This is a genomic window from Paenibacillus piri (assembly GCF_004354045.1).
In the GTDB taxonomy this organism is placed as follows: Bacteria; Bacillota; Bacilli; order Paenibacillales; family NBRC-103111; genus Paenibacillus_S; species Paenibacillus_S piri.
On the sequence record NZ_SMRT01000012.1, the window covers coordinates 115344 to 173014 of the forward strand.

57 protein-coding genes, 1 pseudogene and 1 other annotated feature (2 of these 59 cut by a window edge) are annotated in these 57671 nt (G+C 50.6%); of the genes and pseudogenes, 49 read left to right on the top strand and 9 right to left on the bottom strand.

Annotated elements, in window-relative coordinates; genetic code table 11:
* Both E1757_RS22695 and E1757_RS22700 read left to right on the top strand, forming a co-directional pair.
* Positions 1-541, top strand: the 3' portion of a protein-coding gene (locus E1757_RS22695; protein ID WP_133232393.1) for a response regulator transcription factor. The gene continues 164 nt to the left of window position 1, outside the view; only the last 541 of its 705 coding nucleotides appear in the window; its start codon lies beyond the left edge, outside the window; the stop codon is at positions 539-541.
* Positions 514-1905: a sensor histidine kinase gene (locus E1757_RS22700; RefSeq protein ID WP_133232395.1), complete on the top strand. Its 1392-nt coding sequence runs from the start codon at positions 514-516 to the stop codon at positions 1903-1905. Before E1757_RS22695 ends, E1757_RS22700 begins: the two co-directional genes overlap by 28 nt.
* A gap of 31 nt (positions 1906-1936) precedes the next feature.
* On the opposite strand, the gene E1757_RS22705 is transcribed toward E1757_RS22700, so the two are convergent.
* Positions 1937-2467 (bottom strand): hypothetical protein, encoded by a 531-nt coding sequence (locus tag E1757_RS22705; protein WP_133232397.1) that lies wholly within the window; start codon positions 2465-2467, stop codon positions 1937-1939.
* Positions 2468-2667: 200 nt separating this feature from the next.
* On the opposite strand from E1757_RS22705, the gene E1757_RS22710 reads away from it, so the two are divergent.
* Both E1757_RS22710 and E1757_RS22715 read left to right on the top strand, forming a co-directional pair.
* Positions 2668-3135 carry a MarR family transcriptional regulator gene (locus tag E1757_RS22710; RefSeq protein ID WP_133232399.1) on the top strand — a complete coding sequence of 156 codons (468 nt, stop codon included), beginning with the start codon at positions 2668-2670 and terminating at the stop codon, positions 3133-3135.
* A gap of 12 nt (positions 3136-3147) precedes the next feature.
* Positions 3148-3987 carry an alpha/beta fold hydrolase gene (locus E1757_RS22715; RefSeq protein ID WP_133232401.1) on the top strand — a complete coding sequence of 280 codons (840 nt, stop codon included), beginning with the start codon at positions 3148-3150 and terminating at the stop codon, positions 3985-3987.
* 161 nt (positions 3988-4148) lie between these two features.
* On the opposite strand, the gene E1757_RS22720 is transcribed toward E1757_RS22715, so the two are convergent.
* Positions 4149-4802 carry a flavodoxin family protein gene (locus E1757_RS22720; protein ID WP_133232403.1) on the bottom strand — a complete coding sequence of 218 codons (654 nt, stop codon included), beginning with the start codon at positions 4800-4802 and terminating at the stop codon, positions 4149-4151.
* A gap of 332 nt (positions 4803-5134) precedes the next feature.
* Here E1757_RS22720 and E1757_RS22725 point away from each other — a divergent pair, with 332 nt between their 5' ends.
* The 15 genes from E1757_RS22725 to ald all read left to right on the top strand — a co-directional run bounded on the left by E1757_RS22725 (position 5135) and on the right by ald (position 21292).
* The gene (locus E1757_RS22725; protein WP_133232405.1) at positions 5135-5989 is read left to right on the top strand and encodes a LysR family transcriptional regulator; all 855 of its coding nucleotides are present in this window, start codon (positions 5135-5137) and stop codon (positions 5987-5989) included.
* A gap of 199 nt (positions 5990-6188) precedes the next feature.
* The gene (locus E1757_RS22730; protein WP_133232407.1) at positions 6189-7292 is read left to right on the top strand and encodes a BTAD domain-containing putative transcriptional regulator; all 1104 of its coding nucleotides are present in this window, start codon (positions 6189-6191) and stop codon (positions 7290-7292) included.
* Positions 7293-7731: 439 nt separating this feature from the next.
* Positions 7732-8358 (top strand): helix-turn-helix transcriptional regulator, encoded by a 627-nt coding sequence (locus E1757_RS22735; RefSeq protein ID WP_246079408.1) that lies wholly within the window; start codon positions 7732-7734, stop codon positions 8356-8358.
* Positions 8359-8479: 121 nt separating this feature from the next.
* Positions 8480-9445, top strand: coding sequence for an ABC transporter ATP-binding protein (locus tag E1757_RS22740; RefSeq protein WP_133232411.1), 966 nt, complete (start codon positions 8480-8482; stop codon positions 9443-9445).
* Positions 9446-9481: 36 nt separating this feature from the next.
* The gene (locus E1757_RS22745) at positions 9482-10462 is read left to right on the top strand and encodes an ABC transporter ATP-binding protein (RefSeq protein WP_133232413.1); all 981 of its coding nucleotides are present in this window, start codon (positions 9482-9484) and stop codon (positions 10460-10462) included.
* A gap of 2 nt (positions 10463-10464) precedes the next feature.
* A complete protein-coding gene (locus E1757_RS22750; RefSeq protein WP_133232415.1) occupies positions 10465-11583 on the top strand; it encodes an amidohydrolase/deacetylase family metallohydrolase in 1119 nt (372 codons plus the stop codon).
* Positions 11584-11628: 45 nt separating this feature from the next.
* Positions 11629-13173 carry an ABC transporter substrate-binding protein gene (locus tag E1757_RS22755; protein WP_133232417.1) on the top strand — a complete coding sequence of 515 codons (1545 nt, stop codon included), beginning with the start codon at positions 11629-11631 and terminating at the stop codon, positions 13171-13173.
* A 26-nt stretch (positions 13174-13199) separates the two neighbouring features.
* The gene (locus E1757_RS22760; RefSeq protein ID WP_220446526.1) at positions 13200-14117 is read left to right on the top strand and encodes an ABC transporter permease; all 918 of its coding nucleotides are present in this window, start codon (positions 13200-13202) and stop codon (positions 14115-14117) included.
* A gap of 14 nt (positions 14118-14131) precedes the next feature.
* Positions 14132-14980 (top strand): ABC transporter permease, encoded by an 849-nt coding sequence (locus tag E1757_RS22765; RefSeq protein WP_133232419.1) that lies wholly within the window; start codon positions 14132-14134, stop codon positions 14978-14980.
* A 15-nt stretch (positions 14981-14995) separates the two neighbouring features.
* Complete coding sequence (locus tag E1757_RS22770) at positions 14996-16249, top strand: threonine synthase (RefSeq protein ID WP_133232421.1); 1254 nt, start codon at positions 14996-14998, stop codon at positions 16247-16249.
* 29 nt (positions 16250-16278) lie between these two features.
* On the top strand, positions 16279-17430 hold the full coding sequence (locus E1757_RS22775; RefSeq protein WP_133232423.1) for a M20 family metallopeptidase: 1152 nt from the start codon (positions 16279-16281) through the stop codon (positions 17428-17430).
* Positions 17431-17435: 5 nt separating this feature from the next.
* On the top strand, positions 17436-18494 hold the full coding sequence (locus tag E1757_RS22780) for a serine hydrolase domain-containing protein (RefSeq protein ID WP_133232425.1): 1059 nt from the start codon (positions 17436-17438) through the stop codon (positions 18492-18494).
* Between the two features lie 9 nt (positions 18495-18503).
* Complete coding sequence (locus E1757_RS22785; protein ID WP_133232427.1) at positions 18504-19583, top strand: dipeptide epimerase; 1080 nt, start codon at positions 18504-18506, stop codon at positions 19581-19583.
* A gap of 80 nt (positions 19584-19663) precedes the next feature.
* Positions 19664-20131 (top strand): RidA family protein, encoded by a 468-nt coding sequence (locus E1757_RS22790; RefSeq protein WP_133232429.1) that lies wholly within the window; start codon positions 19664-19666, stop codon positions 20129-20131.
* Positions 20132-20164: 33 nt separating this feature from the next.
* Positions 20165-21292, top strand: coding sequence for an alanine dehydrogenase (gene ald / locus E1757_RS22795; RefSeq protein ID WP_133232431.1), 1128 nt, complete (start codon positions 20165-20167; stop codon positions 21290-21292).
* Positions 21293-21377: 85 nt separating this feature from the next.
* On the opposite strand, the gene E1757_RS22800 is transcribed toward ald, so the two are convergent.
* Positions 21378-21854: an SRPBCC family protein gene (locus tag E1757_RS22800; protein WP_133232433.1), complete on the bottom strand. Its 477-nt coding sequence runs from the start codon at positions 21852-21854 to the stop codon at positions 21378-21380.
* Positions 21855-22621: 767 nt separating this feature from the next.
* Between E1757_RS22800 and htpG the strand changes: the two genes are divergently transcribed.
* The 14 genes from htpG to E1757_RS22865 all read left to right on the top strand — a co-directional run bounded on the left by htpG (position 22622) and on the right by E1757_RS22865 (position 38020).
* Positions 22622-24502, top strand: a complete 1881-nt coding sequence (gene htpG / locus E1757_RS22805) for a molecular chaperone HtpG (protein WP_133232435.1) — start codon at positions 22622-22624, stop codon at positions 24500-24502.
* A 197-nt stretch (positions 24503-24699) separates the two neighbouring features.
* The gene (locus tag E1757_RS22810; RefSeq protein WP_133232437.1) at positions 24700-25554 is read left to right on the top strand and encodes a MurR/RpiR family transcriptional regulator; all 855 of its coding nucleotides are present in this window, start codon (positions 24700-24702) and stop codon (positions 25552-25554) included.
* A 760-nt stretch (positions 25555-26314) separates the two neighbouring features.
* Positions 26315-26941 carry an RraA family protein gene (locus tag E1757_RS22815; protein ID WP_246079410.1) on the top strand — a complete coding sequence of 209 codons (627 nt, stop codon included), beginning with the start codon at positions 26315-26317 and terminating at the stop codon, positions 26939-26941.
* 47 nt (positions 26942-26988) lie between these two features.
* On the top strand, positions 26989-27861 hold the full coding sequence (locus E1757_RS22820; RefSeq protein WP_133232599.1) for a prephenate dehydrogenase/arogenate dehydrogenase family protein: 873 nt from the start codon (positions 26989-26991) through the stop codon (positions 27859-27861).
* Positions 27862-27897: 36 nt separating this feature from the next.
* Positions 27898-28923, top strand: a complete 1026-nt coding sequence (locus E1757_RS22825; RefSeq protein ID WP_165972243.1) for a tripartite tricarboxylate transporter substrate binding protein — start codon at positions 27898-27900, stop codon at positions 28921-28923.
* Positions 28924-28962: 39 nt separating this feature from the next.
* Positions 28963-29412: a tripartite tricarboxylate transporter TctB family protein gene (locus E1757_RS22830; RefSeq protein WP_165972244.1), complete on the top strand. Its 450-nt coding sequence runs from the start codon at positions 28963-28965 to the stop codon at positions 29410-29412.
* A 15-nt stretch (positions 29413-29427) separates the two neighbouring features.
* The gene (locus E1757_RS36935; protein ID WP_281282527.1) at positions 29428-30180 is read left to right on the top strand and encodes a tripartite tricarboxylate transporter permease; all 753 of its coding nucleotides are present in this window, start codon (positions 29428-29430) and stop codon (positions 30178-30180) included.
* A complete protein-coding gene (locus E1757_RS36940; RefSeq protein WP_281282528.1) occupies positions 30177-30935 on the top strand; it encodes a tripartite tricarboxylate transporter permease in 759 nt (252 codons plus the stop codon). Before E1757_RS36935 ends, E1757_RS36940 begins: the two co-directional genes overlap by 4 nt.
* A 133-nt stretch (positions 30936-31068) precedes the next feature.
* Positions 31069-32127, top strand: coding sequence for an Ldh family oxidoreductase (locus E1757_RS22840; protein WP_165972245.1), 1059 nt, complete (start codon positions 31069-31071; stop codon positions 32125-32127).
* Between the two features lie 52 nt (positions 32128-32179).
* Positions 32180-32866 carry a TerC family protein gene (locus E1757_RS22845; protein WP_133232447.1) on the top strand — a complete coding sequence of 229 codons (687 nt, stop codon included), beginning with the start codon at positions 32180-32182 and terminating at the stop codon, positions 32864-32866.
* A 435-nt stretch (positions 32867-33301) separates the two neighbouring features.
* Positions 33302-34123 (top strand): helix-turn-helix domain-containing protein, encoded by an 822-nt coding sequence (locus tag E1757_RS22850; protein WP_133232449.1) that lies wholly within the window; start codon positions 33302-33304, stop codon positions 34121-34123.
* Between the two features lie 83 nt (positions 34124-34206).
* The gene (locus E1757_RS22855) at positions 34207-34617 is read left to right on the top strand and encodes a VOC family protein (RefSeq protein WP_133232451.1); all 411 of its coding nucleotides are present in this window, start codon (positions 34207-34209) and stop codon (positions 34615-34617) included.
* A 259-nt stretch (positions 34618-34876) separates the two neighbouring features.
* Positions 34877-35461 carry a TetR/AcrR family transcriptional regulator gene (locus tag E1757_RS22860; protein ID WP_133232453.1) on the top strand — a complete coding sequence of 195 codons (585 nt, stop codon included), beginning with the start codon at positions 34877-34879 and terminating at the stop codon, positions 35459-35461.
* Between the two features lie 69 nt (positions 35462-35530).
* On the top strand, positions 35531-38020 hold the full coding sequence (locus E1757_RS22865) for an MMPL family transporter (protein WP_246079414.1): 2490 nt from the start codon (positions 35531-35533) through the stop codon (positions 38018-38020).
* 218 nt (positions 38021-38238) lie between these two features.
* Here the strand turns inward: E1757_RS22865 and E1757_RS22870 are convergent, their stop codons facing one another.
* A complete protein-coding gene (locus tag E1757_RS22870) occupies positions 38239-38736 on the bottom strand; it encodes a DinB family protein (protein WP_133232455.1) in 498 nt (165 codons plus the stop codon).
* A 233-nt stretch (positions 38737-38969) separates the two neighbouring features.
* On the opposite strand from E1757_RS22870, the gene E1757_RS22875 reads away from it, so the two are divergent.
* Together E1757_RS22875 and E1757_RS22880 are read left to right on the top strand one after the other, a co-directional pair.
* On the top strand, positions 38970-39521 hold the full coding sequence (locus E1757_RS22875; protein ID WP_133232457.1) for an RBBP9/YdeN family alpha/beta hydrolase: 552 nt from the start codon (positions 38970-38972) through the stop codon (positions 39519-39521).
* 120 nt (positions 39522-39641) lie between these two features.
* The gene (locus E1757_RS22880; protein WP_133232459.1) at positions 39642-40025 is read left to right on the top strand and encodes a DoxX family protein; all 384 of its coding nucleotides are present in this window, start codon (positions 39642-39644) and stop codon (positions 40023-40025) included.
* A 165-nt stretch (positions 40026-40190) separates the two neighbouring features.
* On the opposite strand, the pseudogene E1757_RS37280 reads toward E1757_RS22880, so the two are convergent.
* A pseudogene (locus E1757_RS37280) lies at positions 40191-40346 on the bottom strand (zinc-binding dehydrogenase); the annotation flags it as partial.
* A complete protein-coding gene (locus tag E1757_RS37285) occupies positions 40328-40702 on the bottom strand; it encodes a winged helix-turn-helix domain-containing protein (RefSeq protein WP_133232461.1) in 375 nt (124 codons plus the stop codon). The gene E1757_RS37285 and the pseudogene E1757_RS37280, both read right to left, overlap by 19 nt.
* A 156-nt stretch (positions 40703-40858) precedes the next feature.
* Between E1757_RS37285 and E1757_RS22895 the strand changes: the two genes are divergently transcribed.
* Together E1757_RS22895 and E1757_RS22900 are read left to right on the top strand one after the other, a co-directional pair.
* Positions 40859-41401 (top strand): PadR family transcriptional regulator, encoded by a 543-nt coding sequence (locus tag E1757_RS22895; RefSeq protein ID WP_133232463.1) that lies wholly within the window; start codon positions 40859-40861, stop codon positions 41399-41401.
* A 2-nt stretch (positions 41402-41403) separates the two neighbouring features.
* Positions 41404-42564, top strand: a complete 1161-nt coding sequence (locus tag E1757_RS22900) for an MFS transporter (RefSeq protein WP_133232465.1) — start codon at positions 41404-41406, stop codon at positions 42562-42564.
* A 48-nt stretch (positions 42565-42612) separates the two neighbouring features.
* On the opposite strand, the gene E1757_RS22905 is transcribed toward E1757_RS22900, so the two are convergent.
* The gene (locus E1757_RS22905; RefSeq protein WP_133232467.1) at positions 42613-45708 is read right to left on the bottom strand and encodes an ATP-binding protein; all 3096 of its coding nucleotides are present in this window, start codon (positions 45706-45708) and stop codon (positions 42613-42615) included.
* A gap of 229 nt (positions 45709-45937) precedes the next feature.
* On the opposite strand from E1757_RS22905, the gene E1757_RS22910 reads away from it, so the two are divergent.
* The 4 genes from E1757_RS22910 (at position 45938) to E1757_RS22925 (ending at position 48400) form a co-directional block, all read left to right on the top strand.
* Positions 45938-46531, top strand: coding sequence for a TetR/AcrR family transcriptional regulator (locus tag E1757_RS22910; protein WP_133232469.1), 594 nt, complete (start codon positions 45938-45940; stop codon positions 46529-46531).
* 25 nt (positions 46532-46556) lie between these two features.
* Positions 46557-47018 (top strand): DUF2269 family protein, encoded by a 462-nt coding sequence (locus E1757_RS22915; protein WP_133232471.1) that lies wholly within the window; start codon positions 46557-46559, stop codon positions 47016-47018.
* Between the two features lie 25 nt (positions 47019-47043).
* Positions 47044-47496, top strand: coding sequence for a DoxX family protein (locus E1757_RS22920; protein ID WP_133232473.1), 453 nt, complete (start codon positions 47044-47046; stop codon positions 47494-47496).
* 142 nt (positions 47497-47638) lie between these two features.
* Entirely contained in the window at positions 47639-48400 is a 762-nt protein-coding gene (locus tag E1757_RS22925) for a MerR family transcriptional regulator (protein WP_133232475.1), read from the top strand.
* Between the two features lie 190 nt (positions 48401-48590).
* On the opposite strand, the gene E1757_RS22930 is transcribed toward E1757_RS22925, so the two are convergent.
* Complete coding sequence (locus E1757_RS22930; protein ID WP_246079416.1) at positions 48591-48986, bottom strand: winged helix-turn-helix transcriptional regulator; 396 nt, start codon at positions 48984-48986, stop codon at positions 48591-48593.
* 247 nt (positions 48987-49233) lie between these two features.
* Between E1757_RS22930 and E1757_RS22935 the strand changes: the two genes are divergently transcribed.
* The 5 genes from E1757_RS22935 (at position 49234) to E1757_RS22955 (ending at position 54903) form a co-directional block, all read left to right on the top strand.
* Positions 49234-49617 carry a VOC family protein gene (locus E1757_RS22935; RefSeq protein ID WP_133232479.1) on the top strand — a complete coding sequence of 128 codons (384 nt, stop codon included), beginning with the start codon at positions 49234-49236 and terminating at the stop codon, positions 49615-49617.
* A gap of 40 nt (positions 49618-49657) precedes the next feature.
* On the top strand, positions 49658-51109 hold the full coding sequence (locus E1757_RS22940; protein ID WP_133232481.1) for an MDR family MFS transporter: 1452 nt from the start codon (positions 49658-49660) through the stop codon (positions 51107-51109).
* Between the two features lie 299 nt (positions 51110-51408).
* Entirely contained in the window at positions 51409-52302 is an 894-nt protein-coding gene (locus tag E1757_RS22945) for an SDR family NAD(P)-dependent oxidoreductase (RefSeq protein ID WP_133232483.1), read from the top strand.
* 26 nt (positions 52303-52328) lie between these two features.
* Positions 52329-52937, top strand: a complete 609-nt coding sequence (locus E1757_RS22950; RefSeq protein WP_246079418.1) for a TetR/AcrR family transcriptional regulator — start codon at positions 52329-52331, stop codon at positions 52935-52937.
* A 109-nt stretch (positions 52938-53046) separates the two neighbouring features.
* Positions 53047-53278 (top strand) — a binding site (T-box leader).
* Between the two features lie 92 nt (positions 53279-53370).
* Positions 53371-54903 (top strand): 2-isopropylmalate synthase, encoded by a 1533-nt coding sequence (locus E1757_RS22955; protein WP_133232485.1) that lies wholly within the window; start codon positions 53371-53373, stop codon positions 54901-54903.
* Between the two features lie 124 nt (positions 54904-55027).
* Here E1757_RS22955 and E1757_RS35945 read toward each other — a convergent pair whose 3' ends face one another.
* Positions 55028-55204, bottom strand: coding sequence for a hypothetical protein (locus E1757_RS35945; RefSeq protein WP_165972247.1), 177 nt, complete (start codon positions 55202-55204; stop codon positions 55028-55030).
* A gap of 300 nt (positions 55205-55504) precedes the next feature.
* On the opposite strand from E1757_RS35945, the gene E1757_RS22960 reads away from it, so the two are divergent.
* The 3 genes from E1757_RS22960 to E1757_RS22970 all read left to right on the top strand — a co-directional run.
* Positions 55505-56155 (top strand): DedA family protein, encoded by a 651-nt coding sequence (locus E1757_RS22960; RefSeq protein WP_133232487.1) that lies wholly within the window; start codon positions 55505-55507, stop codon positions 56153-56155.
* Positions 56145-57329, top strand: coding sequence for an MGDG synthase family glycosyltransferase (locus tag E1757_RS22965; RefSeq protein WP_133232489.1), 1185 nt, complete (start codon positions 56145-56147; stop codon positions 57327-57329). Before E1757_RS22960 ends, E1757_RS22965 begins: the two co-directional genes overlap by 11 nt.
* A gap of 186 nt (positions 57330-57515) precedes the next feature.
* A protein-coding gene (locus E1757_RS22970; RefSeq protein ID WP_133232491.1) for a DUF1648 domain-containing protein crosses the window boundary here: on the top strand, positions 57516-57671 show its beginning. The gene runs 336 nt beyond the window's last position; only the first 156 of its 492 coding nucleotides appear in the window; it begins with the start codon at positions 57516-57518; its stop codon lies off the right edge, out of view.

Sequence of the window (57671 nt, forward strand, 5' to 3'; positions counted from 1 at the left end):
GGGGATGGACGGACTCAAGATCGTCCGCAGCGTTCGCGCCAAGCAGGTGCTGACCCCGATATTATTTCTTACGGCGAGAGATAGCATCGAGGATATGGTGAAAGGGCTCGATACGGGCGCTGACGATTACATGACCAAGCCGTTTGAGGTGCCCGAGCTGCTGGCCCGGGTGCGAGCGCTGCTGCGAAGACGCGGACCGGTAGACAATGAGGGAGGGCTTGCGTATCATCGGATTGTTTTGAATACGAGAAGCAAGGAAGCCGTGATTGGCGGGGAGCCGATGGAGCTTACACAAAAGGAATTCGAGCTGCTCGAATATTTGCTGCGCAATCGGGAGCAAATATTGACGCGGGAACAAATCTGCATGCGGGTGTGGGGACTCGATTCCGACGTCGGGTCGAACGTTGTCGATGTATATATATATTATTTGCGAAAAAAATTGAAAGCGTTCGATTACGATCACATCATCCAGACGATCCGAAACGTCGGCTATATGTTAAAGGAGTATGCTGCATGTTCAACAAAATCCGAATCCGGTTGACGGTGCTGAATGCGGCGGTCTTTTTCGTGATCCTCGCCTGCTTCGGCGCGGTCGTATATTACGAGCTTCGACATCAATTGTATGCCAAGGTGGACGATTCGCTGCAGACGAGAGTGCAAAATATCGGGTCGGTTAATATAAAATCCCAGTTTTTTGATTCCACAGAGCCGATGAATGATCCTGCCATGAATGATGATAAGGGATCGGATAAAAGAAGGATGTTTCTGGTACAGGGAGTCGATCCCCGGGTATTTCTGCTGCTCTGGGATGAGCATGGGAACAGCATTCCGCTCAAGGCCGGAACGGAAATCGACAAGGCGGCTGTTGCTTTCAAGCCGTACCGGTCGATCCAAACGCCGGAAACAATCAAAGTCGATGGTCATTATTATCGCATGTATACGGTGAACTACGAAAAACCTTTGGTCATGAATGTGAGGATATTGTCCGATATTTCTCTTTCGATGGAATCGGGCACGATCATGCCGTATCCATCCATAATTGAGGAATCTGCAAGTATAGTGTCCGTGCAAGCGATCGGTATCGTCGATTCCGAGCAAAACATGCTCAGAATATTGCTCGAGCTCATGCTGTTCGGCATTTTCGGAGGAGGAGCGGTCACGATGCTGGCGGGGCTCTACTTGGCCAATCAGGCGCTTTTGCCGATCCGGCGCTCCTGGGATAGGCAGCAGCAGTTCGTCGCCGACGCGTCGCATGAGCTGCGGATGCCGCTGGCGGTCATTCAGGCGAACGCGGAGCTTGTATTTCGCCATCCGGATCATTCCATCCTGCAGATGAGCGAACCGCTTTCCATGGTGCTCGCGGAATCGAAACGAATGGGCAGACTGACCAGCCAATTGCTTACGCTGGCCAGAGCCGATTCCAATCAGGAGGAGATGATGCTCAAGCCATTGTCGCTCGATACCGTGATCAGGGAAGCGATGCAAAAATTCGAACCGCTTGCCGAGCTGAAGCGGCAGAAGCTGGAAATGAATTTGGAAAACGGGCTTGAAATGACGGGGGATAGCGAACGGCTGCATCAGCTGGTCGTGATCTTGCTCGACAACAGCATGAAGTTCACTCCGGAGAAGGGGATGATCCGGGTTTTGGCCTGCCGTAACGGTCAACATATCGAGGTTGTCGTGGAAGATACGGGAATCGGAATCCCGGCCGAAGATTTGCCGCATATTTTTGACCGTTTTTACCGCGGCGACAAGGCGCGAACACGCAGCAGCGGCGGAACCGGCCTTGGACTTGCGATCGCGAAATGGATCGCGACCAAGCATGGCGGCGATATAACCGTGGCAAGCGCAATCGGACAAGGTACGACGGTAACGCTTCGTTTGCCTGCGAAGCAGAGGAAATAAGTATTTTTTTCCGGGCGGCTGGCGTAGATGCTTAAACCGAAAAATATCGGATCAAGCCGAGCAAGGCATAGCCGAACAAAATCGTTCCGGAGCCAATGCCGGTAATTGCGCTGTTGGCAACCTGCAGTTTACGGGAAGCGAATAACGAAACGATGGAAACTGCGACCAGAAGCGCCGCCAAAATGTACAAGCCGGGATCGTCAAATACGCTTTTTAAGCCGATAAAGTGAATGCCTACAATAAAGGCGATCCAAGGGGCAACATCGTTTTTGCGCTTCAGTTTAATTAAAATCCAGGCCCCGATACCCGCTGCAAAAAATTCAGTATATACGGAAATCAAGTAGCTTTTGAATGCGCCCTTGTCTGACAAAGCGGAGGGCGCGTCCCAGTTCGTCACACTTAAATAGACGCCTAGCAAGCATACGAGCAGCGCTGCGCCGGATGCAATGCCGATGTATTTGCGCCAGCTCGCTCTCGGATTTTCCTGTGCCCAGCCGAACCAGCAAAAGCTAAACATGCCGAAAATGGATGCGTACATGGCGTAATCCCTTATATATTCCATTAAATCCCTCCTCGTTGTGGTCGCTCCCGTCCTGCCTTCATTCTAAACAATAAAGCATCCGGCCGCAATTGTAACACTTGCTTTAAAATAATCGGTATCCACCTTTTTATGTGGTGCAAATCAAAATATTGTTGATAATGGAAACAAAAAGGAATATAATGATTATTGTTTCCGGTACAACAATAAATGGAGCGAAGCTGATGACGACTGATGAAAGTTTAAGCTGGATTTTCAATAAAGTGTCGGATCGGCACAGCATCATTAAAAATATTGCCGAAAAAGATTTTATGTCGGAGCACACGTTTCTTGAAGTGCACTGTATTGATTTTATCGAGAAGCTCAATGACCCTAACGTAACCAAATTAGCCAAAGCATTCCGTATAACGAGAGGCGCTGTAAGCAAGGTTACCAAGAAATTGCAGCAAAGCGGAAAGATCGAAGCTTATCAAAAGCCGGGAAATAAAAAAGAAATTTATTATAAATTAACAGACGCCGGCAGAGTTGTGTTTGAAGCGCACGAGTCGATGCACAGAAGCAGGATCGACAGGGACAGTATTATCTTCAGAAGGTTAAACGACGAGGAGAAATCCCGGCTTGTCGATATTTTAAAAAAAGTGAACGCACAGCTGGAAATTGAGTTAAGCGGCTTAGGCATGGAAAACTACTGAGAGGTGATCATCGTGGTACAAACGGGAATTGTTACCTCCGAGGGGGATCAATTATATTACGAAATACGCGGGCAGGGTGAGCCGCTTCTAATGATTTCGGGCGGTGGAGGCGATGCGGGATTTTATTCGTATGTTGCCGATATACTGGCGGATGAATTTCAGGTCATTACGTACGACCGCCGCGGCAATTCCCGAAGTACCAGGAATGAACCCCAAAATTTTGAATTAAGCCAACAAGCCCGTGATGCGGTCGCCGTCCTGCACGCGGCAGGCCACGACTCGGCCAATGTGTTCGGAAACAGCGGAGGAGCCATTATTGCGCTCGAAATGGCTAAAAGCCAGCCGCAAGCGGTTAAAGCCATGGTCGTTCACGAACCGCCTGTCGTCCGGATGCTTCCCGATAGTAAAAAGTGGCTTCGTTTTTTTGCCGGTGTTTATCGGACACTACACCGATTTGGCGATCAAGCGGCCAACCTGAAATTCAACCTGTCGCTGTCGATCCCGTTCCGTACATTCAAAAGCGTCCCCAAGGACTTCCAGGAACGCGCAACGAAAGGAAGGAACTACACGTTCATGATGAATCATGAGATGCTTCCTTTTGTGAACTATAAACCCGATGTCGAGACCATCAAGCTTAACAATGTCATATTGTTTATGGCCGCAGGGCAAATGACGTTGGACAAAAACAAATATTACGGTCGAACGGCCCTCATGTTGGCGGATATGCTCGACTGCGACATGGTGACCTTTCCCGGTCATCATCTCTCTTACTTTGATATTCCGGAACAATGGTCCGCTACTTTGCGTGACATCCTTCATAAAAGTGTAATCAAACTGAAGGACCGGGGCTGAACATTTATGTGATTATCTCGTACCGGTTCACACTGATTAGAGTGCGGGCTTTTTTGTGCTGTTTCTGTAGAATGCCATCCGTCATATTCGTTAATCATCAAAAAAATAAAGCAGCCGTTCCCCGGTAAAATACCGGGGAGCGGCTGCGGCTTTATTAGTCGTCAAGGCCACACTCTCCCGTTCCTTGGAGTATCGTGACGGTAATCCGAATATTTGTCGGCAAACAAGCCGTAACCAAGCCGTTCGGCCGCATGCAGGGGAGCGGCGGGATCGCGTGCAACTTCCCCCCGGCTATTTCCGATACCGCGGACCACCCCGACGAACGCCGAATGCGTGTACCTCGAAAATTCCTGAATCTGGTGAATGGGGCCGAGAGCGGCGCCCGGATACGTTTCCTCCGAGGAAAGAACCAGGCCGATTCGTTTGCGCGACATTTGCTCCAATATCAGGCTTGAATCCGGATAAGAGGCGGCGTAATAGCAGAAGGAGCGGTCGAAAAAAGCTTTCATTTGAGCGGAAACTCCGTACCAATAAATGGGCGAGCAGAAGACGACGCCATCGGCAGGGAGAAAATCGTTGAAAAACAGCGCCCGGAAACGGTCGGGGATCGAACATTCCCCATCGGAACGGCGGCAGCTCCGGCAATCGCGCAAAAAGCCCGAAATAAAATCGTCCGCAAACCGCAGGGAAACCTCGCTGCCGGCACGTTCCGCCCCATGCCGGACGGCGGCTGCAAGCGCCGCTGAATTACCGTTGCGCCGCGGACTTCCGACTAGAATAAGAAGCTTTCGGGATGGATGGGATAGGTTCGTCATTTTTCGTCCTCCTCTATAAACAATTGGCTATATAAGTTGAACCAATAAAGCGTGCCCATTGCATTCCAAAAGGGATGGTCTTGCAGCTTCAGGCATCTTGTTTTGAGTTTCCTTGATCTTATAGGCCTTCGGCTTGAAGAAACTCAAAGCCAAAACTCGCCTGCAAGACCATTCCCTTTTTCCATTTCATTGGTTTATCTCGGATATTCTTTGGTTCAACTTATATAGTTGCCCGCTGTTCTGGTTCTATAGTAAAATCAAATCCGCAGCATGTATAATGATCGATAATCATACATACATCATTTTTGGTGATATCCAAGAGGGGGACAACCATGGAACTGACGGACCTCAAAGTTTTTGTGGCCATTGCCGAGGAGGGCGGCATTTCACGCGCGGCGGAACGTCTCGATTATGTGCAATCCAACGTGACGGCGCGGCTCCGCAAGCTGGAGGAGGAGCTGGGGGTTTCTTTGTTTCACCGACTGCCCAAAGGAGTGGCCTTGACGGAAAAGGGGATGGTCTTTCGCGAATACGCCGTTCAAATTTTGCATTTATCCGAAGAGGCGGCAAAAGCCGTTCAGGAAACGGACGAACCTAACGGTTCGCTGACTATCGGTGTGGTGGAAACGGTAACTTGCGGCCATTTTATGCAAATATTGTCCGATTATCAGGCCCGGTATCCCCATGTCACGCTAACTCTCGTCACCGGTCAATCTTTCGAGCTGCTGGAGAAACTGCTGAACCATCAACTGGACGGAGCATTTTTGATCGGCGAAATTCAGTCGACCAAGCTGATCGTCGAATATCAGGAGAAAGACGAACTGAAATGGCTGGGGCAGCAAAAGGAAGCCGCCACTCCCGACCTGTCGGCAGTCAAATGGGCCGTTTCCCCAAAGGGCTGCCCTTTCCGAAACATATTGGAGGAATGGCTTCGCAGCGAAGGGATTACTTCGATTCCGGTAATTGAGATCAGCTCTTTGGAAACGCTGCTAAGCTGCGTGCGCTCCGGATTGGCTTCCACGCTGCTTCCTGCCTCGGTGCTGACAGGAGGCTACGAACAATTGAGCGCCTATTCGATTCCCGAAAAGTTCCGGCGTACGACAACGAGTCTGGTTCGCCGGCAAAGCCGCTTTTCCCATAAAGCTTTTCAGGCTTTTGCCGATATGGTCCGGATGAGCGGCTTGTAGCGAAGAAAGAATAGGAACATGATGTGGCGACTGCTATTTATTAATGATTGATAGGACTATATAATAAACGTATACCGAACACGAATTGAAAATATGAACGGTTCGGACAGTCTGAGCAATCGAACGGTCGGGCGATATAGGGAACGGGTACGAACGTTTTCTTATCCTCACAGCCGCTTAAGCAGATTGGAGGTTGGGCATGCTGCGAGCCATTATCGTGGACGACGAAGAATTATCGGTGAAGCGATTGAAGAAGCTGCTGATCGAGAGCGGCGAAATTGAAGTTTGTCGAACGTTTCTGAACCCGTTGGAAGCTTACGAATTTGTGAAGGAGAATCCGATCGATATCGCATTTCTCGATATTTCCATGCCCGGAATTAATGGAATGACGTTATCCGGCCTGCTGCTGGATCACACTTCGATCGACGTGGTGTTTGTAACCGGTTATGACGATTATGCGGTCCAAGCATTCGATATGAGCGCGCTGGACTATTTGATGAAGCCTGTAACGGCCCAGCGATTGTCGAAAACATTGAGCAGAATCAGAAAAGGCCGTCGGAGCATGGCCGTCGAATCCCGCATATCGGTTCTCCTGTTTAATGGATTGAAAATATTCCAAAAAGGACCTGATCAAGCGCCGTTAAAGCTGAGAAGTCCCAAAACCGAAGAACTGTTTGCCTTTCTTGTTTGCAAAGGAACCGTCAGCAGGGAAGAAATTATTGATACGTTATGGAGCGAGTTGGAACCGGAAAAAGCATGGAAAAATTTGAACTCGACCTTGTACTATATTCGAAAAGCGATCGGCGAAAGCAAGCCGGGGAGCTGTATCCTGGCAGGCCGGAACGAAATCCGGATTGAAGAGGGCAGCGTTTATTGCGATTTGTACGAGTTTGAACTATTGCTGAAGCGAATGAGGCGGTCTCCCGAGAAAAGCGCCGAATTGTTCGAACAAGCGGAAGCGCTGTACACGGGGCAGCTATTGAAGGGAAAGGCGTACGAATGGGCGGAAGAAAAAGCGCGCCGAATCGAACAAAATTATATTGAGCTGCTGGAGACCGCCGGTAAATACCACCTTACGCATAACCAGCCGCAAAAATCGCTGCATTACTTCGGCGAGATTTTAAAATTGGATGCCATCAGAGAAGATATTCACCATGAGGTGATCCGTTTATATGTAGCGCTCGGAAGAAAGAATGAGGCATTAAGGCAATATCGCGTTTTGGCGGAGCAGCTGCAGCAGGAGCTCGGGACGAAGCCCGATCCTCTGATTAGCGACTATATGACAACTTTGACTCATTCATAAGCAAGCTTGATGAGGAGCCTTGGAATCGGCTTGTGAAGCCGGCCAGTCCCGGGGGGAAAGCATGGACTCCAAGACGGCGGTCGCAGCTCCGCCAACGATTACGCAGTGAGGGTTACCCGTTAACGAGGAACGTTATCGGAGGGGCCCTCTTTTTTTGTGCGATTTTCCGATTGGAACTTAATCATTATGTTATATTATATAACATAGTTCATAACCCAGTTCATGAAAACGAAAGAAATAAATAAAAAATCCAATTTTTATGACGATTATTTGAATTTCACGAAAACATATGTGATGAAATATAACATTAATCTAAAAAAATGTTTGACTAAACGAAAGGTTTGTATTTATAATTACCTTATTAAAATTATTTTGATAACAAAAAAAATAATTAGAAAGTGTGATGTTGTTGGAACACGTCAAGCACGAGGAACAGTTTTTGAATGCCTTGATTGAAGGGATCGCCGCACAGTTTGGAGACAAATGCGAAGTGGTGCTGCATGATTTGACCGAAAACTATGACAGCACAATCATTGCCATCAAAAATAATCATATTACAGGCCGGCGGATTGGAGACTGCGGAAGCAATCTTGGACTGGAAGTGCTTCGGGGAACGGTGAAGGACGGTGACCGCTATAATTATATTACCCAGACTAAGGATGGGAAGGTGCTGAGATCTTCATCCATCTATATAAAAAACAGCAAGGGCGAAACAATCGGCGCCATATGCATTAACCTGGACATTTCAGATTTCATTATGGCGGAGAATACGATTAAGTCGATAACGATGCGAAATACGACGGATCAAATAGATGAAGTATTCGTCAAGGATGTGAATGAGCTCCTGGACTTCCTGCTTCAGGAATGCCAGAATGAGATCGGCAAGCCGGTTACCCATATGAGTAAGGATGAGAAAATTAAGGCGCTTGAATATTTGGATAAAAAAGGGGCGTTCTTAATTAAAAAAGCCGGGGACAAGGTTTGCAAATATTTCGATATCTCCAAATTTACGCTCTACAACTATTTGGAAGACATACGAAGCTCTACGAATACGAATTCCTTATAACAGGGCGGCTGGCGTCCGTAAGGCCGCAGCCGCAAGCTTTGATTAAAGCGCAAAAGGATAATGTAAACGCTTTATTTGCAATGCCTTGAAAAGACGATTGAAAGACGGGGAGTTGAAGACGGTGGATAAGCCCCTTTTAACGATTGAAAATTTAAAAACTTACTTTGATACCGCCAAAGGGGAAGTGCATGCTGTAGACGGCATCGACTTAAAGGTTTACCCCAAGCAGATTGTATGTATCGTCGGCGAATCCGGCTGCGGGAAAAGCATGACGTCATTATCCGTTATGGGCCTCGTACCGAAACCGGGCGGCCGCATTGCCGACGGGGCAATCTGGTTCGAAGGAAAAAATCTGGTCGAGTTAACCGAGGAAGAGATGTCTTCGATTCGGGGAAATGAGATTTCGATGATTTTTCAGGAGCCTATGACTTCGCTGAATCCTGTCCTTACTATCGGCGACCAGATGTCGGAAGTGCTGCTGCGGCACCGCAAGATAACGAAGAAGAAAGCGATGGAATTGGTCGTCGAAATTCTCCAGTTTGTCGGGGTCGCCCGGGCGGACGAGATCATCCATGATTATCCCCACCGGTTTTCCGGCGGTATGCGCCAGCGGGTAATGATCGGTATGGCGATGCTCTGTCAACCGAAGCTGCTTATCGCCGATGAGCCCACCACAGCGCTTGATGTAACGATTCAGGCTCAAGTGCTGGACTTGATGAAACGGATGAGCGAACAATTTGACACATCCGTCATCATGATCACACATGATTTAGGCGTTGTGGCGGAGGTGGCGGATCACGTCGTCGTCATGTATGCAGGCCAGGTTGTGGAGAATGCATCGGCCGACTCTCTTTTTGAAGAAGCGCTGCATCCGTATACGAGAGCACTGCTGAAATCGATCCCGTCGATTGACGAGGTGAAGGATGTGCTTTACGCCATTCCGGGTACGGTGCCGGACGCTGCGAATTATCCGCCGGGCTGCCGCTTTGCGGACCGCTGCGATATCGCACAGCCTTCCTGCAGGGAGAAGCTGCCGGATTTGCGGGAAATAAGGCCCGGACATTTGGCCCGCTGCGATCTCATTTAAATCTAAAGACCACTTTTTCAGAAGGGGTGAACAATCATGCGGGAGCCGTTATTGGAGGTATCCGGCCTTAAAAAATATTTTCCTATCCAAGCCGGGCTGCTCCGTAGAACGATAGGATATGTAAAAGCGATAGACGATGTTTCCTTCCAGCTGGGCAAAGGCGAAACCTTGGGCATTGTAGGCGAATCCGGCTGCGGGAAATCGACGTTGGGGCGCATGATCATGCGCGTTCTCGAGCCGTCGGAAGGAAGTATAATTTTTGACGACCAAGACCTGACCCGTCTGCGCGGACAGAAGCTTCGCGCCCAAAGGCAGAAGTTTCAGATGGTGTTCCAGGACCCGTACGCTTCTTTGAATCCGAAGATGAAGGTTGCGGATATTTTGGCCGAGCCGTTAATCGTCAATGGACTGATGGACAGGAAAGAGGCGGCCGGTCAGGTTGGACAGCTATTGAAGCGCGTCGGACTGCGGGAAGGCGATGCGCAGAAGTACCCCCATGAATTTTCCGGGGGGCAGCGTCAACGGGTAGGGATAGCGCGTGCGTTGTCGCTAAGCCCCAAGCTGATCGTGGCGGACGAAGCGGTATCTGCATTGGACGTTTCCATCCAGGCGCAAATCCTTAATCTGATGATGGACTTGAAAAAGGACTTTGACCTTTCCTACATGTTTATTTCCCATAATCTGGCCGTCGTTCGCCATATTAGCGACCGGGTCGGCGTTATGTACTTGGGACATATGGTGGAAATCGGAGAAAAGACAAGCTTGTTCCAATCTCCGCTGCATCCGTATACGCAGGCGCTGCTTTCTTCCTCGCCTGTTGCGAAAAGAGACTCGGAGCGTAAAAAAATTATTTTGCAGGGAGAAGTCCCGAGTCCTGCAAACCCGCCTTCAGGCTGCCCGTTTCATACCCGCTGCCCGAAGGTGACGGAAAGCTGCAAGTCGATACGCCCCGCTATGCAGGAAGTCGCTCCAGGCCATGCGGTAGCGTGTCATTTATACGAATTCAAAGGAGAATAGCGATGAATGAAGCGATCGCAGTACAAGTGCTGGATCCGGCCATTGGCCAAACGTATACCGCGCAGCTCGTAAAGAGCGGATCAGGCTACGCAATCAATCGTACTCCGAACGGAGAGCTGACGGAAAAGCCGCAGCTGTTTTTAAGTCCCGGATGGATTGATTTGCATGCTCACGTCTATGACGGAGTTACCAGCTTAAGCGTCCCCGCCGATGACATCGGTCTGCGAACAGGCGTCCATATGGTCGTCGATGCGGGCAGCGCGGGGGAAGCGACCTTGCCTGGATTTATGAAATACGTTGCGCCTCAGGCGCAGACAGAGATCAGAGCGTGGCTCAACATAAGCTCGATCGGGCTTGTCCATCTGCGCGAGGTTGCCAGCCTCGATACGATTCATATCGACCGGACCGTGAAGGCGGTGCTGGATCACCAACCGTTTCTGTGCGGGATTAAGGTCCGTTCCAGCGGAGCGATTGTCGGCGATATGGGGCTGCAGCCGCTTCAGCTGGCCAAGCTGGCCGCCCGGGAAGCCGGCGTGCCGGTGATGGTTCATATCGGCGAGGCTCCTCCCGTTATTGACGGAGTGCTCGATTTGTTGGAGGAAGGTGACGTTGTCACTCACTGCTACCATGGAAAGACGGGCCATCCTTGGGAGAAGGACGGCAAGCCGGGCCGGGCTTTACAAAAAGCGTTGGACCGCGGAGTGCTGCTGGATGTAGGCCACGGAGCGGCAAGCTTTCATTTCGATGTTTGCAAGAAAGCGTTGGCTGCCGGATTTATGCCGTCTACGATCAGCACGGATTTGCATATTCGCAACATAGGCGGTCCGGTTTACGATCTTTCCACAACGATGACCAAGCTGCTTGCCTGCGGAATGCCGCTTGAACATGTAGTCGCAGCGGTCACGGCCGAGCCGGCAAAAGCTTTGCGCCTCAAGGATTGGTGCGATTTCAGCGGAATGATCAAGCGGGCGACGTTATTCCGGTTGACGGATTCATCCGGGTCCGGGCCCGAATACCGGGACGCGCAGGGCAACAAGCTGAAGCCGGATCGAGTGATTGTACCGTCCGCGGTAATTACGGCAGGTCAATGGACGTCATTGGACGACTGCCGCTTACAATAGCATCTTGGATTTGCAGAACATTTCATATTCTGGGGAGGAATTCATTTGAAACTGAAGATTTGGATGCTCGCATTATGTTTCGTTATCGTATTGTCAGGATGTACATCCGGCGGAAACCCGTCGTCAGCCCCGTCAACGGGTACAGGCGAAGGAAAACCGGCCAAAGCTGCCAAGGATACGCTGGTCGTCGGACAGGATGTGGACGCCGGCACCCTGGATCCGCAGAAACAGGGTAAAATGCCCGACATGAATATTTTGATTAACATGTTCGATACGCTCGTAGCCCGGGACGAAAGCAACAAGCTCGCTCCTTCTCTGGCGACGGAATGGAAGGCGTTGGATGATACCACATGGGAGTTCAAGCTGCGGGAAGGCGTGAAGTTCCATAACGGCGAGGCGTTTAACGCCGACACTGTGAAATACAGTATCGACCGGCTGAACAACCCGGAGACCAAATCGCCTATCGTCGAGTTGAAAACGGTGAAAGAGGTTGTAGTTGTCGATGCCAAGACGGTCAAAATTATTACCAACGGGCCAGACCCGATTCTGCCTAATAAAATGACGCTGTTCGGCGGCGTGATGGTTCCTCCCGGCTATATTAAGGAAAAGGGCGATGAAAATTTTGCCAAAAATCCTGTAGGTACAGGCCCGTTTAAATTTGTATCGTGGCAAAAAGACAGCCAGGTTGCGATGGAAGCGAATGCCGATTATTGGCAGGGAGCGCCCAAGATGAAAAAGCTGACCTTCAAGATTATACCCAATGCGTCTAATATGTCGGCGGCGATCAGAGCCGGAGAAATTGACATAGCAGCGGGCATCAAACCCGATGTAGCTGTTCAACTGAAGGGTCAATCGGATGTGAAGGTTGTTTCGAGTCCGGGTATCCGCACATTCTATATTTCGCTGGACACGACAAAGGAAGGGCCGCTTGCCAAGAAAGAGGTTCGTCAAGCGCTTAACTACGGCGTCGATATCAATACGATTATTAAAACCGTGATGGACGGTCATGCAGAGCGGGCCGCTACCCTGGTACCGAAGCAAAATTTCGGATTCGATCCAGCTATAACGCCTTATGAGTACAATCCCGAAAAGGCCAAGCAATTGTTGGCTCAGGCAGGTTACCCGCAAGGATTCTCCATTGCGCTCGATGCCGATAATCTTGAAGTAAATAACGTTCAGGTCATCGCCGCACAGCTGGAAAAAATAGGCGTAAAGGTTCAGCTCAACCTGATGGACAGCAAAACATTGACGGCTAACATCGCTGCCAAGAAAGCGGCGCCGATGTATTTTATCGGCAACACCGGCTGGACTATGGACGCGATGAGCAACTTCCAATCTTATATTAAAAGCGACCGCCGTTATAACCGTTGGGTGAATGCGGAAGCGGACCGGTTGATCGATGAAGAAGAACAGACAATTGATTCGCAAAAGCGTCAAGCGACCTTTACCAAGCTGCAAACATTATTAAAAGAGGAAGCTCCGTTTATGTATCTGTATCAAATTAACGGCTTGTACGGCATGAGAACGAATGTCGAATGGCAGCCGAATCCGATCGGTTTGCTGTCGATGTACAAAGCAAGCTTGAAGTAATCAGGTTGTCTTGGGGGTGAGTTCCATTGCTATCATATGTATTGCGCCGTTGTTTCTACGCCGTATTTGTATTGTTCGGGGTAGCGACCGTCGTATTTTTCATCACTAGACTTACCGGGGACCCGTTATCGATTATGCTGCCGCCGGACGCTACGCCTGAGCAGGAGCAAGTGCTCAGGCGCGCGTTGGGCATGGACCGGTCGCTGATCGAGCAATACGGAGTTTACCTCATCAACCTGCTGCAGCTCGACCTGGGTGTTTCATTGCGGTATGACGAGCCTACGTTCCGTCTTATTCTTGAGCGGATGCCGGCAACGATTCAATTGGCGGGGGCGGCCATGATCTTTTCGCTCATCGTCGCCATACCCGCAGACATCATTGCGGCGATCAAACGCGGAAGCCTGATTGAGAAGGCGATTATGTCCTTCGTAGTATTGGTGCAATCCGTACCTGTCTTTTGGGTAGGAATGGTGATGGTATTATTATTTGCCGTAAATCTCAAATTATTCCCTACAGGAGGGATCGGCGGCTTCAACCATCTGCTTCTGCCGGCCGTTGCGCTTGGAACCCATCTTCTTGCCCTGGTAACCCGGCTGCTGCGGTCTTCGCTGATTGACGCCTTGAGCTCGGATTATGTACGTACCGCCAGATCCAAGGGATTGCCGTCGCGCGTGGTCATTGCCAAGCATGCTTTTCGCAACTGTCTGCTGCCGATAGTTACGATTGTCGGCCTGGAAATCGGCGCGCTTTTGGGCGGATCGGTCGTGACCGAAACCGTATTTGCTTGGCCGGGCGTCGGGCAGCTGTTGATTCAATCGATCTATAACCGCGATTATCCGCTGGTTCAGGGAGCTATCATCATACTTGCGGGCATTTTCGTTCTCGTAAATTTGCTTGTTGATATTTGCTATGTGTTTATCGATCCGCGCATCCAGTACAAATAGAGGGGGGACCTGCGATGAAAAAGTTGTGGAGCGGAAAAAAGGCGAACGGATACGCCGGATTTGCGATCTTTATTCTTGTCTTTTTTCTGATCATGGCGGTTGCTGCACCAAAGCTGGCCCCCCATGATCCGAATATGCAAAACTTGCTGCTGCGGTTCAAGCCGCCGTTCTGGCTCAGCGGCTCTGAGCCTGGTTATTGGCTCGGCGCTGACCATTTAGGACGGGATTTGCTTAGCCGCATCATTTATGGCAGCCAAATCTCCATGCTGGTAGGGATAGCCGCCATGTTCGTATCCGGGGTGCTCGGTACGATAATCGGTTTATTGTCCGGCTACTACAATGCGCTAGACCATGTCACGATGCGCATCGCCGACATTCAGCTCGCATTTCCGACCATATTGCTGGCGTTGGCGATTGTTGCGGTAATTGGCGGCGGCCTTAATAACTTGATTTTCGTATTGGGCATCACCGGTTGGGTTCCTTATGCCAGGGTTATTCGTTCCGAGGTGCTGAGCATACGGTCCAGCGACTTTGTAGTGGCCGCCCGGACGATTGGCGTCAGCGACTTCAGGCTGCTCTTCCGCCATATTCTCCCCAACATCGTTGCGCCGGTCGTTACGATCGCCACGTTTCAGGTGGCTTCAGCGATCATCGCCGAGTCCTCGCTCAGCTTTCTTGGACTGGGTGTTCCCGTCGATGTGCCCAGCTGGGGCAATATGTTGAATCAGGGACAGCTTTATATGGAATCCGCCTGGTGGATTTCCGTGTTTCCGGGAATATCCATTATGCTGATCGTGCTCGCCATTAATATTTTGGGCGATACATGGCGCGACGGGATGAATCCGAAGGCAAGAAAGCGGTAGGAGGTTGAAGAAAAGATGGCGTGGTCCTATGCAACACATTATTCATGCGATAATTGCGGCGAAGTTTATGATTTGAATCAGCCTCTAAATACATGTCCGCAATGCGGAGGCTTGCTGGAAATTCATTACGATTTAGACAAAATGAAGCTGGAGCTAAGGCCGGAGCAGTTCGCCGGGCGGGAGCCTTCGATGTGGCGTTGGCATGAATTTTATCCGCTGCGCAGCGCGTCCCATATGATTTCGCTCGGAGAGGGCGGCACGCCGCTGATCCCTTCCGTCTATGCGGGTCCGAAGCTTGGGCTCGACCGTCTTTACTTCAAAAATGATGCCTTGATGCCGACGGGCAGCTTCAAGGACAGGGGCTTCAGTCTTGCCGTGAGCTTTGCCAAGGAGCTGGGAATCACTCGCGGGCTGACGTACAGCTCCGGTAATGCAGGAGCTTCCTTTGCGGCCTACGCTAAGCGCGCAGGTATGCACGCCGCCGTACTTGTCGAATATTTAGCCAACCCGGTTAAAAAATCGATTATTGAATTATACGGTGCGGATACCGCCACATTGTATTTCGACAGTATGACGGAAATTACGGACATGCTGGAGCAGGCCGTAACCAATCTGGGCTTGTACCAGTTTGTAAACTTTATTAATCCGGTGCGTCATGAAGCGATGAAGGGTTATGCGTACGAAATCAGCCAGTTGATGGACTGGGCGGCGCCGGATGTCATGATTCATCCGGTCGGTACGGGCGGCGGAATTTGGGGAGCCTGGAAGGGCTTCCGTGAGCTGCAGCAGCTCGGCTGGATATCCTCGCTTCCCCGTATGGTTGCCGTACAACCAAGCGCTACGGCTCCGATTCCCCGGGCGTTCAGGCAGGGGCTCACTCGCGCGGAGCGCCACGGGGATACCTCCAAGACGATTGCGCAAAGCATTGCGGCGGACTCGCCGATTCAAGGAGGAACGAGGGTGCTGCGCGCCGTTTACGATTCGGGCGGATTCGCCGAGGAAGTGACGGACGAAGAAATTTTAGAGGCGATGCAGTGGCTGGGCAACGAAGGCATATGCGCCGAGCCCGCCTCCGCATCGACCGTAGCCGCCCTGAAGCGGGCGGTAGCGGAGGGCCGAATTCAAAGCGGCGAGTCCGTGGTTTGCGTAATTACCGGCAGCGGATTGAAGCAGCCTGGCGCCATTCAGCAGACGGTGACGGAATCGCCGCTAAGGCTGAATGCCAGCTATCCGGAGCTTCGCGAGCTGTTAAGCAAGCTTTGGGGATGATCCAGCGACCATAATGGGGAGATGATGTAGTGCAGCATGCGAGTCCTGTTATTACCGCATTAATGGAATGTATTTCGCGTCCGTCGCCGAACCCGCCGGGAGAAGTGGCCGTCGTGGCCGATTGGGTGGCCGGCTGGGCCGAAAAATTCGGCGCCGTTGTGGAAAGGCAGACGGTTGAACCGGGAAAGGACAACGTGATTGTGACCTTGGATTTCGGACCCGGACCTTGCCTTGTATTCAACACCCATATGGATGTGAATGACCCTGCCGGTCAAATTTGGTCCCACCCGCCCTTTCAACCGAGGCTGGAAGGGGGCAGGCTGTATGGGGTAGGCTCCTGCGACGCCAAAGGCAGTCTGGTTGCGATGCTGGCCGCCCTGGAGAAGGTGGCGGACAGACCGGCCGGGCTGCGGGGCAAGCTCGTGCTTACCGCTGTTATGGGTGAAGAGGCCGGCGGAATCGGCTCCTTGCATTTGGTTCAGCAAGGGCTTAAAGCCGACGGAGCCGTTGTCGGGGAGCCGACAGGGCTGGAGGTCGCGATTGCCCACAAGGGGACCTATATGAGAAAGCTGCGGTTCCGCGGAAAAGCCGCCCATTCGGGCCGTCCCGAGCTCGGAATCAATGCCATTGTGCATGCGGCCCGGTTTATAGTGGAATACGACAAATTAAACGAAAGCTTATCGCAGCATGCCCACCCGCAGCTTGGGCCGGCCAGCAGCGCCGTCACCATCATTAAGGGCGGCACGAGACAAAATACGATCCCGAATCAAACGGAAATGATCATCGACCGCAGGCTCATTCCGGGGCAGACCCATGAGGATGCCGACCGGGAGCTTGAGACCATCTTGACCGCGCTCAAGAAGGAGATTCCGGAATTGGAGATTGATCCCGTTGAAATCGTGGTGGCGACCATTCCTTCGGAAACCCGGGAAGCCGAAACGATTGTCGGCGTTGCTCTCGAGGCCGCCGGGCATGTGACAGGAATTCCACAGCAGCCGCAAGGCTTCAAGGCAGGCTGCGATATGAGCAAGCTGGTCACCATTGCCGGCATTCCTACAGTCGTCCTCGGTCCGGGCAATCTGGAGCAGGCCCATGCTCCGGATGAATTCGTCGACATTTCCCAAGTGGAGCAAGCCGTTCTCATTTATGAACGCATTGCCCGACAATTTTTAGGCAGGTGAGGCTTATGAGTCCAATCGTTGATTTTTTGCAGCGCTGCCGCGATCGCCGGGCGTTTTCCGGAGCTGCATACGCCTTCGGCACTTCCTCCGGCTTGAAGGAGCAGGGCATTGTCGGAACATTGGCGTGGGACGGAGAACCGGTACAAGCGGACAGCTTGTGGGATCTGGCGTCCGTTACAAAGCCGATTGCGATGCTTCCGCTGATGCTCCTGCTGGAGCAAGGGGAAGTGTGCCTCGATGACGGAATAGCAGCCTTTTTGCCCGACTATGCGGGAACGGATAAAGCCAATATTACGCTGCGGCAGCTGCTTACTCATTCAGGGGGGATCCCCGGCCAGCAGCCGCTTTACCAATCGGCCCATTCGAAAGAGACGTTATTGACAGCCGTAAGGAACTTGCCGTTGCGCTCCAAACCGGGAACGCGGGTGGAATATACGTCGCAAGGCTATATGATACTCGGGGAAATAATCGAAAAGGCGGCCGGAAAAAGTCTTGATACCGTTTTGCGCGAGCTGGTATTTGAACCGCTGGGCATGAAGGATACGATGTTCAACCCTCCGGCGGCCCTTGCATCCCGTGCTGCGGCGACCGAATATTGCCCGTGGCGGGGCAGACTTGTTCGGGGGGAGGTGCATGACGAAAATGCCGTTGTATTGGGCGGAGTGGCCGGTCATGCCGGACTGTTCAGTACGGCGTCGGACATGGCGCTGCTTTGTCGAGAGCTGCTGCGCTGCGGACAAATAGGGAACGGTCGTTTGCTGCAGCACAGCACTTTGCGCCTTATGTCCCGCAACCATACTTCCTCGTTGAATTTAGCCAGAGGACTTGGCTGGCAAGCCAAGGATGCGGACGACTCTCCGGCGGGCGACCTGTTCTCGGCGTCGTCGTACGGACATACGGGCTTTACGGGAACCAGCATCTGGATGGATCCTGAAAAGGATATATTTGCGGTGCTTCTGACTAACCGCGTACACCCGGTACGATCCAATATGGCTATTAAGAGAATCCGATCCATTTACCACAATTTGGTTGTATTATGTATGGAGAAGCCGGAATCCAGATAGGAGAACCGCATGCGGATAACAGAAGTAGAGACGAAACGAATCAGCGTGCCGCTGAAAAAGCCGTTTAAAACCGCGTTACGGACTGTGCATACTGCGGAGACGGTGCTTGTGAAAATCAGTTCGGATTGCGGGCGCGCCGGATGGGGAGAAGCGCCCCCAACCGCTGCCATAACGGGGGAAAGCTTGCAGAGCATCGAAGCGTTCATCACAGCTGTGAAACCAAAGCTAATCGGGGAAAGCTTGCTGCAATATGAACGCGTATTTCATCTGCTGAACCGTTCCGCTGTAGGTAACAGCAGCGGCAAAGCCGCTGTCGATATGGCCTTGTACGATCTGATCGCTCAGCAATGCGGCCTCCCCTTGTATCAATTGCTTGGGGGATACCGGAATGAAATCGAAACCGACTATACCGTAAGCGTCAACACCCCGGAGGAAATGGGGGAGGACGCAGCCGAATATGTCAGCAGCGGCTTTACGGTGTTGAAAATAAAGGTTGGTATTGACGATGCTTCCAAGGATCTGGAACGGGTGCGTGAAATTCGCAGCCGGGTCGGCAGCGGTATCAAATTGAGGCTGGACGCCAATCAGGGTTGGGAAACGAAAACGGCGATTAGTACGATCCGCGCCATGGAGGATGCAGGATTGGATATCGAGCTGGTGGAGCAGCCGGTGCGAGCCGGGGATATTGCCGGGCTCAAGCAGGTCACGGATGCTGTTGATACTTTGATCATGGCGGACGAGGGCGTGTTTTCTCCATCCGATGCCTTCGAGGTGCTCAAGCAGCGCGCTGCGGATTTGATCAATATCAAGCTGATGAAAGCGGGCGGCATTTACCACGCTGACACCATCTGCCGTATGGCGGACTTTTGCGGAATGGAATGCATGGTCGGCAGCATGATTGAAACGCGTGTCGGCATAACGGCTGCGGCCCATTTCGCTGCAGGCAAAAGAAATATTACCCGCATTGATCTGGACGCTCCGCTCATGATGGCAAAAGACGTTGTGGATGGCGGAGCCGTGTACGACGGGAAAATCATCAGGCTTCCGGATTCACCGGGTCTTGGGATTACCGATGTTTTATCGGAATGACTTCATTCGCAAGGACATAACTATCAAATTAACGGTTCAATTGCTTATTAGCACCGTTAACATTCCAGGGAGGCTATCAAATGAGTAAAATTGCACAACGATTGAATGATTTAGGAATCGAACTGCCGGTTCCCGGCGCGCCGGCCGCTATGTACATCCCGGCAGTTACGGTTAATAATTTAGTATACACATCGGGCAATGATTGCCGGATTCAAGGAAAGCTGATGTATGAAGGAAAGCTGGGCAAGGATCTTACGATTGAACAAGGGCAGCAAGCCGCCAGACAGACCATGATCAATCTGCTTGGCGTGCTGCAGGCGCATCTGGGCGATTTGGATCGGATAGAAAAAATTGTGAAGCTGCTCGCCTTTGTAAACAGCGCTGAAGGTTTTGCCGATCAGCCTTATGTCATTAACGGAGCTTCCCAACTGCTGGAAGAAGTATTCGGCGAAGCGGGCAAACATGCCCGTTCGGCTATCGGGACATCGGAGCTGCCTTTTAACACGCCGGTTGAAATCGAAATGATCGTTCAACTGAAATCTGTCTAAAATCTGCGCTGCTGCAAATCGGGAGGTTTACTTATGATCATCGGCGTCCCTAAGGAAATTAAAAACAATGAGAACCGCGTTTCCTTGACACCTGCTAACGTCGAAGCGTTGCATAGCCACGGACACACGGTTTACATCGAGAAATCTGCGGGACTGAGCAGCGGGTTTCATGATGATGAATATGCAGCCCAAGGAGCTATTATTTCAGATACGGCTGAAGAGGTATGGGCCAAAGCCGATATGGTTATGAAAGTAAAGGAGCCGCTGCCGGAGGAGTATGCTTTTTTTCGGGAGGGATTGATCCTTTTTACTTATTTGCATCTCGCTCCTGTGCCGGAATTGACCGCAGCACTCGTCAAGCGGGGCATGATTGCGATTGCTTATGAAACGATTCAAACGGACGATCGCGCATTGCCTTTACTGATCCCTATGAGTGAAGTGGCGGGCCGCATGTCCGTTCAAATAGGAGCACAATTACTTGAAAAGCCGTATGGAGGGAAAGGGGTTTTGCTGAGCGGAGTTCCGGGGGTACAGCCGGCGGAAGTCGTAATTATCGGCGGGGGCATTGTCGGAACAAACGCCGCGAAGATGGCGGTGGGAGCAGGGGCCCGTGTGACACTGCTTGATGTGAACGCCGATCGTCTGCGGTATTTGGACGATATTTTCGGCAGCCGGATCACTACGATGATTTCCGCCCCCTATCACATCGAGCAAGCGGTCCGCAAGGCCGACCTGCTGATTGGTGCCGTTTTGATTCCGGGTGCGCGGGCGCCCAAGCTCGTCAAGGCGGATATGGTCAAGCAAATGTCCATGGGTTCCGTTATTGTTGATGTGGCGGTTGACCAGGGAGGCTCTATCGAAACGATCGACAGGGTAACGACGCATTCCGATCCGGTTTACGTCAAGCACGGTGTACTCCACTATGCTGTAGCGAACATGCCCGGCGCCGTAGCGAGAACGTCCACGCTTGCTTTGACGAATGCGACATCGCCTTATGCGCTGCAAATCGCCAGCCTGGGAATCCGGGAGGCGGTTGCGCGCAATAAAGCGTTGTCCCGCGGAGTGAACATAGCGGGCGGTTTCGTTACTTATGAAGCTGTCGCCAGGGAACAGAACTATCCTTACGTAGATGTAAATCAAGCTTTGTCCGTCGGGGCATGACACCCGTAACCGGGATAAGCGAAGCAACGCGATCGGATCGCGCGGCTTCGCTTGTTTTTTAAAATAGGGTAGGTGACCCGATTCATCATTCGGCACGCCGCAGTGACAGGGGATTGCCGTTTTCAAGCAAGCTCTTTAAGCCGCTGAGAATGACCGGCCAGCCGTTGTTGATGCCGTCGTTACTAATGCCGTTAAAGCCCGTATGCTCACTGCGGAAATCCGTCGGCAGCAGCTCCTCGTGCTTAAGCGACAGCTTGACAATCGAGTCCATCGGCAGCAGCTCAAAGGTCACCTTCGTCGATTGTTCGCGAACCGTCCGGTCTTCCGCCCATTGAAATGTATAGGAAAGAAGCTGATGCGGGCGGCTCTTCAATACGACGCCTTGTGCGGCGACCGTTCCATTCTCAATCCTGAAGGTTACAGGCGAGCCTTCATTCCAGTCGGACTGAATTTTCCTTCCGAACCAATATTTTTCCGTAAATTCGCCATTCGTCAGAGCTTCCCAAAGCTTTTCCGGCGTCGTTGCAATGTAGGTGACATATACAAAGGTTGAATTATTCATCGGCGTTCTCCAGTTTGTTTTTCAATTCGCTCAAAGCCTCCATGCGATGAAGTTCGTATTTCCGAATCAGCGATCATAGATGTCGCCGATCGGAGCGGCATTCAGGTAATGCAGTTTATTTCGTCAGTGCCATTCGATCGCGATTAAATTCGCCTCCTCCAATATGATCAGGTGATTGGCTGTGAATATATTATATGCAACCATTTGGATGCATGTCAAGCGCTAAATCGATTGCGAAGTTCCGATATGTCCATTGTGCTGGGCCATGGTTATCAAATCTGATGGGTCAAACTAAAACAAAACGCCCCGATTCCATTTGTAAAACGGAGCGGGACGTGTTGAGTCATATATTTTGTTTATGTTGATTACAGATGAAATCAGACTCGTAAAAATTGCATTTTATGGAAAAAAATAATAATATTTGTATGATCTTTTTTGGGCCCACGATTAAAATATAATACTATAACGGAAAGAAAAAGTTTTGACCTATTGCGGCGAAATCGCTCCTTTTTTGCAAAATATTCGGTAATGGCGGAGGGCCGGCATTGGCTTGCCGAAACCCCTTATCCCTGTGGTTTTGACGCTCCGGCGACGAAATTGACCGCTCCAAACAGCCCGTCCCGTATTGACATCATTAGGCAGGAGTGTTATAAAATTAGGTGTTGGCACTCTAGCTGATTGAGTGCTAAAAGTCCGACGAATAAATTGCGAAGCCGGCAGTTATTCACCGGACTTCTAAAGCTCGAAAACCAAAAGGAGGAGTACCCTTGGCCAAGAAGCAGTTTAAAGCCGAATCCAAACGATTATTGGAAATGATGATCAACTCCATTTATACGCAGAGGGAAATTTTCCTTCGGGAGCTGATTTCCAATGCAAGCGATGCGATCGATAAAATTTATTACAAAGCGCTTACGGATGAAAATCTCGTTTTCGACAATGACAGCTACTTCATTAAAGTGACTGCCGATAAATCGAGTCGGCTGCTGAAGATCCGGGATACCGGGATCGGTATGACGAAAGACGAGCTTGAGAACAACCTCGGCATCATCGCCAAGAGCGGGTCGCTGGCTTTCAAGAAGGAGAACGAAGCGAAGGACGGACACGATATCATCGGTCAATTCGGCGTCGGCTTCTACTCGGCTTTCATGGTTGCGGACGTAGTGACTGTTGTCAGCAAGGCGATCGGCAGCGACGTCGCGTACAAGTGGGAGTCTACGGGCGCGGACGGGTATACGATCGAGGAATGCGAGAAGGATTCGGTCGGCACCGAAATTACGCTCCAGATCAAGGAGAATACGGAAGACGATAATTACGACGAGTTTCTGAGCGAATATCGGCTTAAAGCGATCATCAAGAAATATTCCGATTTCATCCGTTATCCGATCAAGATGGACATTACCGGCAGCAGACCGAAAGCGGATAGCGAGAATGAATTCGAGGACTATATCGAAGAGCAAACCGTTAACAGCATGATTCCGATCTGGAAAAAGAGCAGAAGCGAGCTCAAGCCGGAAGATTACGACAACTTCTACGCCGAGAAGCATTACGGCTTCGACAAGCCGATCAAGCATATTCATATCAGCGCCGAAGGCGCTGTACGATATAATGCCATTCTGTTCATTCCGGAGAACATTCCTTTCAACTACTATTCGAAGGAATTCGAGAAGGGGCTGGAGCTGTATTCGAACGGCGTGCTCATTATGAACAAATGCGCCGACCTGCTTCCCGATTACTACAGCTTCGTCAAGGGCATGGTCGATTCCGAGGATTTATCTCTCAACATTTCGCGCGAGATGCTGCAACACGACCGCCAGCTGAAGCTGATTGCAAAAAATATCAAGAGCAAGATCAAGAGCCAGCTGCAAAGCATGCTGAAGGATGAACGGGAGAAGTACGAGCAATTCTATACGTCGTTCGGCAGACAATTGAAGTACGGTCTTTACAGCGAATACGGCAGCCATAAGGATGAGCTGCAGGACTTGCTCCTGTTTTATTCTTCCAAGCAGAAAAAGCTCGTATCGTTGGACGAATACGTCTCTGCCATGCCGGAAGATCAGAAATATATATATTATGCGGCAGGCGAGTCTAACGAGCGCATTGAGAAGCTTCCGCAAACGGAGCTTGTCGCCGACAAAGGCTACGAAATTTTGTACTTCACCGACGATATCGACGAATTTGCGATCAAGATGCTGATGTCGTACAAGGAGAAGGAGTTCAAATCCGTATCGAGCGGCGATCTCGGCATCGAGGCGGACGACAGCCGCGACAAGACGGAAGACGGGCAGGACGACAGCAAGGAGCTGTTCGAGCACATGAACGGCCTGTTGGCGGGCAAGGTCAAGCAAGTCAAGGCGTCGAAGCGATTGAAGTCGCATCCCGTATGCTTCTCGACGGATGGCGAGGTGACGATCGAGATGGAAAAAATATTGAAATCGATGCCGAACAATCCCGACGTGAAAGCGGACAAGGTGCTGGAAATCAACGTCAACCATCCGGTGTTCCAATCGTTGAAGGACGCTTACGACAAGGACAAGGAGAAGCTTGGCTTGTACACGGCGCTGCTGTATAACCAGGCCCTGCTGATCGAAGGCTTGCCGATTCAGGATCCGGTCGAGTTTACGAACGATATTTGCAAAATTATGGTGTAGTCTTCATACCGCGCTGCAAATTAAAGTCCCTTGAAAGGGGCTTTTTTTTGTAATCGGACCGGATGCGCTTGAAATTGTCGCGGCGGCAGTTCCCGATCCGTGCCGCGCAACGGAATCCCTCTTTTAAAGGGAAAATAAAAATGTTACAATGCATACATTGGAATGTAATAAAAATTACAACAAAATGGAGCCGGTGCATGGACAATCCCAATCCCATCCTTCAATTAAAAAATAAAATTTCGGAGTTAACAGCAACACAGCGCAAGGTTGCGGACTACATTATTAAAAATCCGGTTGATGTCGCTTTTCTGACGGTGGATCAGCTCGCTGGAATAGTCGGAACGAGCACGACGACAATCATGAGACTAACATTCAGTCTGGGATATTCCGGTTATACCGAATTTCAAAGAGGGCTTCAAGAAATTTTGAAAAATCGGGCGGACCCGAATACCCGGCTGGCGGCCAATTTAAAAGATACAAACAGAAGCGACCTATGGATCCGCTGCGCCGAAAATCATATTAATAACATTCAATCGACTGTAGAGATGGTTTCCGGGGAAACTTTGAGCAAGGTGTTAGACATGATCGTTTCGGCAGATCGGATATATTGTACCGGGGTAAGAAGCGGTTTGCCGATCGCGCAGTGCTTAACCTACGGGCTGAACCGACTTCTTGGCAACTGCGATTTGGTTCATGCGGACCATTTTGAATGGACGGAAAGAGTACATAATTATACTTCTTCGGATCTGGTAATTGCCACTTCTTTCCCCAGATATGCGAGAAAGGTATTCGAATATGTAAAAATGGCGAGAGAAAATAACGCGCAGGTTATATCGATTACAGACAGCTACTCATCCCCTCTGGCCAAATATTCGGATTTCATCTTGCCTTGTAATGTGGGCAGCGTAGCATTTCATAATTCGGTGATCGCCCCGATGTTTGTCGCCGACTATATTATAAGTGCGGTAGCAATCAAAGTTCCTGAGAAAACGAAGCAGCGTCTGAATAAGCTGGATTCGATTCTTAAGGAAACGAATTATCATTTAACTTAAAAGTCTGTTAGGATTTATTGAATTTAGCCGGTTGTAAAAGCATGTCAAGAAATAAAGGTCCGATGCTTCGTTGCGTCGGGCTATTTTTTTGTTTAGAAAATTATGCGCAGCATATTTCCATGCATAATCGGGGGCTCCCCCAAAAGTAAGGTCAAGAGTTGCTTGCACTCTTGACGAAACCCGGTGGATACGGGTTAGCGGAATTCGCTTCAGGGCTTCACTTCACTACCCTAAAAATGTCAGATCCGCCAAACGTTTCACAGCTTACGGACTCCAGAGTCGCTATTTGAGCCCAAATGCACCATTTTCCAATTTAACGGACTGAGGAGTCGCTATTTCGCTAGAATTGAGGCCGATCGGCAGCTGGCAAAGCAAATAAGGTCACTGTAGTCCGTTAGATTTCAGAATTGGCGAAATCGAAGCAAATAACGTCCGCTCAGTCCCTTAGCCCGGCGATGCAACGAGCAGCAAGTCTGTAGAGGCGATCCACTCCTAATCCCCCATTTTCATCATCAATGGTGCCGCACAGCGGCATGGATGGCTTTTGGGGGACTTTGTACCTTGTCATTGTTTTGTTCCATCAGACCATTTGAAAAAAAGGGTTTACATCAAAAAAAATCAGTGTTACTATACGAAATGTAGAAGTAATAAATATTACTATTGAACATCGATGTTGTTATATTTACTACTTTTAATAATAAGACAGGAAGTTGGGGAAACATTAATGACTAGTTTGTACTTCGGGGCTAACCCACCATTGTTGTCTGAAGACATAATTGAACGGGCCAAACGGCTTAACACAACATTGCTTAGTGATGTAATGGGCTGCACCGGTGCAATGGACTATGAGATCAAGCCTGTCGCATCCGGAATGAAGGTGTTCGGAACCGCGATGACCGTCAGCTTAAGACCCGGCGATAACCTATTTCTTCATAAGGCGATCAGCATGGGGCAAAAAGGTTATGTATTAGTCGCCGATGGAAAGGGTCATGTTGCAAACGCTTACCTGGGCGAGCTGATGGCTGAAGCCGCAAAGACGTTAGGGCTGGAAGGTATTGTTATAGATGGGGCTGCACGCGATCGCCAGGCTCTCTGCGAACTGAATCTCCCGATTTTTTGCAAAGGCTTCATTCCTAACGGTCCGCATAAGGATGGTCCGGGTACGCTGAATACGCCGGTCTCCTGCGGTGGCGTTTCCGTACAACCGGGAGATCTTGTCGTCGGCGACGACGATGGCGTCGTTGTCGTACCGAGAGGCATAATCGAAGAAGTGTTCAGCTTAGCCGAGAAAAAAGCGGATTATGAGGAGCAACGCAAGCAAGCGATTCGAAGCGGTAATGTCGAGCCTGCGTGGCTTAAAACGAAGATGGAGCTTTTTGGCTTGTAGTGCGACAACACTGAAATGAAATGGCATATTAGAAAGGATAAATGATGATGCAACTTGGATTTATCGGATTTGGAGAAGCTGCTTTTGAAATGTCGTCAGGATTAAAAGAGCAAGGTTTTGGAAAAATATTTGCATATGACCCGTTATGGAATCATCCTACATTCGGCTTGCTCGTAAAAGAAAGGGCGCATAAGGCGGGGGTAGAGCTGAAGACCGAAGCGGAGGGCGTCTTGGATCAAGCAGACATTCTTATTGTCGCCGTACCTGCCAACAAAGCGTATGAAGTGAGCGGCACATTAAAACCTTATTTAAAAAAGGGATGTATCTATGTTGATGTATCCGCTTCAAATCCTGATGTGAAACGCAGAATAAGCGATAATATCAAAGGGAAGGAAGTGCCCTTTGTGGACGCCGCCATGATGGGGCCTTTGCCCGTTTATAAGCATACAGTTCCCATCCTCGCAAGTGGCGACGGCACAGACGCTTTGACCCGGCATATGTCACCTTACGGAATGGCGATCAGTAAAGTGAGTGAAAATCCCGGAGACGCTTCCGCGGTAAAATTGATCCGCAGCATTTACATGAAAGGCACCGCGGCTCTTCTGATCGAACTGCTGGAGGCCGCTCACCGCTTTCAAGTCGAAGATTTGGTGATCGGCTCGATCAGCGAAACGATGGACGGCAAAAGCTTTGAGCAAAGCATGAACCGGCTGGTGACAGGAACCTCGATCCATGCCGTAAGAAGAGCGGCCGAGTTGGAAGGCTCCATTGAGATGCTGGAGGCCGCCCAACTGGATTCGCTGATGTCGCAAGCGGCCAGGGACAAGCTGCGCTTGCTTTCCACTTATAACTTGAAGGAAAAATTCCAAGGGAAAACGCCGGCGAAATGGCTGGAAGTTATTACGGCTATACAGCAATAACGATAGTGGCACTTATATATGAGAGGGGTATTGTATATGAAAAAAATAGTTGCGTTCACGGCGGTTTGCGTATTGGCATTAGGAACTTTGATAGGCTGTACCGCGAAATCTCCGGTCGCCTCCAAAAAGGACGGTGAACCGGCAGGAGCAGCTCAAGCAAGCGCGTCGCAGCCGGATTATCCGAAAAAACCGATTACGCTGATCGTTTCGTTTGCGGCGGGCGGCGGCACAGACCTCGGTGCCCGTTTGTTGACGCCTATATTGGAAAAGGAACTAGGGGTTCCCGTCGTTGTTGAAAATAAACCCGGCGGAGGCGGCTGGATCGGTTATTCCGAGCTGCTGGGCGCCAAGCCTGACGGATATACGCTTGCGTACGTAAATACGCCGGGTCTCATTACCGGTTATGTCAATCCGACGGCGAAACGTAAAGAAAATCTGGACAGCTTCGATTTTATTATTAACCACGTTCTTGACGCGGGCGTTATTGCCGTTCGCGCGGACGACAAACGGTTCGCCGATATTAAAGATCTGGTTGAATACGCTAAGAAAAACGAGCTTTCCGCAAGCAGCAACGGCGTCGGCTCCGGCAATCATTTTGCTTCCCTGCAAATGAACAAGCAGCTCGGAACCAAATTGAGAGCGGTTCAATTCGGCGGCACGGCTGAAGCATTGACAAGCGTACTTGGCAGTCACGTGGATGTGCTCATGGCAAAAGTCGGTGAAGTAGTCGAACCAATGAAGGAAGGCCAGTTGAAGGTGCTCGCGGTCATGATGCCGAATCGCGTACCGCAGCTGCCGGATGTGCCTACATTAAAAGAAGCGGTCGGAACGAATATTGACAACTACTCCATTCGCGGTATCGCCGGCCCGAAAGGCATGGATCCGCAAATCGTCGCAAAGCTTCAGGGAGCATTTGAAAAAGCAATGAAAAATCCGGAGCATGCCAAGAAAATGAGCGATATGGGATTGAATATCGATACGACCAAAGGCGCAGACTTTAAGCAAATGCTGAAAAAAGAAGAAACCAGTGTTAACGAATTGAAAAGCTTGCTCGGCTGGTAAGACGACGGATGCAATTTATATTAAAGGATGTGCTTTCCCTTGAAAAATATAAGTATTTATATGGCTATCTTCTTTCTTATTTTTAGCGGCGTCATGTTCTGGGAATCTTTATCGATGAGTTTTTACAGCGAGTATGGTCCAGGACCCGGGCTGCTGCCGATGTGGGTCAGCGGAATTATTTTCGTTTTGTCCTCCATATATTTGGTGACGGCTTTTAAGAAGGACATTATTCTTTTTGCCCATATATTGCCTAAGGGAGAAGGATTTATCAACGTGCTTGTATGCATGGGGTCGCTGATTCTTTTTATGATCCTGGTTCCGTTTGCGGGATTTTTAATCAGCAGCACCGTTACCTTGTTCATCCTTTTCTTACGCGGTTACAAATGGTATTGGAGCCTCGGATTTTCCGCTTCCGTCGCCTTTATCATATTTTGGGTGTTTGGCGTCATGCTGCAAGTACCGTTGCCGGTAAATGATCTTGGTTGGTAGGAGGATTAATTCATCATGGAATCACTAGTGTATTTGCTGAACGGGTTCGAAACGGCGTTAACCTGGACTAATCTGCTTTATTGCCTTATCGGGGTCACCTTCGGGATGTTCATCGGAGTATTGCCCGGGCTCGGTCCGACGGCCGGAACAGCGCTCCTTCTACCGCTTACTTTTGCTTTGGAACCGGTTTCCGCTATCATTATGCTCGCAGGAATTTATTACGGTTCCATGTACGGCGGGACGATTACCTCAGTGCTTATCAATACGCCAGGCGAAGCCGCTTCCTTAATCACTTGCCTGGACGGATATCCGCTGGCCAAGCAGGGACGGGCGGGCGCGGCGCTGGGCATCGCCGGAATAGGGTCGTTTATCGGGGGCATTATTTCGATTGTCGGTCTGGTCCTAATCGGGCCTTTCCTCGCAAAACAAGCGCTTAAGTTTGGGCCTCCGGAATTTTTTGCACTCGTCATACTTGGACTTTCGCTGCTGCTCGGGCTAATGGGAAAATCGCTATTGAAAGGGTTGATTGGAGCGCTTTTCGGATTATCGCTGGCATTTATCGGTCTGGATCAAAGCTCGGGCATCGTCCGGTTCGGCTTCGGGCAGACGGAGCTGATGAAAGGCATTGATTTTATATCGATTGCGATGGGGATGTTCGGACTTTCCGAGCTGTTTATTAGTGCGGAAGCCAGCTTGCGCGGCAAGGCGCCGGAGCCGCCGAAGGTGAAAGGGCTGCTTCTAAAAAGGAAGAATGGGGTCCTTCCATGAAAGCGATCGGCAGGGGGAGCATACTCGGATTTATCATCGGTTTAATTCCGGGGACCAACTCGGTTATTCCGACCATTTTAAGCTATTCGATGGAAAAAAAGCTGTCGAAAAATCCGTCCCGCTTCGGAAATGGAGCCTTGGAAGGCGTCGCAGGTCCGGAGACGGCAAACAATTCGTATTGCGGCGGCGCTTTAATCCCGCTGCTCACCTTGGGCATCCCGAGCTCTCCGACGATAGCCGTCTTGTTGGGCGCTTTTATTATGCATGGTCTTACGCCAGGGCCTACGTTGTTCCAGAAAAACCCCGATCTGGTTTGGGGCATTATAGCGAGCATGTTTATCGGCAATGCGATTTTGTTAATTATGAACCTGCCGATGGCCAACTTGTGGGCGCGGATTACGATGGTTCCGTTTAAACTGCTGTTTCCGATCATTATCATGATTACGATCGTTGGTACGTACAGCTTGAACAATAGTATGTTCGATGTAGGAGCTATGCTGGTGTTTGGCATTTTAGGGTATTTGTTTAAGAAGGCGGAAATCCCGTTGGCGCCGATTATTTTGACTTTCGTGCTGGGAAGCCTGCTGGAAAAAACCTTATTGCAATCGCTCACCATTTTCCAGGGCAGTTTTTTAGGGTTCTTTACGCGGCCAATTTCCGGAACGATTTTATCGATAGCTGTCATTTCGATGGTATTCAGCATTATTTCCTCGGTAAGAAACAAACGTATCATTAATGAAGATGTAGAGATGTAGCAACTTCCAAATTAGATCCGTTATATACGCGTTCTTTGAAAGGCACTGAGTCTATCGGCGACTTGGTCGTTCTTTCAGAGAACGCGCTTTATTTAGCCGCAATTATAAAGTCAAAATGGGAGGGAAAAATCGCATGACGGAACCATCCGGTATTAAAGTGAACTATGAGGAGCTTGAACAATATGTCAGAGCTCTTTTTCAAGGGGCGGGCGTGGAGGAAGAACAGGCGGCAACGATCGCAAGGCATCTCGTATTAGCCAATTTAAGAGGCATCGATTCCCACGGGGTAAGCCGGGTTGATATTTATACAAGAAGGTTGGACTACGGCCTGGAACGAAAAAAGACGACGGTACACGTCGACAAAGAAACCGCCTCCAGCACGCTAATCGACGGTGGCAACGGAATGGGCATCGTTCTGGCCTCGAAAGGAATCGAGATTGCAGTCGAGAAGGCGAAGGAGACGGGGCTGGCGGTAGTCGGGATCAAAAACTCCGGCCATTGCGGGATGCTGGCGGACTATACGCAATATGCGGCAAAGCATCTTTGTCTGGCTCTCGCTACAACGAATGCACCTTCCAATATGGCGCCTTGGGGCGGGAAACAAGGCTTTTTCGGCACCAATCCGTTCTCTTATGGAGTACCGGCGGGAGAAGAGCAGGACATCATTTTCGATATGGCTACAAGCGTCGTGGCGCGCGGGAAAATTACGCTCGCCCGGAAAAACAATCAGCAGATCCCGTTAGGTTGGGCAATTACCAAAGAAGGAAAACCGACGACCGACCCGGATGAAGCTTTGGATGGCTTGGTTCTTCCTGTCGGGGGGGCGAAAGGGTATGGCTTGGCGTTTCTGGTCGACGTTTTATCAGGCCTGCTCACCGGTGCGGCATTCGGACCGTACATAGGCAGCTTGTACAAAGATTTGGATCGGAATCAAAAGATCGGCCAGTTCTTTTTCGTCATGAGAGCGGACCTATTTGAGCATATGGAGGAGTTCCAACGGCGAATCGATCAAATGATCCGTGAAATCAGGCAAATCCCGCTGGCGGACGGTTTCGAAAAAATTTACATGCCGGGAGAGCTGGAGCATGAGAAGTCGGTGGAAAGAAAGCTTGGCGGCATTCCGTTAACCGGTTCCGTCCTGCAGGAGCTTGAAGCGGTGGGCAAGCGGTACGGCATTGATTGCCCTTTTTAAATCAACGTATGAATGAAGCATTCGTATTAAGCTGTAAAAGGAGAAGGACAAAGTGGAAAGCGGAATACTGATCGGACTTATAAAAATTATATTCATTAACATCGTTTTAAGTGGCGATAACGCAGTCGTCATTGCTTTGGCCTGCCGCAATTTAGCCAAAGAACAGCAACAAAAGGCGATTTTTTACGGAAGCTTCGGAGCTATCGTATTAAGAGTAGCCTTAACCTTCATCGCTGTATGGATGCTGCACATTCCGCTTGTCCAAGCGGCAGGCGGCTTGCTTCTCGTTTATATTGCGGTCAAGCTGTTAAAAAATGGGGAAGGCGAAGAAAAAATCAACTCCAGCCCCCGCATCGACGAGGCAATCAAAACGATTATTATTGCCGATTTGGTGATGAGCCTCGATAACGTGCTCGCCGTTGCCGGGGCCGCCGATGGCAACTATTTTTTAATCGGGTTCGGTTTGTTGATCAGCATCCCTTTGATTATTTGGGGAAGCCAGCTGTTAATGAGACTGATGAACCGTTTTCCAGTTATCGTTCTGCTCGGCGCCGGACTACTCGGCTTTACGGCAGGGGAGATGATCATAGGCGACCGGTTAGTCAGCCAGGTTGCAGAAGCTGTTTTTCCGCAAATCCGCTATATTTTGCCCGCCGGGTCGGTTCTACTCATTATCGTGCTGGGTATCGTGAACAAAAGACGCGAAGTCCGGACAGAGAAAGCGGGAAGCTCTATGTAGGACCGGTTAGAAAAAAAGAGAGGCAGGAGGAGACACAAGAGTAGAACAGTAAGAGGGCATAGATGTGGGGTGGAAAGTTTACGGGCCGTCTTTGAAGTCGTGTTCCCCCTGCCTAATCTAATCGAAGGAACACGACTTCAACAACGGCTGTAACCCTACATCCATCCCTCCCTCCCAACGCTCAAATGTATCCTACACCAAGGATCCGGCAAGGCGGTTTTCTATTGGCGATTGGAAAGCCGCTCGTATGTAGTATAATATAAAGTGAACTCGCTCAGCTTTGCTGAACATCAGGGAATCAGATGGGGACTCTACCCCACCTGATTTAAGGCCCCTTAGAGGTGGGGGTCTTAACCCGATAAAGTCGTAATCGGATCAACGAACCTAGGCGAAAGGAGAAAACGCGGCCTGTCGCATCCAACATTTCGGCTCGCTATGTCGCGTTACATGCTTATGCTGCTGCGCACATATACCCCCCTTCCTCCATTGTCCATGTTTGTGGACATGATCTGGTATTTGGACGGGTACAATCCGTCTCATTCGCGGGAGCGGTCTTTGCCCGACGGTACGGCGGACATGATCATTAATCTTGACGAAGCTCCCATTCGTCTGTTCGACCGGCATGATCGCGAGATCGTTTCCAGACAATCGATACTTTGCGGGCCGCATTCGGATTTTTTTGTTATCGATTCGTCCGGCAGGGCGAAAGTGATCGGCGTTCATTTCAAACCGGGAGGCTTGCGTCCGTTTGTGAAAGAGCCGCTTCGCGAGTTTTTGAACCGTCATATACCGCTGGATCTCATATGGGGCTCCAAAGCGGGCGAGCTTTATGAGGAACTGCTCGGCACCGACGTACCGGAAGCGATGTTTCGTATTTTGGAGAAATGGCTGCTGTCGTCCGTTCACGGATCTATGGAATACGATCAGGCCGTTCAGTATGCATTGGATCAGCTTCAGTGCAAGCCGGTCGCGGAAGTCATTGAACAGACCGGATTCAGTCATAGAAGATTCAATCAAATTTTCAAGGAAGAAATGGGCATGACACCGAAACGGCTGCAGCGTATTTACCGTTTTCAGGAAGCGTTGAATCTGATGAACGACGACGGGGCTTGGACATGGACCGACGTCGCCTTCGCTTGCGGATACTATGATCAGGCCCATTTTATTAAAGATTTTCAATCGTTCTCCGGCATCAATCCGGGCGATTATCGGGCGATACCGGGCAGGCATCACAATCATGTTTCATTACGGACATAGGTCAAAAATTTACAATACTCCGGCTCGTTCCCAGGTTACAATAAAAACGTTACCCAACAACTTAAGCAGGAGAGGTGAAAATAATGGCAGCGAGTCATCATAAGCCCGTCGGTTACCAAAGCGTCGTACCGTATTTTACGGTACAGGATGCGGCTCAAATGATCCGATTTCTTACACAGGTGTTTAATGCGGAAGAATTGAACCGCCATTCGAACGAGGACGGCTCGATTACACATGCCGAGCTCCGTCTGGGCGAGACGATCGTCGAAGTGTCGGATGGGAACGACAAGTATCCGCCGCGCAGCAATTCGCTGCATGTATTTGTCGAAGATACCGACGATTGCTATCGCAGGGCGTTGGACGCAGGGGCCGTATCGCTGTACGAACCGGCGGACATGCCATACGGGGAGCGCAGCGGCGGGATAGAAGATCCGTTCGGCAACCACTGGTATATCGCTACGTTTACAAAAGGAAAAGACCGCGGGTACTATTGATGGAACGCCGCCGGTCGGCCGATCGGCGCTTGCCGTACCGGAAAACAGGAAATGCCGGGACCGCATTTCCCCGGCGGCAATCCGAGCCCCGGCTACGGCTCGAATGAGCGCCATGCAATGCCAACGCGCGCCCCGGTTCGCACGCGTTGGATCATATGCTTTGTTGTATGCGGGTGCTCTTGCCAGCGGATGACGGTTTATGCTATGATTTGTTTGTTCGTTCAAACAATACATAGGCGCAGCGCTTCGGGAGGTAAACATGACTGAGCATGATAAGAGAGAGAAGATTATCGACGCCGCCTACAAGGTGCTGGCCGAGAGAGGTTACGATGAAGCGTCGACCAAGGAAATTGCTCGCACAGCAGGCGTTGCGCAAGGATTGATCGGCTACTATTTTTCCAACAAGGATTTGTTGTTCGCGGAAGTTTTCCGTCGGGAGTCGGAAAGATATTGCGAATCGCTGGGCTTCATCCGAAGCCACGGCGAGGAGCCGTTGACCGCCGACACAATCAAGTCCGCCTTGAGCGTTCCGAAATCGAGAGCCGAGAACAACCCGTCATGGATCAGGCTGCGCTATGAACTGTTCGCACTGGGCTTGAGAAATCGTTCCGTTTCCGGCAGCATCAAGGATACGCTGGCGCGTAAACGGGCTCATCTGACAGAGCTGATCGAATCGGTGAGCAAGCTTCCCGAGCAGCATTCGCGCAACTTGGCCCCGATTCTTCTCGCCGTCTTCGATGGACTCGGCATGCAGCGGCTGTGCGATGAAGATTTTGATTACAATGCAGCCTATGATACGCTGGCGGCGATGCTCGAGGCTTATATTAAGTCTGTTCAACAATAGATTAGAGAAGAACATATTTTTTTTCTAACATTTTGTTTGATCGATCAAACAATAAAAGGAGAAGCAAGCATGGACAACTCAAATGAACCACAAAGACGGCCGAAGTCGTCGACCGAAAAGCTGCAATCGCCGGATGGGCAGCCGAAGCCGCAAGGTAATGAGCCGCAATCGCCGGACGATCAGCTGCAGTCACCCGCCGATTGGTCTCAGTCGTCGGGTGGGAAGCAGAAGTCGCCGAACGAGAGGCGGCAATCGACTGGTGGGCAGCTGAAAATGCCGAACAGGCAGACGGCGCTGGGGAAAATCGGGCGCTTCATCGTAAGGGCCCGTTGGCTGATTATTATATTGGGCGTTATTTCCTTCGCGGCTTGTGCCGTTATCGGCGCCGGCACGGTTGGGAAGCTGTCGCTCAGCAGATGGGAAGTGCCGGGCTCCGAATCGTATCAGGCCGGAAGGACGCTCGAGCATATGTTCAACGCTGGCAGTCCGAATCTTACCCTGCTGGTGACGGCCAAAGACGGCACCATCGATAGTCCGGTTGTTCGCAAGGCGGGCCTAGAGCTAACCGGGCAATTGGCCGACGAGGAAGCGGTGAAAGAAGCGTCCTCTTATTGGTCGCGCGGCGGCACCCGAACGCTCCGCAGTGAGGATGGAAGACAGGCGCTAATCCTTGCGCATTTGAAGGGAAGCGTAACGGAAGCAAGAACGGCTCTTGCCGAATTATCCCCGCGGTATGCCAGAGAGAATGAATTCGTCAAGGTGGAGGTCGGAGGTCAGGATGAAATATTCAGACAGGCCGCAGAGCTAGCTCGTCAAGATTTCATACGCGCGGAGATCATCATTTTGCTTGGCGTATTTGTACTTCTGCTGCTTGTTTACCGGCGTTTTCGCGCAACCGCTTTAACGATTGGCGCAGGGTTGTTTGCAATGGCCGGCACGTTGGCCGGACTTGCCGCCATCGTCGCCTTCACGGAAGTATCGACATTTGCGCTTAATTTGACGCTTGTTATGGGACTGGGGCTGGGCATTGATTACTCGCTCTTCATGATCGTCCGGTTCAGGGAGGAGCTCGCTTCGGGCAAGAACGTCCATGATTCCACTGTACGAACGGTCGAAACGGCAGGTCGGACCATTATGTTCAGCGGAGTCACCGTTGCGGCGTCATGTGCGGTGTTGTTCGTCTTTCCGTTTCCATTCCTGCAGTCGTTTGCCTATACCGGCGTGCTGGTCGTCTTGAGCGGCATGATCGGATCGCTGCTTATTTTGCCGGCGTGGATCGCAGTGCTTGGCAGCCGTCTCGCGCGGCGGACTAAGGATGGAGCGGCGCCGGTTTCAAGAGATGGTTCCGGTCACTTCGACACCCGCACAGGAGGATGGTGGTACAGAAGCGCCAAGACGATCATGCGCCGTCCGGTTCTGTATGGCGGGGCTGCAATCATTGTCTTGGCTCTGCTCGGCTCTCCGGTCATGAATCTGCAATTCGGGCTGCCCGACCATCGTGTGCTGCCCGCGCATGCCTCGAGCCGGCTTGTGGAGGATCAAAAGCTCGCCGGCTTCAAAGCTGAGGAGACGGATGCGATCCAAATCGTCGCACCGGCGGTTTCTCATCCGTCCCTCGCAACGGATGAGATTGCGGGCTATGCGGCGAAGCTGTCGCGGGTTCAGGGCGTCATCCAGGTCGATTCCATCGCCGGCTCCTTCTCCGAAGGCCGGATCGTTACGCCGCCGGACGAGACACATGCCCGCTTTGCCGGCGCTGAAGGCGGCACCTTTCTGACGGTCGTTCCTTACGGGGCGAGTATTAATGCCGATGCCCCGAAGATCGTCAGAGAAATCAGGACGATTCAAGCGCCTTTTGACGTAATGGTCGGCGGCTACCCGGCGGATTTAACCGATTTTCGCGACAAGCTGCTGGAAAGGATACCGCTCGCGCTCGTACTCGTGCTTGCGATTACGTTTATCATTTTATTTCTCATGACCGGCAGTATCGTACTCCCGTTAAAAGCGATCCTGCTCAATGTGCTTAGTCTTACCATCATGTTCGGCGCGCTGGTCTGGGTGTTCCAGGACGGACATCTGTCCGGTCTGCTTCGCTTTACTCCAGCCGGATCGATAGAGCCGAGTATCCCGATTCTGATGTTCTGCATCGCATACGGATTGTCGATGGATTACGAGGTGTTCATCTTGTCGCGGATCAAGGAGGAATACGACCGATCCGGCAATTTGGAGGAATCCGTTGCAAGAGGAATTCAGCAAAGCGGCTCGCTTGTTACGCTTGCCGCCGCGATTCTTGCCTTCACGTTCGCCGCATACGCAACCGGAGAAGTTGTATTCCTCAAAATGCTCGGTATCGGAATGACGCTTGCCGTACTGGTGGACGCCACGTTGATCAGATCCGTTCTCGTACCCGCCTTCATGAAGCTTGCCGGCAGAGCGAACTGGTGGGCCCCGCCTGCAATGCGGCGCATTTATGAACGGTACGGCATTTCGGAAGGGGAGACGATGCCGGCCGTACACAGCATGGACGGAACGAAGCAGGCCGAACGAACATTTTCGTGAAGCAGGCACGTACTTCCTGCGACCGGGAGCACAGCATGGACGGCGGAGAGCCGGGGCCGATCCCGCCGCACAAAAGGAGCGCCTTGGCTTTCGTGCCGAGGCGCTTCCTTATGTTGCATTCGATGGCAGCTGCTTGCGAGCAAGAAGCCAGCTCTTAAATATCGGCTGCCTCGGCTGCTCTTTCCAAATGGGAAGGCTTCTTCATTTGAAGAGCGGTATCAGGCAAGCGGTGCGACACCTTTATCGACCCAGGTATCATAGGTAGGACCGTACACTTCCGGAATCCGCAAGCCGGCTTGTCTCATCAGTACGGTCATTTGACCGCGGTGATGGGATTGATGCATAAGAATAAAACGTAAAGTAGCGCCGTTTTTCCATTCTTCGCCCATAACGTTCTGACTTATTAGAAGCTGTTCGTCGCTCCATTGGGCTTTAACCGCATTCAGGAATGAGCGGCCGATTTTACGGTAATTTTGTGCAATTACGGCGGCTGATTCGGGAACGGGCGCGTCTTCCGCCAGTCCGTCAAAAACAAGCCCGCAATAGGTCATATATTGAACGGACATGACAAGATGCCATGCAATTTGTCCAAGTGTCCGGCGTTCATTCGCAACTGGCTGTTGCAACGATGCGTCCGTCAATGCGTTCAGGACCTCTTCCGTCAATTGAAACTCCCGATCCCACTCCTCGGCAAAGTCATTGATTGTCGTATACATATTATTTCCTCCATTCGGATGTTTTGTAAGTTCATAAGCAGTATATACGACAATAGCTGACAGTTACGGTCAGTGATTCGAAATCTTTTGCCGCAAAACGAGCCAGACTTCAGGACTGCCCTTCAGGTCAATAATCCCATCCTAAAAATAGCAATCGGTAAGAAAGGGCGATGTAATCGATATGCTATAATGATTGCAATAAGACAAACGAAGGAACAACGCAGGAGGGGACCATGAGCAAGCAAGTTCTATTTGTGCATAGTGCGGGGGCGCAAGGCCGCCATCAGGGAAGCGGCGAGCTGGTGGCCAGTCTGCAAAATGCGTTAGGCGAGTCATACCGGGTTTCCTATCCGATCATGCCCAATCCGGAAAGGCCGTCGTATAAGCCGTGGAAATTAAAGCTTGCCGAGGAGCTGGCAGAGGTGCAGAACGAAGTCATTCTTGTCGGACATTCTTTAGGGGGTTCGGTTCTGCTGAAATATTTTTCCGAGGAAAACTGTACGAATGCCGTTGCCGGGCTATTTCTGGTCGCAACGCCGTATTGGGGTAAAGACCCAAATTGGCAAGTGGACGATTTTTTGCTGCGGGAGCAATTCGCAACCAAGCTGACCGCGATCCCGCGAATGTTTATTTACCATAGCCGCGACGATGAAGTGGTGCCGATCGAGCACGCTTTGCGTTATGCCGAATCCATTCCGCAGGCGGCGGTTCATGTGCTTGACCGCTGCGGTCATGCATTCAAAGCCGGCCTGCCTCAGCTTGTTGAAGATATCAAAAGCCTCTAAGTTTCTTGTTTTATTGGAACAGCCTTTTTCAAAATAAAGGAAACATCAGCTGGCTTTTGTGATAATATATACTTGTCCGATTGGATAAGGTTAATTTTTAAACAAAAAGGTGGAAACAATATGACCAACACGATATCAAAAGGCCGGCTTTGGACGGCGCGAATCATGAGCGGAATTGCAATACTGTTTATGCTGTTTGACAGTATTTCCAAATTGTTCTTGCCTGCTCCCGTCGTAGAAGGGACCGTCTTTCTCGGATTCACCGCACAACATATCGTACCAATCGGCATACTAGGACTTATCCCGACGATCTTGTATATCATCCCCCGCACTTCCGTACTGGGCGCAGTGCTGTTGACCGGCTATTATGGCGGAGCGATCGCTGTGCAGATTCGCATAGATGCGCCGCTTTTTTCGAATATATTATTTCCGGTCTATATAGCGGTGCTGGTTTGGGGAGGACTTTGGTTGAGGGATGAGCGAGTGCGCAATATGCTCAGATAATTGGGGCTGCTGTAAAATGAACGGGACGCGACCGTTAAGCCGGTCACGTCTTTTTTCATTGGATCCGGGAGCCCGTTTGAATGTTGCGAAAACAATAGCAAACGGTCGTATTGAAGCGGATTCGCGGAAAAAAAAGGAAGTGCAGCCAGAAACCGGAGCAATGAATCAAACTGGATTAGCACTCAATAGAATTCTTCCGCGACTATGACTGTCCTCGCTTCGCATGTGTGCCTCCTTTACCTCGCTCAGCGGATATACCCTGTCAATTTCCGCTTTGATTGTGCCATCCGCGAGCAGTTGCGCTACCGCTTTATTGTCATCATACGTAGGAAACGCGGTGCTAAGTTTGGCTGTAGCTTCGAATTCGCGTCAGATGCTTTGATAAATTTCCTCGATATCCTGCATATTCGGCTTGTACACCGTAATCCGCATTTTTCATCCAAAACGACCAAACCTTCTTTTTCCAAAGCCCGGATGGATTCTCTTGCCGGACTGCGACTGACCTCAAACTGTCTGGCGATTTTCGCTTCACAGACTGTTTCCCCGCGCGCCCATGTCCCCTTAATGATCATCTGCTTAATCGAATCATACACTTGCTCGTAGTGAACTCGTTCAGCATTGCTGAACATCGGGGAATCACATGGGGACTCTACCCCGCCTGATTCAAGGTCCGCCATAGAGGTGGGGGTCTTAACCCGATAAAGTCGTAATCGGATAAACAGAACAGACGATGCTGATGAGGCTAATCTTTGTATGATATTGACAATGATGGCGCAACGACTTATTATGTATCGTATAGATATATCGAATCGACATAAATTCGGAGGTTGGGCATGTACGAATTATTTGTGCTGGGCGAGTTGATGACGGGAGAGAAGCACGGTTACATTCTTCAGGAAATACTTAAGCGGACAGGGGGGCCGGGTCGGCAGATCAGCTCGGGAACCTTGTACCCGCTGCTGTCCCGGTTGGTGGAAAGCGGGCTTATCCATCTTCGGCTTGAAGAGGAATCGGAGGGGGGGAGACCGCGGAAAATTTATGAGATAACGGAGGTCGGACGCGACCGTTTTCAACAGCTGATGGAACAGCCGCTGGAGAGCACTACGGATACGGACCGACTTGTTCATTTTAAAATGGTTTATTTTCAATATGTTGCCAAAAATGTCCGGCTTGCCTGTCTGGAGCAATATTTGAACCATCTCCAAACCGCCTGGACGTATGTTGACAAGTTCGAATCGCAATTGAAACGGCTGAAGCCGAGTCCCGACATGCAGCGTATCCAGCTGCTTCGGGTGTTCGAGCATAGAAAGCATGTCGGAGCGGCCGATATGGAATGGGTAAGCAAAGAAATCGAACGAATCATGAAGGAGGAATGAGCATGGATCGGCTTTGGACGAAACCGTTTATTCAGATGACGGTTGTGGCATTATTCCTGTTTACGGCATTGTATTTGCTACTCCCGACGCTGCCGCTGTTCATAAAACAGCTGGGAGGCAGCGAAGCTCAGGTCGGACTGGCGGCAGGGGTGTTTACGTTGACGGCTGTCGTTTTTCGTCCCGTTGTCGGTATGCTGCTGGATCGTTACGGAAGAAGGCCGTTCATTATATGGGGTTTGGCGTTGTTCGTATTGTCAATGTATTTGTATGACTGGGCCGCAGGCATTGCCGCCCTGATGGCGCTTCGTGTTGTTCACGGGGTGAGCTGGGCTTTATCCACAACAGCCGTTGGAACGTCGGTCACGGATGTTATTCCGCCGTCTCGCCGCGGAGAAGGGATGGGGTGGTTCGGCATGGCGATGACCGTGGCTATGGCCATCGGTCCGATGCTCGGCATTTGGGTGCTGCACAACTATTCCTTCCATAGCCTGTTTTATACCGCTGCCGCATTTTCCATCGCTGCGCTGCTGCTAGCGCTTTTGACCGACATTCCATTCCAGCCCAAAGCTTCGACAAGACGGATAACCTTATTTGAAAAATCGGTTTTGCCTGTTACGGCGAGCTATTTTTTCCTGGCCATCGTTTATGGCGGAATTACGACATTCGTACCGCTTTTCGCGGACTCGGTCGGGGTTAATCCCGGCACGTTCTTCCTGGTGTACGCCTTGTCGCTCACGCTGATCAGACCTGTTGCCGGCAAACTGTCAGATCGGCTCGGCGCCGTATTGGTGATTGTCCCGGCACTCTTGGTTACGGCTTCCGCGCTGCTGGTATTAAGCGCCTCCGCCGGGTTTGCCGGCGTTATTATTGCCGCCGTTCTGTACGGCATTGGCTTCGGCTCGGTGCAGCCGGCCCTCCAGGCGGCAAACTTGCGTCTGGCTCATCCGGACAGGAGAGGGGCTGCGACCGCTTCCTTCATGACCGCATTTGACCTCGGAATCGGACTTGGTTCGATCGTGCTGGGCTGGGTTTCGCAATATACGGGATACCCGGCTTTATTTACGGTCAGTGCCGTGTGCGTATGTATTTCGCTGCTGATTTTTATCGTATTCGTCAGACGGCTGTTACAGAAGCATCAGGAGCAGCACCATGTCGCGTCGTAATATCGGAGCGAGAGGGGCGCGGGACCGGCTGCCGGATACTTCGCGCTTTCAGGCGCATGGAAGGTCGAAGGATACTTTCGTGCCGACGCCTTCCGTACTTTCGATTCGAAGGCTCTTCCCGTAAAGAAGCTTGATGCGCTGACTTATGTTCCACAGCCCGACGCCTTTCATCTCAACATCCGGCTTGAGCAGCTGTACCCGTTTCGCTTCGCTCATACCGCATCCGTCATCTTCTACAGCAAAGCTGATCCTGGCATCCGTATTGGCTTTTATGGATATTTTAACGGTACCCCCCTGCAGACCGGACATTACGCCGTGTCGGATCGCATTTTCGACCAATGGCTGCAGGATCAGCGGAGGAATCCGGATATCGAGATTGGCGTCTACATCATATTCCACTCGCAGCCTGTCGCCGAAACGCGCTTTTTCGATGCTGATATACGCCTCGACCAGCTCCAATTCATGTTTAACGGTCGTCGGCGAGCCCAACTGCTTGAAATCAAAGCTACCCCTCAAATATTGCGAAAGCTGCAGCGTCAATTCCTCCGCCTGCTGCGGCTCGTCCGTACAAAGCGCAGCGATGGAGTTCAGGGCGTTGTACAAAAAATGAGGCTTGATCTGGGAACGCAAAAAAGCAATTTCCGCGTCCCGGGCGTGTTCCACGGACGCCTTCAATCGGGTCAAGCTTCGGACCCGCGCCATCAGTTCCTCCGCCTCAAACGGTTTTCCGACAAAATCGTTGGCGCCGTTTTCGAGCGACAGCGTCATATCGTCAACCCTGTTTCCGGCGGTCAGCATCAGCACCGGAAGCTCAAAGGGAGAGAATCGCTCGCGAATCGCGTTCAGCACCTCGTAGCCGGACATGTCGGGCATCATAATGTCCAGTACAATGAGGAAAAATTCCCGGTTTTTCGACAGCTCCTCCAGCGCTATTTGCCCGCGGTTTACCGCCACGATGGAATATCCCTCCAGCTTGAGCAGATTGATCATGGATTGGAGATTGCCGAAATCGTCGTCCACCACCAATATCGTTTCATCCTTTTCCCCATTGATGCAGATCGGATATTCCCGATGCGGATAGGAGATGCTTGTCTCCGTTTGCAGAGCGGTCACTTCATTTTCCTGTTCCTTGATAGGGTTCGAAGCCGCGTTCGATAACGGAAGCGTAAAGCTGAATATCGAGCCTTGCCCGGGGCTGGAGCTGACATCAATATGTCCGCCGTGAAGCTCCACCAGCTTCCTGGTAATACTTAATCCGAGACCTGTTCCGCCATATGACCTCGTTTCGGAAGCCTCCGCCTGCTCGAAAGCTTTAAATATGCGCTCCTGCATAGGCTCCGCTATACCGATCCCCGTATCGCTTACACGTACCTCGACCATGCCGCGAATGACCGCTGCGCTGACGCTGACGATGCCCCGGTCGGTAAATTTGATCGCATTGCCGATCAGATTGTGCAAAATTTGAATCAGCCGGTTGCCGTCCGCGTACACCGCAGGCATAGCGTCGGAAACTTCGTTGACGAGCGCCAGCCGCTTTCCGCCAAGCAAAAACGAGTGAATCCGGATGACGGAATCGACGACAGTTTTCAGCTCCATGCTTGTTTTAAACAAAGCGATATCGCCGTGTTTCATTTTGGAATAGTCGAGCAGTTCGTTGACCAGATAGGTTAATCTTTTGCCGCTTCCCATCACAATGGCCAAATTTTGCGCCTGTTTTTCGGTAACCGGACCCTCCACCCCCTTGAGAAGCGTATCCGTAATACTGACGATGGCATTTAAAGGCGTTTTCAGCTCATGCGAAGTGTTGGAGAGGAAATCGTCCTTGATTTTGTCCAGCTGGAGCAGCTGGTTTTTCATTTCGTTGATCGTATGATAAGCTTCGAAAAAACGGATCGTTATCAAAAAGATCATCATGATATTGAATACAACAATATACAATTGTCCGAGCCACAGCTTTTCTTTCAGCGAAAAGGCAAACAGGATCAAGTCGATGGAGTACAGATTGATGCAAAGGATCGCCATGAACAGCAAAAATGTTTTTAACCGTTCGTTTGCGGCGCTTCGGATATGGAGCATAGCCGTTCTCAAGAGCAGCCAAATAATCATCAGCTCATACAAAAACATAATAAAGGGCTGATAGGCGATATAAGAGTGAATGGGCAGGAAAATTATGAGAATGATATAGACGCCCAATATGACAGCAACGATTCGAGTGAATTTTAATGAAATAATATTTTTCTGCAATTGATAAAAAAAGACGGCAAGCACAATAAAGCAGGCGATAGAGCAAATATCTCTCGCTTTATACAGCAATTCGAAGGAGACGCCGGGTAAAAACAAGGAGAGCGGCCGTTCTCCCGTCAAGCCGCTGTAAAACGCATAGAGCGAGCAGATGATCGCAAAAAAGAGCAGGGAATAATCTTTCTTGCGGTATATGGCGGCCGTCGCAAAGCAAATCATGTAAATGATCGCAAGAGTGCCGAGTATCGCTAGAGTGATAAGTTCATGCGCCATGCTTTTTTGCTGAAGCCCGATCATGGCCGCCTGCTCGCCGAAATAAATCGATACCGGAATGCCCGCGTTGACATAATCGTAATTGGCCACCTGGACGATGATTTCCAGATCGCCTTTTTCATACGGAAATAATCCGATTTGCGGAACATTCCCCGATACATAGTCCGCTGCCTCCATGGAAGGCTTTCCGTCTTCGAGCAGCTTTTGTCCATTGGCATAAACTGCGCTTGAAAAACGTACATTCGATTTTTTTAACGCAAAAATCCCGCTGACGGGCAAGTTTTTCAATATCATCCGGTAAGTGGCGGCGCCATAAGCGGGCAACGGCTGGCCGTCGATCATTTTGCCGTTCCACTGGGAGGGCACCTCCATATAATCGGTGAGAGAGGGCTTATCCGCGCCTGCCTGTCCGAAATGGCCGGGGGTTAGCAGACGGTTCCAATAAAATTCCCATTCGCCGTCCAGTTTAATTATTGTATGCTGCTTATAATTCCATGCGGAGAGATCCATGACGCCGTCCCGGACGTGCAGATCATCCGCGGCATTCCCATTATCCAGGAAAATGGACAGCGGAAGTAACGAAAAACAAACCAAGCCAATCAGACAGACGACGAACGCACTTTTGAGCACATAACCCGCTCCTTTTGCAAATGATGAATAGTATTCGACAAAATCATCTCATTTCCTTTCCAAAATCTGCGCTTGCCTTACTGCCGGGATGAGGAGACGGAGGGGAACGAGGGGGTGAAAATATTTGCACCGGTTTATTTACAAACCGATGGTCTGTATGTATAATATGAAATATAAACGAACAGATTCGATACTCGCATCGATAAGAGATGAATATGGAGGAGTAACATTGAAGCAGGAGGAACGCAGACAGCAAACGATCCGTCAGCTGCTTGACGCTACCGGAGAATTGATTCGGCAGCAGGGCTGCCATTCCGTCACCATGAAGCAGATCATGGAGCGGTCGTCATTGTCCAAGGGAGCCATTTTCCATTATGTGAAAAGCAAGGACGAAATATTTGTATGGGTGCTTCAGGACCGGCTCGACCAATTGAACCGGCGGTTTATGAACGAGGTAGAGCCGGACCATCCGACGTTCGGCGGGCCGATGCAGCAGATCAGCCAAAGTCTGCCGGCACTTGAAGATGCCCAGGATATCACGAATAAAATTTTGATGTACTTGCTCGGCAAAGAAGACGAGCCCGCTGTTGCGGAGGCGCTCAAGCAGTTTTACGAGCGGTCTGTCCATTTATCCAGGCAATGGATCGTCACGGGACAAAAGCACGGGGTCATTCCGCAAACGGTCGATGCGGACAAAGCCGCAGAAATGTTCGTGCTGCTTTCGTTCGGACTGCGCGTTCGCTCCTCGATGCCGATTGCTTCGTTCTTGTTTACTGCGGATGATTTTTCAACATTTATCATTGACTTGCTTCAACTCAAATAAACGGAATTGAACAGGAGGGCACAGGATGAGCTTGTGGCTGACCTTGCATGTGCTTGGAGTTGTTTTATTTTTGGGAAATATTATAACGGCTGCGTTTTGGAAAGTTCGTGCCGATGTGCAGAACGACCCGGCCGTTATCCACAGCACGGTCAAAAATGTGATGCTGGCCGATTATGTGTTTACGATTCCGGGACTCGCACTGATCATCGTTTCCGGAATTGCCATGGCGATTCGCGCCGGAATACCGCTTTCGGGAATGAACTGGCTGCTGCTGTCGCTTATTTTATTCGCCGTCACCGGCATCGTCTGGCTGGCTGTTCTGATTCCACTGCAAAAGAGCATGATTCGCTACAGCGCCGATTGGATGAGGAGCGGTGTGATGCCTAGGGCATACCGGCAAGCGTCCTTCTATTGGGCCGTATTCGGCATTGCCGCGTCGCTGCTTCCGGTCCTGATTCTGATTTTAATGATCACGAAAAGCTTCTGATACGTTCACTGGGAGGAATTGCCGCATGGAACCTTTTATCGCGCTCATCGCATCGTTTGTTCTGTTTCGTGCCGCCGGCTTGGCGGGCTTGTCTTATTTCGACGGCTGGCAGCCTTCACTGCAAGCAGCTGCCGCCGTCATGATACTGCTCGCCGCTTCCGGCCACTGGGGGAAAAGACGGCCCGATCTGATCCGGATGGTCCCGCGTGTCTTTCCGAGGCCGGGCTTGATCGTAACGGTCACCGGATGGCTGGAAATTGCCGGAGCCGTCGGCATATTAATCCCTGTGGTGTCCGGCGCGGCTTCGGTCTGCCTGGCCGTTCTGCTTGTGGCCATGTTTCCGGCGAATGTGCGGGCGGCCCGGGAAAAATTAACGATCGGCGGCAAGCCGGTGCCCGATTTGCCGGTTCGAACGCTGCTGCAGCTTGTATTTCTCGCGGCGGTTCTGCTGCCTGCGCTATTTCCGCAAGCTTTATAACGGGGGGCTGGCGTCACTGCAATTGCAGTGGCGTTTTCGCATGACTTGGAGCCGAACCCCTGGTTTGTATTTTATTGTAACTCGGGCCTTGACTCTCCCCTTGGGGAAGACTTTAGACTAGTTCGGGAAGGGAGTGATCCACATGCTGTACACGGTCAAGGAGGTAGCCTCGTTATCCAACGTCACGATCAAGGCGCTGCATCATTACCACCGCATCGGTCTGCTGCTGCCGTGCGAGATCAGCGAAGCGGGGTACCGGATGTACGGAACGAAGGAGCTGGAGCGGCTGCAGCAAATTTTGTTCTACAGGGAATTGGATTTTCCGCTGGAGCAAATTAAAGAGCTGCTGGCGGGAGAGCCGGAACGGCTGCCGCTGCTGGCCGAACAGGAACGGCTTCTCCTTGCCCGCAAGCAAAGGCTGGAAACGATCCTTCGTACGTTACGGAAATCTGTCGAAAGCATGATGAAAGGAGAGCCTATGAACAACCAGGACATGTTTAAAGGGTTTGAGAACGAGGAAGCGTGGAGAAAAGCGATGAGCGGGCAAAATCAATACTTGAAGGAGACGTACGGGGTTGACGCATTGGAAACGGCTCGGATCGATGTTCAAAAAATGAATGAACAGGCAGCGGAAGCGACTGCTTTTATGTCGGGAATAGCCGATGCGCTGAGAGCGGGGATCAAGCATAGCGACGAGCAAATCAGGCAGTCCATTCGCATGCATCTTGAATTTTTAAATGAGCACGGGCATCGCTTAACCGCGGGCGATTTTGCCTCGCAGACCCGTTTTTTTATGAACGATGACTTTCATCTGAGCATGCTCGAGGCGCAGCAAACAGGGTTGGCTTATTATTTGTCCGCCGCCGCGGAAGCTTTTGCAGCAGATCGTTCCTCAAATGAATAACGTCGGGTGCCTCGATCGATCCGATTAAATCCATGGAATCCGCGGAACGACCGTGGATTTTTTTTCTTATCTGATTTTTATCGTCCTACAGCTTTCGGTGCATTTCAAATGGCATAGAAAATCGATTTCTTTATTTACGATAAGCCTATTTTCTAAATCAAAAGGAGTAATGATAAAATTCGAGTCAATCTCAACTTTCTGTAATCCGTAACTTGCTCACAACGCTGTCAGATCCCACAAAAATGGAACCGCCTCTTTTCACCGTCTCTCGCACAAGATCGATTACCTTCTCTTTATCTGCTTGGATCACATCGAACCAGCTCTGCGGGGCCTCTGTCTTCTCGTCGTGGGTAAACCCCCAGATGGCCAGTTCCAATAGGATGGGAATCAAGTTCAATCCTTTCTCCGTTAGACAATACACCTCTTTTCGCTTGTCAGTAGGATGAGGCATTTTGCTAAGAACATTCTTTTGCTCTAAATGGATGAGACGAGCAGTGAGGATGTTTGTTGAGATCCCTTCTTCAGAATGTAAAAATTCGTTAAATGTTTTTTTGCCAAAATAGACGATGTCGCGAACAATCAGCATAGACCAATTGTCGCCAATCGTTTCAAGAGAAAAATTAATCGGACAACGAGACTTATTATCTGAACGTTTCATACTGCAATATTAACACACTTGCATGATAAAAGTAAATTCAACTTGCATTATGAGAGTTATTAGGCTATAGTTCATGTGTAGTTCTTTTTTGTGTCCAATTATGGAGGTGAATTTGTTGATTCGGAATGGACATGGATAAGACTACGCCATTTATTAAACGATGAGGAGAATGAACATGCTAAAAAAAGCCTGGATTGATCTGCCTGCGAAGGATCCCGAAAAATCCGTACAATTTTTTAAGCAATTGGGATTTTCGGAAGAACCACAGTACGGGACATGCGTCTCCGTAGGCGAACTGTTCGTGATGTTGTCCGTTGACTCGGAATTTCGGCAAAACGCCATGAATGACGTTGCAGATCCGAAACAAGGCACCGAGGTGATGATTACCGTTGAAGTGGCGAGTAAGGATGAAGTGGATGACTTGGTAATAAAAGCGGGACAAGCAGGCGGAGCCATCTACAGAGAGCCCCAGCACCTTCAAGGAAGCATGTACTGGGCTTGCTTCACGGATTTGGACGGTCATCGCTGGAACGTGTTATATCTGGGAGGATACGAGTGATCACAAGTCTGAAATGGACGATTAAAGAAGGTGATTGCTGATGACAGGGAAAACAGTAGACCTAATCGAACCGTCCGATTTCCGGATATCGAAAATATTGGCGCCTTTAATCGCCATTATCGTGGGCAGTTTTTTGGTCATTCTCGATACGACGGTTATGAACGTCGTTTTACCAACGCTGGTGAAAGACTTTAAGGTAGGCTTGTCAGCCTTGGAGTGGACGGTGACAGGGTATATGTTGGCAACCGCTGCCGTCATTCCGATGGCTGGATGGTTGTCGGACCGATATGGCGCTAAGCATATTTTTTTAACTTCCATCTTTATGTTCACGTTAGGCTCGGCTCTTTGCTCGACGTCGAATCAGGTGGAATGGCTTATCGCATTTCGGGTGATCCAGGGGCTCGGGGGCGGTTTTGTGATTCCGGTAGGACTTGCCTACGTGTTCAAACTGAGTCCCCCAGAAAAGGTCGGCATGGCGATGGGGCTGTTCGGTGTGCCTATTTTATTGGCTCCTGCGATTGGACCGGTCATATCCGGATGGCTTGCTGAATTTCATTCGTGGCGCTGGATATTCCTGATTAATATTCCGGTGGGTTTATTTAGCATCCTATACGGCATGAGGAGCTTGCCAAGGATCGACAAAAAGCCTGTTTCCGCTCTCGATCTGCCTGGACTATTATTAGGTCCACTTGCCTTTGTCGCCTTGATGTACGGGGTAAATGAAGGCGTAAGGAGTTGGACATCCGCAACCACGATCACGAGCCTTGTTCTGGGTGTAGTCCTGCTTCTGGCGTTCATTCTTGTGGAACTCCGCTCGGCACAGCCGCTTCTTGAACTTCGCGTGTTTCAATCTTTCAACTTTTCGTTGGCGATGATCGTTCAGTGGATTGTAACATTCACGATTTTCGGAGCACTGTTCCTAGTGCCACAATTTTTACAGCAAGCGGGCGGATTCGGCGCATTCGACACCGGGTTAACGTTGCTGCCGCAACCGATCGCAGCGGCACTCACAATGCCGCTTGGGGGGTACTTGTTTGACCGAATCGGGGTTCGCTGGCTCATTGTGATTGGCCTTGGTCTTTTGATAGCCGCACTGTGGCAATTCACATACATGGATCAGTTGACCTCATATCAATCATTGGTGCTACCGCTCGCAATGGCTGGTTGTGGAATGGGATTGATGATGATGCCGCTTGATACACATATTCTAAATCAAGCGCCGCGGGAGTTAGTCAGCCGGGTCACCTCATTAGCCGGAGCTACTCAGCAACTGGTCTGTTCACTAACAGTAGCGACGCTTGTAACCGTTTACTCAACGCGCTTGACCCGGCTAATGGCAGAGGCAACGGCATCATCCAGCAATCAAGAGGTTTTTGCATCACAAGCATTCGGTTTTACCTTTGGCATCATGGTTATAGTCGGCTTGTGCGGGATAGTTTTAGGACTATTCCTTCGGAAAGGTAGGAAAACCGCAAATTTGCCGGTTTTCTAGCAGTCCCGCCAGACTGAATGACAACGTTTGTACATTTCTCATCTCCAGTTCACGACACAACAAGTAAGCGGCAGTCTAGGACTTTGATATGAACGAAACCTGTCAAGCGCCTCTGTTGCTGCAGCTCCAACGGGAGACACTAGCTATTGCTTAATGCCTGCCAGGTTTTGTTTGGCAGGTTTTGTTTTATTCGATCAGGCCGGTCGTGTAGATGGCATTGACTTCCGCTTGGCGATGCTCTACAATAATGTAAATGAATCGTTCATTCATTTCAAAACGACAAGGAGGATTTGTCGCCAATGGAGAGAATAGATGCGAACGGGTTTGTGAGAGGCAAATATGTGATCATGACCGGAGCCACCAGCGGTATCGGGCTGGCTGCCGCGAAGGAGCTCGCGTTCCGGGGCGCAAATTTGGGCATAGTCGCTCGCAATGAAGCCAAAGCGAAGGAAGCCGCGGCCCGGATTAAGGCTGCTGCCGGCAGCAGCGCGACGGTAGATATTTTTATGGCCGATATGGCTTCCCAACAGTCCATACGCAAGGCAGCGGCGGATATATTGGAGCGATGGCCTCAAATTCATATTTTGGTGAATAATGCGGGCGCGATGTTCATTGAGCGGAGGCTTACTGCCGACGATATTGAAATGACTTGGGCGGTTAATCATCTGGCACCGTTCCTGCTTACGAATCTGCTCCTGGACCGGTTGAAAGAATGCGGCCGCGGCCGCATTATTACAACCGCTTCTCACGGTCACAGGATGGCCGGGAAGGGGATACGCTTTGACGATCTCGGCGCGGAGAAGCTTTATCGTTTTCCGGGTAACGTATTGGGCGGCGCCAATTTGCGTTACGGCGAGACGAAGCTCGCCAATATCATGTTCACGAATGAGCTGGGCCGGAAACTGGAAGGGACTGGATTAACGGCCGCTTGCTTCGACCCCGGTCTGGTGTCGACGAATTTTAACCAGGACAACGGGCGGCTGGCCCGCATGACGATGGCTGTCATGAAATGGTTTTCCCGCAGTCCGGAGAAGGGCGCCGAGACTTTGGTATGGCTGGCGGATGAGGAGAAAATAACGGTTTCCGACGGGAGCTATTTCAAGGACAGGCAGAGCGTCAAGCCTTCCGGGCATGCACTCGATCAGGACGCCGCCGGACGTTTATGGGAGATCAGCGAGAAGCAGCTCCGATAAGTCGGGAATAGGCAGGCCGGAAAATCATGATGGGGGTAATGATGTTGAAGCGAGTACAAGACTCTAATACGGAAGCGATTCCCGATGACCGCAGGGAGCAGATCAAGCGAGCGGCCCTCCGAGTGTTTGCGCGGCAAGGAATCCAGGGAACGAAAATGAGCGCGATTGCAGCAGAGGCCGGCATCAGTCAAGGTTTGTCCTACCGTTATTTCAGCTCCAAGGAGCAGATTCTTACGATGCTTGTCCAGGAAGCGTTGGATGAAGCGCAGGCGGCGCTTCGGAGCTTCGACCGATTACCGGGCTCGCCGGAACAACAATTCAGAGCCTTTACGCAGCTGATGCTTGAGGATCGCCATAAACATTATTTTATGCTGCTGCAGCAAGTATCCGCATCGGAAGATGCGCCGGTTCAGGCGAAACAGCTGATCGCCCGCTATAGTCCGGAGGATACGATTAGCCTTCTTGTTCCCGCGTTTATTAAAGGCCAGCAGCTGGGACAATTTTGCGAAGGCGATCCTTACAAGCTGCTATTCCTGTACTTCTCCGTCATCACCGGCCTGATGCTGCAGGACTTGCCGATCGCCGAAGACTATTGGCCGCAGCAGGTCGATCTGTTGATGAAGATACTGATTTGAATAAATCCGCCGTTGGCGCGCAAGGTTTGCCCGGTTACCATACAATTTATTATTACCGGCTTTGTTGACAAATTAATTGAAGTACCCTATAATAACCGTAATTTCATATTCCAATGTTATGATTAGAAATAGTAGAAATGAAATAACCTTTCAGAGAGCCGTTGTTGGGTGCGAAACGGCAGCGTTATCCATTTCGAACTCGTCTATGAACAGCTGCCTGAACTTGTAGGGTTAGACGGAATTCCACCGTTAAAGGGATAGATGGTGTTAGCCATCGAAGAAGATCATTTCACATTGGAAATGAATTAGAGTGGTACCGCGGGTTCAACCTCGTCTCTATACGCAGAGACGGGGTTTTTTTGTTGATTAAAACCGGGCTTAATCAACCCCGCTTTTAAATATATACTTATAAATCGCATAGGAGGAACTATAGATGAACCGTAAAATAATTGTATTGGACACAACGCTGCGCGACGGCGAGCAGGTGCCGGGCGCCAAACTGAATATGCAGCAAAAAGTCGAAATTGCCCAGCAGTTGAAACGGCTGCATGTGGATATCATCGAAGCGGGTTTTCCCGCATCTTCGGCGGGCGATTTTCAAGCGGTCCAGGAAATTGCCCGAAGCGTGGGCGACAGCGTCACGATTACCGCGCTTGCCCGCGCTGTCAAAAACGATATCGACGCCGTCTACGAGAGCATCAAACTGGCGCAAAATCCGCTCATTCATATCGTGCTGGGCACCTCGAACATTCATGTGGAGAAAAAGTTTAACCGCTCCAAGGAAGCAGTTATGCAGATGGGTGTCGATGCGGTCAAATATGCCAAAACATTGCTGCCGAATGTGCAGTATTCCACGGAAGACGCGTCAAGGTCTGATTTTGAATATTTGTGGAAAACGATTGAAGCCGTAGTCAAAGCCGGAGCAACCATGATTAACGTACCCGATACGGTAGGCTTTGCCGTCCCGGAACAATTCGGGGATCTGATTCGCCGCCTCAACGAACGGTTGAAAAATTTGAACGAAAACGTGGTGCTGAGCGTTCACTGCCACAACGATCTCGGGCTGGCCACGGCCAATACGCTGAGTGCGATTAAAAACGGCGCCGAAAAAATCGAATGCACCATCAACGGATTAGGCGAACGGGCGGGCAATACGTCGTTGGAGGAAGTGGTGATGGCGCTCAAGGTCAGGGAGAGCTTCTATAACAGCTATACCGATATTCAAACGAAGGAGCTGCTCAGAACGTCCAGGCTGGTAAGTCATTTGACAGGGCTGGATGTCCAGGTCAACAAAGCGATCACAGGGGAAAATGCGTTTGCGCATTCCTCCGGCATTCATCAGGACGGACTGCTGAAGGATAAGCAGGTCTATGAAATCATGTCGCCGGAGGATGTCGGAGCCGAAAGCATGGAATTGATCCTGACGGCGCGTTCCGGCCGGCATGCATTCAAAAACGCCGTGGAGAAAATGGGCTTCGCGACGACGGACGCCGCGGATTTCGAGCAGCTGTTCGGTAAATTTCTTGCGTTGGCCGATGCGAAGAAAGAGGTTTACGATCACGATGTGTTTTATTTGGTGACAAGTCACCGCACCCTCAATGAAAGCGAGAAGCATCTGTACGAGCTGGAATCGTTCCAGGTCGTCAGCAATGACCTGCATCCTACGGCTACCGTCCAATTGAAAAAAGGCTCCGAAACGATGACAGGCAGCGCGGTCGGAGACGGTCCGATCGATGCTTTGTACAGCGTCATCAAATCGTTGGTAGGGTTGGAGGTACAACTGAAGGATTATAAAATCAACAGCTTGTCCAGAGGCAAGGAAGCGATCGGCAGGGTTAACATACGTATCGAATATGAAGGCAAAACGTATTCCGGACGTGCCATGGACACGGATATTATCAAAGCAAGCGCGAACGCCTTCTTGAACGGGATTAATGCCGTCCTGCTGGAGCTTGTAAAAGCGTAACAGAGCCATATCATATACGAAAAGGGACCCGGAAATTCAACACTCAACCCCGGTGTCCCTTTTTTCCAGCCAGGTTGGCTGGAAACGAACGCATCGCCATTGCGGCGGACAAGAGAAAACGGTTTCATTTATGTTTGAATCCAAGCTCCTCCATTGTGTACTTACTATCCCATACAAATTCCAGATCATATTCGGCCGAATCATTGGTGACGAGCTTATACAGGCAGGCGCAGAAGCTGCCGACAATGCCGGCGAATAAAACCGTCCAGAGAAAAAGCTCAGCCCAAAGTCCGGATGCCATACACTCATCTCCTTCTATGCTTTCGTCATTTCATTTTATGAGCGATGCTTCAGGAACATGCTTGTATATTCCGCCCATTTGAAAACGATGCTCAACCGCCCTCAGCCCGCGATGAATCGCGGGTTTTTCATGTTGTACGACTATGTGCGACATACGAATGACGGTTCGGGGGTCGGGCGGTTCGGCAGGACTTAAGTCCAGTGCAAGACTCAACCTCGGACAGTTATCGTTTTTATACGCTTAAGTTAAACTGGGTTAGGTAAAGGATTAATCAACGGCCGGTGAGGAGCGTATGATGGTATGGAGTGGATAAGCACTTTATTTGGACAGTACGGATATTTTGTTTTGTTTTTTGGATTATTCGCCGAATCGTTGGCCTTGCCTTTTCCGGGCGAGCTGGCGATGGCCGTATCCGGTCATATGACGAATCTGGGCAGCTTTCAAATTCCGTATATCGTCGCTCTCTCTTACTTGGGAGCTATTGCAGGAACAACCGTCACGTATTATCTTGGTTATAGGCTGGGAACGCCGTTTTTCGAAAAATACGGGAAATACTTTTTTATGACCCGGGACAGGCGGCTAAAGGTGACCCGGTGGTTCGATCAATACGGCGATAAGCTGATTCTGATCAGCTACTTTATTCCCGGGCTGCGCCATTTTACCGGCTATGTTTCCGGCATGCTGAGGGTTCGGCTGAGAACTTTTTTAATTTATAATTATATAGGCGGGCTTTTATGGGTATTAACATATGTAACGGTTGGCGTCGTGTTCGGTCAAAAAATCGAGCAATGGCTCCATCTCATTTCCCGGTATTCCGTCGCGGCCATTGTAATTGCGTTGTTGGGACTTGCGATCGGATATGCGATTAAACAAAATAAAGCCGCTTTAGCTGCGTGGCTTCGCACTATGATTAGAGGCACTAGAAAGGGGTCTCCGGAAAATGACCGCTAGAAAAGAAAAAATACTCATACTTACAGGTTCGTTGGGGGAAGGTCATAATAAAGCGGCGCAGGCTCTGCTCGAGGCAGCCCGGATGTATCGTCCCGATGTGGAAGTGAAGGTGGTCGATTTTCTGGTGTGGACGCATCCGCATCTGCACGCATTAGGCAAATATTGCTACTTGCAGTGGGTGAAAAGTCTTCCTTCGGTATACGGATACTTGTACAGCAAAACCCGTGAAGATAACGCGTATTCCAAATGGTTCAAACGGATGAGGTCGTTCAATACGGGCAGAATGCTGGAGCTGCTTGACGAAGTCAAGCCGACGGAGGTGGTCAGCACGTTCCCGGGAGCCGCGGCGGCGATGTCGTATTTAAAGTCGAACGGCTTGACGTCCGTCCCGACGGTCACCGTGTTGACGGATTACACCGATCACAGCTACTGGATTCATCCTTGCACGGACCGCTATTTGGTCGGCGCCGAGCATGTCAAGCAAAAATTGCTGCGCTACCGCATCCCCGAGCAGCGGATTGTCGTGACCGGCATACCGATCAGGCAGCCGTTCACTATGAAGTATGACCGCCGCGCTCTGCGCGATAAGCACCAGCTCGACCTAACGATGCCGACGGTGCTGATTATGGGGGGCGGGCATGGAGTGATCGGCAAGCAGCTGATGTCCGTTCTGCTGTCGAAAGAGCTTCGCACGCCGGTGCAATTTATTTTCGTATGCGGCCGCAACGAAAAGCTGCGGCATCGGCTCTCGGAGGAGCTGGAGGGAGCCCGTACGCATCACCGCATCCGCATTACCGGATATGTGGATCATGTGCACGAGCTGATGGCTTTATCCGATTTGATCGTAACCAAGCCCGGAGGCCTTACCGTATCCGAGGCGCTGGCGCTTGAGCTGCCGATGATGCTGTACAAGCCGATTCCGGGACAGGAGCAGGATAATGCGGCATACCTTGTCAGTCTGGGCGCCGCCGTGCAGGCGGAAACCGCCGATGATTTGAAGGAGCAGCTGATGCAGGTGATTTATAACCGCTCGCTGCTGTTGAAGCTGAAAAGAAATGCACGATCAAGCCAACTGAAAAAAGGCGCCCTTCTCTCGCTGACTGCGATTTTGGAAACGAAGCAGCCTTATATAACGGCCAAAGAAAGCCGTGAAGTTATGTTCGCCAACGCATAAGCCGCAAACGTATTTGGATTTCACTGCCTGCGGCAAACCGGTTTGCTTGAAATTTCCTTGCTTCGGACCTGCGGTTTATTAAGCCGCGGGTTTATTTTGGCTTGTTGGCGGCAAAATATAAATATGTCAAGTAATGTTTTTATTATTTCGAACTTCCTATATAATACATAAGAAGGAGGTGGCGGTATGAATCGTCCTAAATTGACAATCCCCAGAACAAAGACGGAAATGGTTCACGATCTCATCTCGGTTATCGTTATCGCAGCTTCCTTCGTTTATATTTTTATGATGTGGCCGGAGCTCCCTTCGCGGGTTCCGATTCATTTTAACGCAGTGGGCGAG

Excerpts from the sequence above, each read along its gene's own strand:
- E1757_RS22700 (WP_133232395.1), top strand. The coding sequence starts at position 514 with ATGTTCAACAAAATCCGAATCCGGTTGACGGTGCTGAATGCGGCGGTC.
- E1757_RS22705 (WP_133232397.1), bottom strand. The coding sequence starts at position 2,467 with ATGGAATATATAAGGGATTACGCCATGTACGCATCCATTTTCGGCATG.
- E1757_RS22710 (WP_133232399.1), top strand. The coding sequence starts at position 2,668 with ATGACGACTGATGAAAGTTTAAGCTGGATTTTCAATAAAGTGTCGGAT.
- E1757_RS22720 (WP_133232403.1), bottom strand. The coding sequence starts at position 4,802 with ATGACGAACCTATCCCATCCATCCCGAAAGCTTCTTATTCTAGTCGGA.
- E1757_RS22725 (WP_133232405.1), top strand. The coding sequence starts at position 5,135 with ATGGAACTGACGGACCTCAAAGTTTTTGTGGCCATTGCCGAGGAGGGC.
- E1757_RS22730 (WP_133232407.1), top strand. The coding sequence starts at position 6,189 with ATGCTGCGAGCCATTATCGTGGACGACGAAGAATTATCGGTGAAGCGA.
- E1757_RS22745 (WP_133232413.1), top strand. The coding sequence starts at position 9,482 with ATGCGGGAGCCGTTATTGGAGGTATCCGGCCTTAAAAAATATTTTCCT.
- E1757_RS22750 (WP_133232415.1), top strand. The coding sequence starts at position 10,465 with ATGAATGAAGCGATCGCAGTACAAGTGCTGGATCCGGCCATTGGCCAA.
- E1757_RS22765 (WP_133232419.1), top strand. The coding sequence starts at position 14,132 with ATGAAAAAGTTGTGGAGCGGAAAAAAGGCGAACGGATACGCCGGATTT.
- E1757_RS22770 (WP_133232421.1), top strand. The coding sequence starts at position 14,996 with ATGGCGTGGTCCTATGCAACACATTATTCATGCGATAATTGCGGCGAA.
- E1757_RS22780 (WP_133232425.1), top strand. The coding sequence starts at position 17,436 with ATGAGTCCAATCGTTGATTTTTTGCAGCGCTGCCGCGATCGCCGGGCG.
- E1757_RS22785 (WP_133232427.1), top strand. The coding sequence starts at position 18,504 with ATGCGGATAACAGAAGTAGAGACGAAACGAATCAGCGTGCCGCTGAAA.
- E1757_RS22790 (WP_133232429.1), top strand. The coding sequence starts at position 19,664 with ATGAGTAAAATTGCACAACGATTGAATGATTTAGGAATCGAACTGCCG.
- ald (WP_133232431.1), top strand. The coding sequence starts at position 20,165 with ATGATCATCGGCGTCCCTAAGGAAATTAAAAACAATGAGAACCGCGTT.
- E1757_RS22800 (WP_133232433.1), bottom strand. The coding sequence starts at position 21,854 with ATGAATAATTCAACCTTTGTATATGTCACCTACATTGCAACGACGCCG.
- E1757_RS22810 (WP_133232437.1), top strand. The coding sequence starts at position 24,700 with ATGGACAATCCCAATCCCATCCTTCAATTAAAAAATAAAATTTCGGAG.
- E1757_RS22820 (WP_133232599.1), top strand. The coding sequence starts at position 26,989 with ATGCAACTTGGATTTATCGGATTTGGAGAAGCTGCTTTTGAAATGTCG.
- E1757_RS22825 (WP_165972243.1), top strand. The coding sequence starts at position 27,898 with ATGAAAAAAATAGTTGCGTTCACGGCGGTTTGCGTATTGGCATTAGGA.
- E1757_RS36935 (WP_281282527.1), top strand. The coding sequence starts at position 29,428 with ATGGAATCACTAGTGTATTTGCTGAACGGGTTCGAAACGGCGTTAACC.
- E1757_RS36940 (WP_281282528.1), top strand. The coding sequence starts at position 30,177 with ATGAAAGCGATCGGCAGGGGGAGCATACTCGGATTTATCATCGGTTTA.
- E1757_RS22840 (WP_165972245.1), top strand. The coding sequence starts at position 31,069 with ATGACGGAACCATCCGGTATTAAAGTGAACTATGAGGAGCTTGAACAA.
- E1757_RS22850 (WP_133232449.1), top strand. The coding sequence starts at position 33,302 with ATGTCGCGTTACATGCTTATGCTGCTGCGCACATATACCCCCCTTCCT.
- E1757_RS22855 (WP_133232451.1), top strand. The coding sequence starts at position 34,207 with ATGGCAGCGAGTCATCATAAGCCCGTCGGTTACCAAAGCGTCGTACCG.
- E1757_RS22860 (WP_133232453.1), top strand. The coding sequence starts at position 34,877 with ATGACTGAGCATGATAAGAGAGAGAAGATTATCGACGCCGCCTACAAG.
- E1757_RS22865 (WP_246079414.1), top strand. The coding sequence starts at position 35,531 with ATGGACAACTCAAATGAACCACAAAGACGGCCGAAGTCGTCGACCGAA.
- E1757_RS22870 (WP_133232455.1), bottom strand. The coding sequence starts at position 38,736 with ATGTATACGACAATCAATGACTTTGCCGAGGAGTGGGATCGGGAGTTT.
- E1757_RS22875 (WP_133232457.1), top strand. The coding sequence starts at position 38,970 with ATGAGCAAGCAAGTTCTATTTGTGCATAGTGCGGGGGCGCAAGGCCGC.
- E1757_RS22880 (WP_133232459.1), top strand. The coding sequence starts at position 39,642 with ATGACCAACACGATATCAAAAGGCCGGCTTTGGACGGCGCGAATCATG.
- E1757_RS37285 (WP_133232461.1), bottom strand. The coding sequence starts at position 40,702 with ATGGCGGACCTTGAATCAGGCGGGGTAGAGTCCCCATGTGATTCCCCG.
- E1757_RS22895 (WP_133232463.1), top strand. The coding sequence starts at position 40,859 with ATGTACGAATTATTTGTGCTGGGCGAGTTGATGACGGGAGAGAAGCAC.
- E1757_RS22900 (WP_133232465.1), top strand. The coding sequence starts at position 41,404 with ATGGATCGGCTTTGGACGAAACCGTTTATTCAGATGACGGTTGTGGCA.
- E1757_RS22915 (WP_133232471.1), top strand. The coding sequence starts at position 46,557 with ATGAGCTTGTGGCTGACCTTGCATGTGCTTGGAGTTGTTTTATTTTTG.
- E1757_RS22920 (WP_133232473.1), top strand. The coding sequence starts at position 47,044 with ATGGAACCTTTTATCGCGCTCATCGCATCGTTTGTTCTGTTTCGTGCC.
- E1757_RS22925 (WP_133232475.1), top strand. The coding sequence starts at position 47,639 with ATGCTGTACACGGTCAAGGAGGTAGCCTCGTTATCCAACGTCACGATC.
- E1757_RS22930 (WP_246079416.1), bottom strand. The coding sequence starts at position 48,986 with ATGCTGATTGTTCGCGACATCGTCTATTTTGGCAAAAAAACATTTAAC.
- E1757_RS22935 (WP_133232479.1), top strand. The coding sequence starts at position 49,234 with ATGCTAAAAAAAGCCTGGATTGATCTGCCTGCGAAGGATCCCGAAAAA.
- E1757_RS22940 (WP_133232481.1), top strand. The coding sequence starts at position 49,658 with ATGACAGGGAAAACAGTAGACCTAATCGAACCGTCCGATTTCCGGATA.
- E1757_RS22945 (WP_133232483.1), top strand. The coding sequence starts at position 51,409 with ATGGAGAGAATAGATGCGAACGGGTTTGTGAGAGGCAAATATGTGATC.
- E1757_RS22950 (WP_246079418.1), top strand. The coding sequence starts at position 52,329 with ATGATGGGGGTAATGATGTTGAAGCGAGTACAAGACTCTAATACGGAA.
- E1757_RS22955 (WP_133232485.1), top strand. The coding sequence starts at position 53,371 with ATGAACCGTAAAATAATTGTATTGGACACAACGCTGCGCGACGGCGAG.
- E1757_RS35945 (WP_165972247.1), bottom strand. The coding sequence starts at position 55,204 with ATGGCATCCGGACTTTGGGCTGAGCTTTTTCTCTGGACGGTTTTATTC.
- E1757_RS22960 (WP_133232487.1), top strand. The coding sequence starts at position 55,505 with ATGGAGTGGATAAGCACTTTATTTGGACAGTACGGATATTTTGTTTTG.
- E1757_RS22965 (WP_133232489.1), top strand. The coding sequence starts at position 56,145 with ATGACCGCTAGAAAAGAAAAAATACTCATACTTACAGGTTCGTTGGGG.